This window comes from Sphingobacterium corticibacter (genome assembly GCF_003076635.1).
In the GTDB taxonomy this organism is placed as follows: domain Bacteria; phylum Bacteroidota; class Bacteroidia; order Sphingobacteriales; family Sphingobacteriaceae; genus Sphingobacterium; species Sphingobacterium corticibacter.
In genome coordinates this window covers 1326445-1384115 of record NZ_QDKG01000001.1, presented here as the reverse complement: position 1 = coordinate 1384115, position 57671 = coordinate 1326445, and the positions used below count along the sequence as shown (strand labels likewise).

Annotated in this window: 40 protein-coding genes (2 of these 40 only partly in view); 19 read left to right on the top strand and 21 right to left on the bottom strand. The window is 43.5% G+C overall.

Annotation, left to right across the window (positions count from 1 at the left end):
- The 4 genes from DC487_RS05890 to DC487_RS05875 form a co-directional block, all read right to left on the bottom strand.
- Window positions 1-1781, bottom strand: partial view of a TonB-dependent receptor gene (locus DC487_RS05890; protein ID WP_116774976.1) — the 5' portion only. Its footprint begins 1618 nt before the window's first position; only the first 1781 of its 3399 coding nucleotides appear in the window; its start codon is at window positions 1779-1781; its stop codon lies off the left edge, out of view.
- Between the two features lie 366 nt (window positions 1782-2147).
- Window positions 2148-5546, bottom strand: a complete 3399-nt coding sequence (locus DC487_RS05885; protein ID WP_116774975.1) for a TonB-dependent receptor — start codon at window positions 5544-5546, stop codon at window positions 2148-2150.
- Between the two features lie 321 nt (window positions 5547-5867).
- Complete coding sequence (locus tag DC487_RS05880) at window positions 5868-8252, bottom strand: endonuclease MutS2 (RefSeq protein ID WP_116774974.1); 2385 nt, start codon at window positions 8250-8252, stop codon at window positions 5868-5870.
- A 22-nt stretch (window positions 8253-8274) separates the two neighbouring features.
- Complete coding sequence (locus DC487_RS05875) at window positions 8275-8880, bottom strand: DUF4296 domain-containing protein (RefSeq protein WP_116774973.1); 606 nt, start codon at window positions 8878-8880, stop codon at window positions 8275-8277.
- A 75-nt stretch (window positions 8881-8955) separates the two neighbouring features.
- Here DC487_RS05875 and DC487_RS05870 point away from each other — a divergent pair, with 75 nt between their 5' ends.
- From DC487_RS05870 to DC487_RS05855, 4 genes are read left to right on the top strand one after another with little or no spacing between them, the layout of a single operon-like run.
- The gene (locus tag DC487_RS05870) at window positions 8956-9651 is read left to right on the top strand and encodes a YggS family pyridoxal phosphate-dependent enzyme (RefSeq protein WP_116774972.1); all 696 of its coding nucleotides are present in this window, start codon (window positions 8956-8958) and stop codon (window positions 9649-9651) included.
- A 41-nt stretch (window positions 9652-9692) separates the two neighbouring features.
- Window positions 9693-10514 carry a DUF3298 and DUF4163 domain-containing protein gene (locus DC487_RS05865; RefSeq protein ID WP_116774971.1) on the top strand — a complete coding sequence of 274 codons (822 nt, stop codon included), beginning with the start codon at window positions 9693-9695 and terminating at the stop codon, window positions 10512-10514.
- A 14-nt stretch (window positions 10515-10528) separates the two neighbouring features.
- The gene (locus DC487_RS05860) at window positions 10529-11797 is read left to right on the top strand and encodes an aspartate kinase (RefSeq protein WP_116774970.1); all 1269 of its coding nucleotides are present in this window, start codon (window positions 10529-10531) and stop codon (window positions 11795-11797) included.
- Window positions 11790-12971 (top strand): THUMP-like domain-containing protein, encoded by a 1182-nt coding sequence (locus DC487_RS05855; RefSeq protein ID WP_116774969.1) that lies wholly within the window; start codon window positions 11790-11792, stop codon window positions 12969-12971. The genes DC487_RS05860 and DC487_RS05855 overlap by 8 nt, the downstream gene beginning before the upstream one ends.
- Window positions 12972-12997: 26 nt before the next feature.
- On the opposite strand, the gene DC487_RS05850 is transcribed toward DC487_RS05855, so the two are convergent.
- Window positions 12998-13945, bottom strand: a complete 948-nt coding sequence (locus tag DC487_RS05850; RefSeq protein ID WP_207774316.1) for a sugar phosphate isomerase/epimerase family protein — start codon at window positions 13943-13945, stop codon at window positions 12998-13000.
- A gap of 108 nt (window positions 13946-14053) precedes the next feature.
- On the opposite strand from DC487_RS05850, the gene DC487_RS05845 reads away from it, so the two are divergent.
- The 3 genes from DC487_RS05845 to DC487_RS05835 all read left to right on the top strand — a co-directional run bounded on the left by DC487_RS05845 (window position 14054) and on the right by DC487_RS05835 (window position 16079).
- Entirely contained in the window at window positions 14054-14725 is a 672-nt protein-coding gene (locus DC487_RS05845) for a DUF1349 domain-containing protein (RefSeq protein WP_207774315.1), read from the top strand.
- Window positions 14726-14827: 102 nt separating this feature from the next.
- Window positions 14828-15832, top strand: coding sequence for an LLM class flavin-dependent oxidoreductase (locus DC487_RS05840; RefSeq protein WP_116774968.1), 1005 nt, complete (start codon window positions 14828-14830; stop codon window positions 15830-15832).
- Window position 15833: 1 nt separating this feature from the next.
- Window positions 15834-16079, top strand: coding sequence for a hypothetical protein (locus DC487_RS05835; protein ID WP_116774967.1), 246 nt, complete (start codon window positions 15834-15836; stop codon window positions 16077-16079).
- A gap of 187 nt (window positions 16080-16266) precedes the next feature.
- On the opposite strand, the gene DC487_RS05830 is transcribed toward DC487_RS05835, so the two are convergent.
- Window positions 16267-16950 (bottom strand): SIR2 family NAD-dependent protein deacylase, encoded by a 684-nt coding sequence (locus tag DC487_RS05830; RefSeq protein ID WP_116774966.1) that lies wholly within the window; start codon window positions 16948-16950, stop codon window positions 16267-16269.
- 148 nt (window positions 16951-17098) lie between these two features.
- Here DC487_RS05830 and DC487_RS05825 point away from each other — a divergent pair, with 148 nt between their 5' ends.
- On the top strand, window positions 17099-17671 hold the full coding sequence (locus DC487_RS05825; protein WP_116774965.1) for a Crp/Fnr family transcriptional regulator: 573 nt from the start codon (window positions 17099-17101) through the stop codon (window positions 17669-17671).
- 78 nt (window positions 17672-17749) lie between these two features.
- Window positions 17750-18139, top strand: a complete 390-nt coding sequence (locus DC487_RS05820) for a RidA family protein (RefSeq protein WP_116775053.1) — start codon at window positions 17750-17752, stop codon at window positions 18137-18139.
- Window positions 18140-18235: 96 nt separating this feature from the next.
- Here DC487_RS05820 and DC487_RS05815 read toward each other — a convergent pair whose 3' ends face one another.
- Window positions 18236-20914 carry a PAS domain-containing protein gene (locus tag DC487_RS05815; protein ID WP_116774964.1) on the bottom strand — a complete coding sequence of 893 codons (2679 nt, stop codon included), beginning with the start codon at window positions 20912-20914 and terminating at the stop codon, window positions 18236-18238.
- A 237-nt stretch (window positions 20915-21151) separates the two neighbouring features.
- On the opposite strand from DC487_RS05815, the gene DC487_RS05810 reads away from it, so the two are divergent.
- Both DC487_RS05810 and DC487_RS05805 read left to right on the top strand, forming a co-directional pair.
- The gene (locus tag DC487_RS05810) at window positions 21152-21736 is read left to right on the top strand and encodes a Crp/Fnr family transcriptional regulator (RefSeq protein ID WP_116774963.1); all 585 of its coding nucleotides are present in this window, start codon (window positions 21152-21154) and stop codon (window positions 21734-21736) included.
- Window positions 21737-21790: 54 nt separating this feature from the next.
- Window positions 21791-22405 carry a hypothetical protein gene (locus tag DC487_RS05805; protein WP_116774962.1) on the top strand — a complete coding sequence of 205 codons (615 nt, stop codon included), beginning with the start codon at window positions 21791-21793 and terminating at the stop codon, window positions 22403-22405.
- Window positions 22406-22427: 22 nt separating this feature from the next.
- Here the strand turns inward: DC487_RS05805 and DC487_RS05800 are convergent, their stop codons facing one another.
- From DC487_RS05800 to DC487_RS05760, 9 genes are all read right to left on the bottom strand, one after another.
- Window positions 22428-22892 carry an acyl-CoA thioesterase gene (locus DC487_RS05800; protein ID WP_116774961.1) on the bottom strand — a complete coding sequence of 155 codons (465 nt, stop codon included), beginning with the start codon at window positions 22890-22892 and terminating at the stop codon, window positions 22428-22430.
- A gap of 110 nt (window positions 22893-23002) precedes the next feature.
- The gene (locus DC487_RS05795; protein WP_116774960.1) at window positions 23003-25237 is read right to left on the bottom strand and encodes a S9 family peptidase; all 2235 of its coding nucleotides are present in this window, start codon (window positions 25235-25237) and stop codon (window positions 23003-23005) included.
- The gene (locus DC487_RS05790) at window positions 25234-26649 is read right to left on the bottom strand and encodes an APC family permease (protein ID WP_116774959.1); all 1416 of its coding nucleotides are present in this window, start codon (window positions 26647-26649) and stop codon (window positions 25234-25236) included. The genes DC487_RS05795 and DC487_RS05790 overlap by 4 nt, the downstream gene beginning before the upstream one ends.
- A gap of 18 nt (window positions 26650-26667) precedes the next feature.
- Window positions 26668-28416 carry a DUF885 family protein gene (locus DC487_RS05785; protein ID WP_116774958.1) on the bottom strand — a complete coding sequence of 583 codons (1749 nt, stop codon included), beginning with the start codon at window positions 28414-28416 and terminating at the stop codon, window positions 26668-26670.
- Between the two features lie 23 nt (window positions 28417-28439).
- Window positions 28440-29711 (bottom strand): NAD(P)/FAD-dependent oxidoreductase, encoded by a 1272-nt coding sequence (locus tag DC487_RS05780; protein ID WP_239016325.1) that lies wholly within the window; start codon window positions 29709-29711, stop codon window positions 28440-28442.
- A 23-nt stretch (window positions 29712-29734) separates the two neighbouring features.
- Entirely contained in the window at window positions 29735-30733 is a 999-nt protein-coding gene (locus DC487_RS05775) for a 4-hydroxyproline epimerase (RefSeq protein WP_116774957.1), read from the bottom strand.
- Between the two features lie 27 nt (window positions 30734-30760).
- Window positions 30761-32245 carry an aldehyde dehydrogenase (NADP(+)) gene (locus DC487_RS05770; protein ID WP_116774956.1) on the bottom strand — a complete coding sequence of 495 codons (1485 nt, stop codon included), beginning with the start codon at window positions 32243-32245 and terminating at the stop codon, window positions 30761-30763.
- Window positions 32246-32254: 9 nt separating this feature from the next.
- Window positions 32255-33169, bottom strand: a complete 915-nt coding sequence (locus DC487_RS05765) for a dihydrodipicolinate synthase family protein (protein WP_116774955.1) — start codon at window positions 33167-33169, stop codon at window positions 32255-32257.
- Between the two features lie 118 nt (window positions 33170-33287).
- Window positions 33288-34151: a helix-turn-helix domain-containing protein gene (locus DC487_RS05760; protein ID WP_116774954.1), complete on the bottom strand. Its 864-nt coding sequence runs from the start codon at window positions 34149-34151 to the stop codon at window positions 33288-33290.
- Window positions 34152-34352: 201 nt separating this feature from the next.
- On the opposite strand from DC487_RS05760, the gene DC487_RS05755 reads away from it, so the two are divergent.
- The 4 genes from DC487_RS05755 to DC487_RS05740 all read left to right on the top strand — a co-directional run bounded on the left by DC487_RS05755 (window position 34353) and on the right by DC487_RS05740 (window position 43905).
- Complete coding sequence (locus DC487_RS05755) at window positions 34353-37076, top strand: DUF5695 domain-containing protein (RefSeq protein WP_207774314.1); 2724 nt, start codon at window positions 34353-34355, stop codon at window positions 37074-37076.
- 30 nt (window positions 37077-37106) lie between these two features.
- Window positions 37107-38498: an aminopeptidase P family protein gene (locus DC487_RS05750; protein ID WP_116774953.1), complete on the top strand. Its 1392-nt coding sequence runs from the start codon at window positions 37107-37109 to the stop codon at window positions 38496-38498.
- Window positions 38491-40665, top strand: coding sequence for a S9 family peptidase (locus DC487_RS05745; protein WP_116774952.1), 2175 nt, complete (start codon window positions 38491-38493; stop codon window positions 40663-40665). The genes DC487_RS05750 and DC487_RS05745 overlap by 8 nt, the downstream gene beginning before the upstream one ends.
- 165 nt (window positions 40666-40830) lie before the next feature.
- The gene (locus tag DC487_RS05740; protein ID WP_207774313.1) at window positions 40831-43905 is read left to right on the top strand and encodes a beta-L-arabinofuranosidase domain-containing protein; all 3075 of its coding nucleotides are present in this window, start codon (window positions 40831-40833) and stop codon (window positions 43903-43905) included.
- Between the two features lie 328 nt (window positions 43906-44233).
- On the opposite strand, the gene DC487_RS05735 is transcribed toward DC487_RS05740, so the two are convergent.
- Entirely contained in the window at window positions 44234-45844 is a 1611-nt protein-coding gene (locus DC487_RS05735) for a RagB/SusD family nutrient uptake outer membrane protein (RefSeq protein WP_207774312.1), read from the bottom strand.
- 62 nt (window positions 45845-45906) lie between these two features.
- Window positions 45907-48852 carry a SusC/RagA family TonB-linked outer membrane protein gene (locus DC487_RS05730; protein WP_116774950.1) on the bottom strand — a complete coding sequence of 982 codons (2946 nt, stop codon included), beginning with the start codon at window positions 48850-48852 and terminating at the stop codon, window positions 45907-45909.
- A gap of 347 nt (window positions 48853-49199) precedes the next feature.
- On the opposite strand from DC487_RS05730, the gene DC487_RS05725 reads away from it, so the two are divergent.
- The 4 genes from DC487_RS05725 (at window position 49200) to DC487_RS05710 (ending at window position 54035) form a co-directional block, all read left to right on the top strand.
- Entirely contained in the window at window positions 49200-50867 is a 1668-nt protein-coding gene (locus tag DC487_RS05725) for a ribulokinase (protein ID WP_317046322.1), read from the top strand.
- A gap of 5 nt (window positions 50868-50872) precedes the next feature.
- Window positions 50873-51574: an L-ribulose-5-phosphate 4-epimerase gene (locus tag DC487_RS05720; RefSeq protein ID WP_116774949.1), complete on the top strand. Its 702-nt coding sequence runs from the start codon at window positions 50873-50875 to the stop codon at window positions 51572-51574.
- Between the two features lie 201 nt (window positions 51575-51775).
- The gene (araA, locus tag DC487_RS05715) at window positions 51776-53275 is read left to right on the top strand and encodes an L-arabinose isomerase (RefSeq protein ID WP_116774948.1); all 1500 of its coding nucleotides are present in this window, start codon (window positions 51776-51778) and stop codon (window positions 53273-53275) included.
- 67 nt (window positions 53276-53342) lie between these two features.
- Window positions 53343-54035, top strand: coding sequence for an NUDIX hydrolase (locus DC487_RS05710; RefSeq protein WP_116774947.1), 693 nt, complete (start codon window positions 53343-53345; stop codon window positions 54033-54035).
- Between the two features lie 117 nt (window positions 54036-54152).
- Here DC487_RS05710 and DC487_RS05705 read toward each other — a convergent pair whose 3' ends face one another.
- From DC487_RS05705 to DC487_RS05695, 3 genes are all read right to left on the bottom strand, one after another.
- A complete protein-coding gene (locus DC487_RS05705; protein ID WP_116774946.1) occupies window positions 54153-54905 on the bottom strand; it encodes an SDR family NAD(P)-dependent oxidoreductase in 753 nt (250 codons plus the stop codon).
- A gap of 147 nt (window positions 54906-55052) precedes the next feature.
- Window positions 55053-56210 carry a cytochrome-c peroxidase gene (locus DC487_RS05700; protein ID WP_116774945.1) on the bottom strand — a complete coding sequence of 386 codons (1158 nt, stop codon included), beginning with the start codon at window positions 56208-56210 and terminating at the stop codon, window positions 55053-55055.
- An 11-nt stretch (window positions 56211-56221) separates the two neighbouring features.
- A protein-coding gene (locus tag DC487_RS05695; RefSeq protein WP_116774944.1) for a DUF6850 family outer membrane beta-barrel protein crosses the window boundary here: on the bottom strand, window positions 56222-57671 show its 3' portion. It continues 92 nt past the right edge of the window; 1450 of the gene's 1542 nt are visible here — the last part of the coding sequence; its start codon lies off the right edge, out of view; it ends in the stop codon at window positions 56222-56224.

The window sequence follows — 57671 nt, the reverse complement described above, 5'->3', positions numbered from 1 at the left end:
TGGTCGGTCACTGTCCAACGATCCTGCGCATACAATGAAGCCAATCCAAAATTAATACGTGAATAAGTATCTTGACCTTCATAAGGATAGGTCAGTCCAAACATGATCGGTGCTACTTCATTAGGACTACCAGTCGTTAAAAAATCTTCGACGGATGCATATCGGTAGTATGATGTTCCCAGTCTAGTAAAGCTATTGCCAAAGTTTTGAATTTCGAAAGCCGCACCAAAAGTGAAAGTATGCTTATCGGCTGAAAGTGTTAAGTTGTTGATAAACGAATAGTTATTATTGATCACATCATTGTTGTAAGAAAATAGTTCTGTACCAAAACTCATGTAGTTTACATACGGAGAGTTGATATTGCTATGCGTACCATCACCTATATCTACGAATGGAAACAACTGATTACTCGGTGTAGTTCTTGTATCTTGAATACGTGTATATGTAGCTAGAAACTGATTGTTCAACCTAGAATTAATATTACTATTCAATTCGGCAGTTAGTGATCGTACAACATTTCTAAAGGCATAGTTTCCATTTTCAAAAGTAATGGAGTTTTGACTGATTCGGTTCGTTTGACTTCGAGGAAATGGCCCCGAGTTACCATTGGCACCCTGCATCGAAGTTCCTACGACCTGATTGTATCGAACGGCCAATTTATGTCTTTCGTCGATATTCCAATCTAATCGAGCCAGAAATTTGGTGCTCGATTCTCGGGCTTCGTCGGCATATCCTTCATAACGACCTGGATCCCACCCCCACTGGTTGATCAGATGCTGACGAACAGCTTCTAAATCGCTTCGTGTTGTTCTAGCAATATTTTCTTCCGGTACCGCTGTTCCATTTTCGGAAGCTCGCCAAGGATTAGAACCGGAAGCATTTCCGCCAGTAGCTTCTTCTCGTTCCGCATTCACAAAAAGAAATAATTTGTCTTTAATAATTGGGCCACCCAATCTAAATCCATAGTTACGTTTGGCAGCATCAATTCGGTCTAAAGTGACATCGCCAATACGTCGTCCCTGAATATCTTGATTTTGTAAATAGTAGTAAGCAGATCCTTCGACTCTGTTCGTACCACTACGAGTGACAGCATTGATACCTGCACCCGTAAAACCTGATTGTGTCACATCAAACGGCGCGATGTTCACACTAATTTCTTCGATAGCATCCAGAGAAATCGGTTGCGAATTACCACCCGGCAATGGATTGGTACTCAAACCAAAACCGTTATTGAAGTTTGCACCGTCGATTTGTAAGTTGTTGTAACGCGCGTCACGACCCGCAAATGAGTTGCCATTTGCCTGTGGTGTAAGTCTTGTAAACTCTGTTACACTACGGTTAACCTGCGGTAATTCATTTAATTGCTTTAGTCCAACACTGGTCGAAGCGCCCGTGCGTGCCGTATTGATACGCTGACCACTTGCGATTGCAACTTCTTCTATATTTCTACTACCATCAGTAAACACAGCATTTAATACAAAGGGTTGACCTAACTGTAAGTACACATTTTCGTAAATGACAGGATCTTGTCCTACATAAGTAACCTCGATACGGTATGGACCGCCGACACGCATGTTAGCTAAATTGAAACGTCCAGCGTCGTTAGCAGCACTGGAATAAGTTGTACCAGATGGTGTGTGAACGGCACGAATCGTAGCACCTGGTGTTGCCTGACCAGAGGATTGTGTTACAGTACCAGTAACACTACTAGTTGTAACCTGCGCTTGGATCGTTCCATAGCTAGCTAGGACCAACGCAAAGAAAAGTAAAGATCTCTTCATAAATTAGTTTGTAATAATTATCTATTGATCGTTTAGTGATAAATAACCCCAAAAAGTATCACCCAAATAATACCATGCAGAAGAATCATGCTTTAGGCACACCATATAAAGTAAATATAATTTCTTTCTCAAAAATAATCATTAATATAAGATTAAATATTAACCAAATATTAACTTTAGTTCGATTTATAAAAAAAGCAAAGTAACACGGAAAGCGTTAGAGGAATTATACACAAACTATAGTTTAATTACACAAATTTGTCGACCTTATTTTTGAGCGCACACTAACAATGTCAGCACCTTCTAAAACAAAAAAAATCCCCGAGCTATTGCCCGGGGATTTTAAAAATGTTACAGAAGGAACTTCTAGAAGATGTAACGAACACCCAACATCATCTGCCATGTAGTAGATAATGTACTTACGTTTTGGAATGGCGTAGTAGGCAATTCATTATTGATCAAGTTCATATTGAATGTAGGGATACCAGAAGCTGGAGTTGCCTGTGTGTTTAACACCGCCTGTCCTTGACTGTTAGTACCCGGTATCATGTGGTTTCCGTACAAGAATTGCGCGTTATTCAGACGACTTTGGATTCCTGAATTTTTACTTAACATGTTTCCGAAGTTAATAATGTCAAGACTTAACTGCAATGTATGTTTGCGTGGTCCAATATTCGTGTAGACATCTTGCAAAACACGTACATCAAAACGGTTTAACCATGGTTGCAAAAATCCATTTCTTGGCAAGTACTTACCTTGGTATTTCTCTAAACCATTCTCAGAGATAAATGCACCTAAAGCTTCACGTTGTTGCTCCGCAGTAAACAATACTTGTCCGTTTGCACTTACGCGATCTGCGAAGTTCAATGTATTAAGATCACGTGGTAAATAAATCAAATCATTGTTGATCCCGTCACGATTGATATCAGATGTATAGGTATATGAGAAACGACCTTGAGATGAACCATTGTAATACACACCAACTGTAGTAGCTAAAGCATTTGCATATTCGAAACGATAGCTAACATTAGCCATCAAACGATGTGGAATTGCGAAAGCAGATGGATGTAAAATTTGATCATTCGGTCCGTTAACATTTGCCGAACCACCCCATGCAGAGCTAGCACTAGAACCAGCATTTGCACTAACTTCACGAGCATCTGAATAGGTATAGAAAACACCTCCACTAAAACCTTGGTAATATGGAACAGTCAATCCAACTGTAGCACTTACTGCATGACCTTTAACATTAGTATTAGTCAACACAGTAGCATTATTAGCACCAATAGCTGCATTGAATCTTTGAGCACCACCTGGATGGAAAGTACGGTTATCACCATAATCACCTTCCTCACCAGAAGATCCATAGTTTAAGAAGGTATTAGGCGTAGTTCTATTCGCTCCAAATTGGAATACGGCATTGATGTCACGAGTGTACAAGAAATCTCCAGTTAATGTAATTGGAGTATTTGGTATCTTGTAATCTCCACCAATACTAGTACGCCATACCATTGGCATTTTGAAGTCACGATCTACTAAAGCGAATGAGCTAGGTGCTCCTTCTCTAGGCGAGCTGATAAACACATTTTCTGCACCTTGTGGCACATTGTTTAAGTGATAGTAGCGATCAGGATTAAATCTTACATTTCCAATCCAACCAGCCACATCGCCGTAGTTACCTGGTTCAACTGTATTTTGCAATACTCCAGCATTAGTTGGCATATTTGTTAACCATACAAAAGGAACACGACCTGAGAAGAATCCAGTACCTCCGCGAAGTACTAAACTACGATCACCAAATACATCATAATTTAAACCAAAACGTGGAGACACCATTAGTTGTGATTTAGGCCACAATCCTGAGTTATAGTTTTTAGGCATACCGTTAGCATCCATTAAGCGTAAAGCATCAATAGATGGATTGGCTGTCAATTTGTTTAAATAAATTGGCAATTCCGCACGTACACCATAAGTAATAGTTAACTTATCACTTGCAGTCCAACGATCTTGAGCATACAAGGAAGCTAAACCAAAGTTAATTCTAGAATACGTATCCTGACCTTCATATGGATAGGTCAATGCAAACATAATTGGTGCCACTTCATTAGGACCGCCAGTACTTAGGAAATCTTGAACTGAAGCGTATCTGTAATAAGATGTACCACTACGTGTGTAGCTATTTCCAAAATTCTGGATTTCAAAAGCTCCACCGAATGTAAAGTTGTGTTTGTCAGCAGATAGAGTTAAGTTATTAATAAAAGAATAATTATTATTAATAACATCATTATTGAAAGAGAACAACTCTGTACCGAAACTCATATAGTTGGAGTGAGGCGAGTTGTTGTTGCTATGTGTTCCGTCGCCGATATCAACGAAAGGAAACAATTGGCTGTTAGGAGTACTTCTAGTATCTTGAATACGTGTGTATGTGGCCAAGAACTGATTGTTTAATCTTGAGTTGATATTACTATTCAATTCCGCCGTCAAAGATCTAACCACGTTTTTGAATGAGTAATTACCATTTTCAAACGTGATAGAGTTTTGGCTCACACGGTTAGTTTGGCTTCTTGGATAAGGTCCAGAGTTACCATTGGCTACCTGCATAGAAGTACCTACGACTTGGTTATAACGTAGTGCCAATTTGTGTTTCTCATTAATATTCCAATCCAAGCGAACTAAGAATTTAGTACTTGATTCCTTCGCCTCATCAGCATAACCCTCATAACGTCCCGGATCCCATCCCCATTGATTAATCAAATGGCTTCGAACTGCTTCCAAATCTGAACGCGTAGTTCTAGCAATATTTTCTTCTGGTACAGCTACACCGTTTTCAGAAGCTCTCCAAGGATTTGAACCAGAAGCATTTGCTCCAGTAGCTTCCTCGCGTTCCGCATTAACAAATAAGAATAATTTATCTTTTACAATTGGACCACCTAATCTAAATCCGTAATTACGTTTAGCAGCGTCTACTTTATCTAAAGTAACATCACCGATTTTACGACCTTGTAAATCTTGATTTTGCAAAAAGAAATATGCAGATCCTTCCACTCTATTCGTACCACTACGAGTTACCGCATTGATACCCGCACCAGTAAATCCTGACTGCGTTACATCAAATGGAGCGATGTTTACGCTAATCTCTTCAATCGCATCTAAAGAAATAGGTTGCGAGTTTCCACCTGGAATCGGGTTAGAACTAAGACCGAAACCATTGTTGAAATTTGCACCATCGATTTGCAAGTTATTATAACGTGCATCACGACCTGCAAATGAATTACCATTGGCTTGAGGTGTCAATCTTGTAAAGTCAGTTAAGCTTCTGTTGATTTGTGGCAATTCATTCAATTGCTTCAATCCGACGTTAGTAGATGCACCAGTACGAGCCGTATTAATACGACGACCTGCTGTGATAGCAATCTCTTCGAGGTTAGTTGCGCCATCAGTAAAAACCGCGTTTAATACGAAAGGTTGACCTAATTGTAGATAAACGTTCTCATAAACGACTGGATCTTGCCCTACGTAAGTAACCTCGATACGGTAAGGACCACCAACACGCATGTTGGCTAAATTGAAACGACCAGCGTCGTTGGCTGCGCTGGAGTAAGTAGTACCAGACGGCGTGTGAACCGCACGGATGGTAGCACCTGGTGTTGCCTGCCCCGATGATTGTGTTACAATCCCCGTAACACTACTCGTCGTGACCTGCGCTTGGATAGTGCCATAGCTAGCTAGGACTAACGCAAAGAAAAGTAAAGATCTCTTCATAGTTTGTTATTTCATAAAATAAATGCACCGCAAAATTAAGAAGAGAGAACAGTATATCAACGGCTTAACATAAACTTAATATTAGATTTATACTATGCTTACATGTTAATAAGTATTAATTGAAAATGAGATCTGGTAAATTTGGAAATATTCACAACAACTCAACCTAAAGTGTTAAAAATATGTTAAAATACACCCGATCAAATTACCATTATGGAAAAAGTGATTTTTTAAAAATGTGGAAAAAAAAATGGCGATGTCATAACACCGCCTGTAATTTATAGTGGGTCTAAAGAACTCTACTACACGTATTTATGCGGTTTATTTGATATAAGCATAGGTAATTCCGTCGCCGCCTCGATCTGCATGCTCGTCCTCAAAATGAGAGATATGGCTGTATTTCCTTAAATATTCACGCACGAACTTTCTTAAAATGCCGTCACCTTTACCATGTACGATTTTTAACGACGGATAGCCAATCATCACGGCACGATCCAGTACTAACTCCAGCTGATTCATCGCATCGTCGGTACGCATGCCTCGAATGTCCAGCTCCGGACTGAAATCAGAAGCATCTCCAGTCGAGACCGAACCAATACGTTTAACCACTTTCTTCTTTTCTTTGCCTTGTAGTTTCTCCACTTTAGCCGGTTTTACCACCGTGCGTAGCTCACCCAAAGCCAGGATCAGGTTTTTATTTTTAGCGATCTCAATCACTTGCGCTTCATTGCCAGAATCAAGCAGACGTACCCAATCTCCTACTTGAAGATCTTGATCGGCTGGTGCATCTGATTTTGCTACTACCTTTTTAACAGGAGCTTTGACCGGGCTGTGCTTATCAATTGCTTGATGTAAGGTAGATCGTATTTCTTTGGTTTTCTCCTTATCTGCTTGTGCTGATTTGATTTCAGCAATGGTATTTTCCACCAGCTTATTAGCGTCTTTCAGGATCTGCCGTGCTTCCTCTTTCGCTTGCTTGATCAGCTCTTTCCGATTCGTATCGACATAATCTCGCAGCTCTTCATATTCTTGCTGCTTCACTAAGAGTTCTTTCTCTCGTTTCAGAATCGCCGCTTTGGTATCCACAATTTCCTTCTTATCCCGTTCCAAATTGACTAATAGCGATTCCACATTTTGCTGATGTTCGCCAATTTTAGCTTTCGCTAGTCGAACGACCTCTTTCGGCAGTCCGATATTCTGAGCAATTTCCAAGGCATACGAACTACCCGGCTTACCAATCTGCAAAATATATAATGGCTTCATCGCCGCATTATCAAACAGCATGGAAGCATTTTCTAATCCAGCGGTATCGCTCGCAAACACTTTGAGGTTAGAATAGTGTGTCGTGATCACCCCACGCACATTTTTGGTATTCAGCACTTCTAGAACCGCTTCCGCAATTGGGCCACCAAATTGTGGATCGGTACCCGTACCAAACTCATCGATGAGCACCAAAGTTCTCGCATTGGCAAATTGCGTAAAATGCTTCATCTTTGACAAGTGCGCACTGTAGGTACTCAAGTCACTTTCGATCGATTGATCATCACCAATATCGGCAAATATCTGCTTGAAGATACCCATTTTTGAATTGCCGTCAGCCGGAATCAATAAGCCTGACTGAAACATCAGTTGCAGCAGTCCGACGGTCTTCATACAGACCGATTTACCGCCAGCATTCGGACCAGAAACTAGGATCACGCGATCCTGCTCATCCATCTTGATATTTAAAGGCACAATCGTATGTGTACCTTCCGCTTTGGCATTTAGGAATAATAAAGGATGTCGTGCATTGACCAAATGTATTTCGGCTGTCTTCAGAATCTCCGGCAAAGCCGCTTCGATATCAATCGCGAATAAGGCCTTGGCACGCACAAAATCCAGCTTCGTAAGCAAACCGTGATAGGATTGCAACAAGGGAATATGCGGGCGCAAAGAATTCGTAAGTTCTGTCAAAATGCGGATGATTTCTCGACGCCGTGCAAACTCCAGATCTCTCACCTTATTATTCAAGTGAAATACTTCTTCGGGCTCTATATAAGCTGTTTGTCCAGTTGCCGATTCATCATGAATCAAACCTTTCAGCTTACGTTTATTCTCCGCTAAAATAGGAATACACAGCCTGCCATCGCGGATGGTTAGATTACCATCGGCCGTCCAACCATTGTTTTGTGCGGTCTTAAACACGGTCTCCAAACGCTTGCGCGCTTCTTGCTCGCTTTTCTGGATTTGCTGACTTACATCCAACAAGAATCTGGAAGCATTCTCCTTCATTTTACCGCGATCATCGATGACTTGCTCTATTGAGCGGACGATGCTATTTTCAATCGTCAGATGCTCGAATAACATATCGAGATGCGCATACTGCCCTTCCCGTTCTTTGAAATAGCGAATTAGCGCAAACACTGTACGCAGCGATAATAACACACGATGAAACTCTTCCTCCAATAAAAAAGCACCTTCTACGCGTGCTTTCTCTACCAAAGGACGAATCGGATACAGATGGTCGATCGGCAACGGATCGTCCGTTTGCAATAAGGTTTTAAACTCCGCAGTCTGATGTAAAAACTTTTGTATCTGCTCTGGATTGACCTGAGGTTGAATCTTAGTGACCAAGTCACGCGCTGGCTCACTCAAGCATTTCTGCCTAACCAACTCTTTGATCTCAAGAAAACCCAGCTTATCAGCTGCATTAACAGGATATATCATAGATAATAATGCTCAATATAATTTAGCGTGCTTCTGTTGTTTCAACAGGCTGGTTTTTCACTTGAACCGAGTCTGCTACGATTGCCTTCGGAGCATCAAGAGGTATTAGCTCTGTACGTCGCCACAGATATCCCAATCCACTTGGTCGGTATACGCTCTCTTTATAACCTTCATAATCGAAGCGGAAATTAGAATCCGGATGGAAAGTCCAGAGATTCAATTTGATATCTACTAAACGCTGAAAATGAGCTACGCGATTCAAACTATCCCGCTCTACGGCGTAGCGCAATGAATCGGCACGGTTGAAATCTCGCTCAGCATCTGACAATTGTTTCTGGATATTCGTATAAATTTTCTCCGTCAGTACTGGATCTGCATAATAATAATCCAAATTGCGCTCGAAAGCCACCGAATCAAGACCATAATGCGATAGCAACTGCCTGTAGAGCGTATCGATCACCTTTTGCGAACTATCAATCGGCAATGTCTGCAGGTATCCATCCAGCATATGCACATCCGTAAGCAATTTAGTCACTTGATCTTCCTTCAATATTCCTTCCGGCCTTTTCTCTAAACAGGAGGCCAATAGTAAAATCAATAGAATCAACACAAAGAATGAAGCACGCATTTTGTAAATTTGTACAAATTTAGCAATTCGGGTCGATAATGCCTACGCTATCACCCGTTAATAAATGCAAAGAAGATGAGTATACGTAATAATATAGAAGGTTTACAACAGGAACTAAAGTCACAGAAAGTGACTTTGATAGCCGTATCTAAAACGAAGTCGAACGAAGACATTTTGGAAGCTTATGAAGCTGGACAGCGCCTATTTGGCGAGAATATGGTACAGGAATTAGTCGCGAAGCAAGAATCCTTACCCAAGGATATTGAGTGGCACTTGATCGGACATTTGCAATCCAACAAGGTCAAATACATCGCGCCATTTATCGCTATGATCCAATCGGTTGACTCGCTTAACCTATTGAAAGAGATCAATAAGCATGGCGCAAAAAACAATCGTGTGATCGATTGTTTATTGCAAGTGCATATCGCTGATGAAGAGGCAAAATTTGGTTTTGATCACGCGGAGCTGATCGAAGTATTGCGCGATGAGGCATTGAGCGATTTGAAAAACATTCGCATCCGCGGATTGATGGGCATCGCGACCAATACAGACAACGAAAAACACATCAAGGAAGAGTTTTACGAACTAAAAATGTTATTTGATGGCATCAAAGTCAGTTTCTTCCGCAAAGAAGATTCTTTCGACACACTTTCCATGGGAATGTCATCGGATTATACCATTGCTATCGAGCAAGGAAGCACGATGATTCGCGTGGGCAGCACGGTGTTCGGCAAGCGCGTGATCAAACATTTTAAAGCCTCAGAGGGTTAGAAACGGTATACGCTTTCTGCGTTTCACCAAATGTATATGCTATGATTCACCATTTTGTACTATTTCTTGCCACTACGCTGATGACTTTCACCGCTTGCCAATCTCCTACTGAACATAGGCAAACGGGACAATCGGACACAACCCGATCTGTAGATACGGCCGCGTATCGCACGACGGAGTATTTTCAAACGAGTCCGTACTATCAATCTCGTGGCGATCAGTACGATACGGCGTACTTCCGCGCAAGTTATCCGACTTCTGATGATACGCTGTTCAATGCCTTGATCATGCAGTCGATGGCGGTCAAAAACAGAGCTGATCTAGAGCAGATGGGAGAATCTTTCTTAGCAGATTACGACAGCTATGTAGAAGAAGCGCAACAACCCGAACTCACGCATGCGTGGTTTCAAGATATTCGCGGTCGCGTGCTATTGTACACGCCAACCTTATTGGTGATTAGTAAAACATTGATCGAATATACCGGCGGAGCGCATGGTAACTTTGCGGAACTGTATGACAATTATGATCTACAAACTGGAAAGCCATTAACACTTAGCGATATTGTCCCAGCAGAACGGCAGCAAGAGTTCATTGCGCTGGCAGAAGCGCGTTTTCGCCAAGTGGAAGGCTTACCGGCAGATGCGCCACTCACCGATCGCTATTTTTTCGATGAAGGCATCTTCGCATTGCCCGACAATTTTGCATTCGACAAAGAAGCTTTAGCCTTTCAGTACAATCCTTATGAGATCAAGGCTTATGCAGAAGGCGTGACGCAATTTCACATTCCGTACGATCAGTTGAAGGATTTGCTGACGGATAAAGCACAGAAATTCATTCAGGATATAAAAGTAACACACCCTTAATTCTTTCAAGATTCATGCAGGTATTCAAATTTGGTGGCGCTTCGGTCAAAAGTGCAGAAAACATTCGCAACGTAGCTACCATTATCGATACATATAAGGTAAATGGATTGCTAGTCGTGGTATCGGCCATCGGAAAAACCACCAATAAGCTTTCTGAAGTAGTAGATCGTTATTTTCATCGAGAAGGTGATCCTTTTGAAGCCTTGGAGCAAGTACGTGCCGAGCACCTAACGATCTTGAATGAACTGTTTACCGATAAGAATCATCCAATTTTTGATGATGTCATTAATACGTTGGTAGAAGCCGAATGGATTTTGGAGGAAGAGCCACAAGATGCGTACGATTATTTGTACGATCAGATTGTCTCTTTAGGCGAGATCTTATCGACCAAAATCATTGCCGCGTATTGTCAACATGTGGGTTTTGCCGTACGTTGGGTAGATGCAAGAGACTATATCTTTACCGACAATCGGTATATGGAAGGCACAGTTGATTGGGCGAAGACAGAAGATAAGATTCGCCGTGATATTCCGCCAATACTAGAAAAGGATATTATTATCACGCAAGGATTTATTGGATCTACTTCTGAAAACTTCACTACGACATTGGGTCGTGAAGGTTCAGACTACAGCGCTGCGATCTTTGCATCGTGCCTTCGCGCACAAGATCTTACGATCTGGAAAGATGTACCAGGCGTGCTGAATGCCGATCCGAAATGGTTTAATGAAACGGAGTTAATACCTGAATTGTCGTATACTGATGCGATTGAATTGACGTATTATGGTGCAACGGTCATTCACCCAAAAACCATTAAGCCACTGCAAAATACGCTAATACCGCTTTACGTTCGCTCGTTCTTAGATCCTACACAACCGGGTACGCAGATTCGCGCTACGCATCAAACTTTACCTGTTCCTTCTTTTATCTTTAAGGTCAATCAGGTATTGGTCAACATACAACCCTTGGATTTTTCCTTTATCGTGGAGGACAATTTGGGACATATTTTCAACACCTTCCACCAGAACCGCATTAAAGTCAATATGATGCACAATAGTGCCATTAGCTTTTGCGTGAGCATTGATGATACGGGCGAGAATGTGTGGCAACTGATGGAAGATTTGCAAAAACGTTATAAAGTGAGCGTGTCTGCCGGATTGGAACTCATCACCATTCGTTATTATAATCAACAAACGATAGATCGCGTATTGGTGGGCAAAGAAATCGTTCGAGAACTAAAAGACAGTTATACCTGCCAGATGCTGGTGAAGAAAAAAGATGAATAATCGACTGCTACAGGCTGATGTACAAAACTATATCCTGACGCATCGTCAGGAGCAACCTTCTGCTATTGCGCTCAAGAAAAGTCCGTTTGCAGACGTGGCTTCTAGCGAATTGGCGGCACAGGTAGATGGTTGGCAGCGCTGTGTATCGAAGTTACCAACTTGGGCGTTCAGCGATCACATTTTCTATCCACCCAAACTCAATCTGGAGCAATGCTCTTCGGAGCATACCGCCTTGATCAAACAGCAGATTATCCGCAAGGGAGCTCGTGTGATTGATCTTACCGGTGGTTTTGGTGTAGATAGCTGCTATATGGCGCAGCATGCCGAGCAAGTGATTCATTGTGAGCTAAACGAAAATTTGTCGACGATCGTGGCACACAATGCACAGGCTTTAGGGGTAAAAAACCTAACTTGCATTGCAGGCGATGGAATCGAATATCTGCGGCAGCAAGCAGAAGATAGCTTCGATTACATTTACATCGATCCTTCGCGCCGCGTGAGCCAGAGCAAAGTTTTCCTGCTAGAAGACTGCGAACCGAATATTGTGTCTTTGCAGGAGCTATTTTTCGCTAAATCCGAACGCATTATCACGAAGGTTTCTCCGCTGTTAGACATTACACAAGCATTGCGATCGCTAAAACACGTAACGAATGTGTATGTGATTAGCTTGGATAATGACTGTAAAGAGCTGTTGTTTATTCAAAAACGTGGTTTTGAAGGCGAACCTTTAATATCTGCTATCCGCTTGTTTAAGGATCAATTGCAAGAGTTTTCTTTCACGCTCGCTGAAGAGAAAATCCTTCGTAGCGAATTCCGCTCGCCACAGAAATACTTGTACGAGCCAGATGTGAGTGTGGTAAAAGCGGGCGCCTTCAAATCCGTCGCAAAGGAATTCCAGTTGGGGAAATTGCACCTTCACTCCCATCTATATACTTCTGATCAGTTGCTGTATGATTTTCCGGGAAAAGCCTTTGAGATTATTGCGTCATTTCCATTCGGAGATTTGAAGCGTAAAAAGACATTTGCGAAAGCCAACATCACCACGCGTAACTTTCCGCTAAAGGTCGAGGAAATCCGAAAGAAATTTAAGATTCAGGATGGAGGTCAAATACACCTCTTCTTTACCACCGATCTGGAAGACACACTCACGGTGCTAGTCTGTGAAAGACGGTAAAAAAGAGGTGGAGATCAATTATTGTCTTATTTAGCGTAGCTCGTTTTTACAAATTCGGCTTGCTGCAAGTAATCAATGCTTTCTTGTAAACCTTTCTCTAAACTGCCACTTGTCTCTTCGAGTTCTACAAAGATATGTTTTAAGCCGGCCGCATCCGCATTCCGAAAGATGGCATCGAAGCCAACCATACCACTTTGACCAATCTCTTTATGATCTTTGATGTGTAGCGTTGTAAAGCGATGAGGATATTTTTTGAAATACTCCACTGGACTCGCTTTCCCGATCACCGCCCAATACACATCCATTTCGTAAAACACGTATTCTGGGTTCGTATTCTCGATCATATAATCGTACATCACCACTTGATCTTCTACTTTTCTAAACTCGTGCGCGTGATTGTGATAACCATATTTGATTCCTTGCTCTTTACATAATTTCCCTACTTCATTAAGGTAACGGCAGTTCACCGCTAGCTCCTTTACTGTTTTAGGTAAATCCATCCAAGGCGTTACAATATAACTCATGCCAGCAGCTTTGTGCGCTTCTATGGTCGTCGCCCACCACGCTAAGGCTTTGGTAAAATCTTCATTAGCCACTTCTTCCGCCGATAACGGTCTAGCTACGTGCGAGGACAATACCTTCATGCCAACTGATTCAACTTTTTGTTTGAAATCCTTAGGATCTGTGTTGTAAAATTTACCATCGCGAAATCCGGCCGTTTCTACTGATGTGTAGCCCATATTAGCTAGTTTTTTTAAAACATCAGCATAATCTGCATTGTACGATTTTGGGTCCACATGGCTCCCCATCATACTGCGTACAGAATACAATTGTAATCCGATCTCTTTTTTTGGTTGTTGTTGTTGTTGTTGTTGTTGTTGTTGTTGTTGTTGTGCAAATGTGTTGTTTGGAGAGATGCTCAGCATGAAAAGCACGGTTCCCAACACCGATGATTTAATCATTTGTTGATACATGTTAATGTGTTTGTGTTCGTGTAGATGTTCGGTTCATACGATATCAACACTTGCATCTTTGTGCAAATTTTAATAACATCGTAAATATATCAAACTATCTACAAATACATGAACAATTTCGGAATTATTGTCAAACTGACCATTGTAATTATCCTCACTACCTTTTCCATGAAAGTGGCTGCTCAAAAATTGGAAAAGATGACATGGTTTAATGAACCAACCAACTGGGAAATACAAAATAATACATTAAATATGTTCGTGACGCCAAAAAGTGATTATTGGCGAATTTCTCACTATGGCTTCACGGTCGATGATGCGCCGTTTTATTATACTGAACGCGGTGGCGAATTTGAGGTCAAAGTCAAAATATCAGCCGATTATAAAAATAGATTTGATCAAGCTGGATTGATGCTACGCATTGATCATGAAAATTACATCAAAGCAGGAATCGAATTTGTAGATGGCAAATACAACCTAAGCGCTGTTGTAACACACAAAACAAGCGATTGGAGTATTGTACCGATCGATGAGGCCATTCCATTTGTGTGGATCAAAGCTGTTCGTAGATTGGATGCCGTAGAAGTGTGTTATTCTTTTGACGACCAAACATATACTATGATGCGCAATGCGTGGCTACAAGACAATCATCCGGTCAAAGTTGGCGTAATGGCCGCTTGTCCAGATGGTGATGGATTTGATGTAAAGTTTGAGCAATTCAAAATTACACCTTTAGCAGATCAGCGCCGTACCGAATGGTTACAGAAGAATGCTGGAAATTAAGACCTAAAGCGTTTCAGTATTTACATTATCTTGACGATATACTGGGGCAATTGTGACGATAACGCGACGATAGATGGTTGCTTACGCACGTATCTTTGACTTATGAAAAATGTAAAATTTTCGACGCTAGAACTAGCGATCGTGGTAAAAGGTGATAATCTCGCTGGCGCCATGGCTCGCGCGGTAGAAAGCGCACAAGCTGCTGAGAAATACGGATTCGAAAGACTCTGGCTCGCTGAGCATCATAATATGGAAGCCATTGCGAGTTCGGCAACCTCGCTACTTATACAGCATGTGGCCAGCCAAACGAAACAAATTCGTGTAGGTTCTGGCGGTATTATGCTGCCCAATCATGTTCCTTTGGTGATCGCCGAACAATTCGGTACGTTGGAGACACTATTTCCCGGCCGCATAGAAATAGGTTTGGGTCGTGCGCCAGGAACAGATCAGCATACCGCAATGGCACTACGTCGCAATAATCTAAATACCTCATTTTACTTTAAAGATGATGTACTTGCTTTGCAACAATTTTTAAGCTCCAGCAACCATACCGCTAAGGTAAGAGCTTTTCCTGGCGAAGGATTAGAGATCCCATTGTGGATTTTGGGATCGAGTACCGATAGTGCGTATTTAGCGGCAGAGCTAGGTTTGCCGTATGCCTTTGCGGCACATTTTGCACCGGCGATGCTTTCGTCAGCCATCCAGATTTACAGAGCGAATTTCAAACCTAGCGCGCAGTTGCAAGAACCCTATGTGCTAATTTGTGCCAACATTGTCCCGGCCGATACCAATGCAGAGGCACAGTTACTAGCGACCAGTTTGTTCAATATGTTTGCAGGCATTATTACTAATCGCAGAGTGCCACTTTCTGCACCTACGGCTGAACCCATTTATGCAGGTATTCCAGAAATCGAGCAAGCGGTACAGTCCATGATCAGCTGTACTTTTATAGGAGATACACAAACGTTGGTCAGCGAATTGACAGATTTCATAGAGGAATATCAGCCCGATGAAATCATGACGACAAATTACATTTTCGACAATCAGAAACGATTAGATGCTTTCCGTTTGACGGCAGACACTTTCAAAAAAATCAACAACAATTAGCATGCGCATATTAGCAGAACTACCTCATCCTTCTTTCAAGATTAGCCTTTTCGGGATGAATCAAAAATTCATTATTAAATTCGAGCAAGGCTCCTTAGAGCAGTCGTACAAGATTGCCGAAGCCGATATTATTGGAGGAGTCAATGGGGTCTTCGAATTAATTGATGAAACATTTTTAAAGACCGTAGAAGATATCTTTCAGCAGATGCGAAGCAGTTTTGTGGAAGCTTACAAAAGATATGAATAATTAGTTCATGTTATTATAATTAAAAACCTGTTAAACAATACGTTGTTTAACAGGTTTTTTTATTTCAGAATAATATTTGGCACTTCAAATCAGCAAATTACATCTAAATGCATTTCATATCAATAATCACTACATATAATTTACATAAAGATCTTATAGACAAAATAGTAATTGGTGAAACCAAATATTATTTGGCAAGCCATTTTTGAAGAATCGGCACACTATTCACCGCTGTTTCTTCGATGAGGATTGTCTGTGCCGGAACGGTATATTGTGATGCATTTGGATCTACAAAAATGAGCTTACAGTCGCTCTTCAAATGGTACAAAAGATTGGCTGCAGGATACACTTGTAGCGAGGTACCAATCACTATAAAAACATCTGCTTCCTCTGCAATCGTAGTTGCTTCATCCATTGCTGGCACGGCTTCGCCGAACCACACAACATGCGGTCTTAATGGTGCACCGCGCTCACAACGATCTTCCATTGTGAGCGTATCCCCTACTATCGGATAGACAGCAAAAGGGTCAATGGAAGATTGCGACTTCGTAATTTGCCCGTGCAAATGCAATACCCGATCACTGCCCGCGCGCTCATGGAGATCATCTATATTTTGAGTAATGATTTGCACATCTTCTATCTTTGCTAAATCGGCTAGATACTGATGTGCCGTATTCGGTTTTGCAGCCAAACAGGCTTTCCGTCTTAGGTTGTAGAAGTGCTGCACCATGTCGGGATCACGATGCCACGCTTCTGGCGTAGCCACATCTTCGATGCGATAACCTTCCCATAATCCATCCGCTCCGCGAAAGGTTTGCAAACCACTTTCAGCAGATATACCCGCTCCGGTAAATACCACAATCTTTCTCATAAATATGTTCTTAATACTTCTATAAAAATAACGAAACCGCAATAAAAGCGACACAGAAAATGGCGCACGCTACGCATTAAGTTTTCTGCGACCATAAGTATTTAATTACAAATCCCTATTTTGGCCTTATTGGTTTTCCATTCCGACTATGAGCAATCTTTTGCGAAGCAACATCGAAGATTACGTTAAGATTACCGACGATGATTTCGCCGCGATCCGACAGCATTTTGATCAAATGGTTTTTCGCAAAGGCGATTTCATCATTAGAGCTCAGGAATCAGTTTCTACGATCTATTTTATTCAGTCAGGATTGGTAAAACTTTCCTATTGGGATCAGGATGGCAAGGAGCACATTGCCTCTTTTGCTATGGAAAATTGGTGGGAAACGGATTTCAACGCTTTTTACCATCAAAGCAGATCATCCTGCACCTTGCAATGTCTGGAAGCTACGACGGCCTATACCCTTTCGCTAAAGAACTATCAACACCTCTGTGCCACTTTTCCCTTCATGACGGGGTATTTCTTGGATAAATCCATCCGTGGACATATTGCCAACCAAAATCGTATCCTATCGCTGCTCACCTTATCACCGAAAGAGAAGTACGAGCAGTTTTTACAACTGTATCCTAGTTTGGTGCAGCGGATTCCTAAGACGATCTTAGCTGCGTATCTCGGCGTATCTCGGGAAACATTGAGCAGAATGTACCGCAGCAGAAAATAGCATATGTGATCCAAGTCACAGTCCCGCACCGCATCTTACACCGACCTTTGTAGTATCAAATTTAAATGAGAGATGAAGATGGAAAAAAACGCAATCAACCCATGGACATGGAGTGCCGCAAGAAGCTATTCGCAAGCAGTTGAAGTAAAAAATGTTGCCGGCACACTCTATGTATCAGGGCAAACAGCAATTAATGAGCATGGTATCTCCAGTGATGCAGACATGAAAACACAATTAGTAGAAAGCATCGCCAATCTGGAGAAAGTAGTGCTTACTGCTGGCTATGAACTCAAGAATATTGTCCGCTTAAATATCTATACAACTTCAACAGCGGACTTATTTCAACATTTTGAGCTACTGCAACAATGGATCAACAAACACGAGATCCAGCAAGCATCAACCGTATTGGAAGTGAAAGGCTTGTTTGAGACATTGACCGTAGAGCTGGAAGCGACAGTTGTCAAATAAAGCGATCCGTAACTACACGACACACATCCAACAAACTGGCTTTTGCAGATACGTCTATCTGCAAAAGCCTAACCTGTTATTTATCGGTATGAAAATTCAGTTTAGAGGCAATTCAAAATAGAATGTTGAACCTTGGTTTGGTGCGCTAATGGCATCAATTCGTCCATGATGTAGCGCAATTATTTCTGCGCAGAGATACAGGCCAATGCCAAATCCAGCGACATTACTACTATTTTCAACCCGGAAGTACCGTTCAAAAAGCCTAGGAATATTTTCTGGAGCTACGCCTATTCCACTGTCTTTGACCGACACACGGAGGTGATCGCCTATTCTCTCTGCAAAAACTTCAATCTGGCTGCCGCGAGGAGAATATTTCACGGCATTGCTCACCAAATTATTAATAACCTGTCCTAATTTTTCACGATCGCCAGATATATGAAGCTTTTCCAGCGGATGAAATATGATCTCGTGATCGGTAAACAACAAGTGATGTTCGACGGCAGTTTCGGCCAACATCACCGCCATATCGAAGGTAGTTTTATCAATCTGGATCTTGGCCGATTCCAATCTAGACACGTTCAAGAAACCATTTGTCATTTGCGTCATGAGTCGCACTTGCTTGAGCGAACTTTCAAAAGCATGCAACGAAGCGGCGTCTTCTGCCTGCAGGGCCTTCCGATACAAAATCTGCAGATAGCCATTTAGCGAAGTCAACGGCGTTTTGAGTTCGTGAGAAACCATTGCAATAAAGTCATTTTTGCGCTGATCCTCTTCTTTCAGCGCTTGGATATCAGTGGCCGATCCTACCCACATGCTAAGTTGCCCCTCGGCATTCATAACAGGCGAAGCCGTATTGAGATGCCAAACATATTTTCCTTGCGTATTCTTAAAACGTATTTCAGAAACGTATGATGCGCCACTTGCCGCGGCTCTATTCAGCCCTTCACTATAGATTGGGATATCCTCAGGATGCATCACTTGAAAATAACCAAAACCTTGAAGTTCATCAAAACTCATCCCTGTATAATCTAGCCATTTTTGATTCAGGAACGTCCATTCGCCATCTGGTAACGCGTTGGAGATCATGGCTGGTACTAGATCCGCTAGTCGCCGGAAGTGTTGTTCACTATGTTCCAATTTCCGTCTCGAATTTACCTGTTCAGTAACATCTACCGCCACGATCAGTATATCTGCAACGGATTGATTAAGACCAAAAACAGGCTGATATACCAGATTGAAAAAAAATTGTTTTAGCGCACCATCATGTTCTAGCAAGGCCGGGATCTCATTGGCAAAAAATGGCTTTCCAGAGGTAAACACATTATCCAAAATACCTAAGAAGGGTTGTCCTTCTAGTTCGGGCAACGCCTTCTCCAGCGGCATTCCTATAATACTATTTGTCTTGCCCCATACTTCCAAAATCTTCTCATTGGCCATCTCCACAATCAATTCGCGCCCTTGCAGCAAGCCAATTGCCACTGGAGTCTCTTGAATTAAAAATTTAAACCTGGCTTCGCTTTTCGCCAGCTTATCATGGGAGATAGACAATTGATCATTTGCGAAGGATAGTTCCTTCGTATACTGTTCCAACAATCTCCGCGATAGCACACGCTCTGTGATCTCAAAAGACATCACCAATACGCCTGTTCTATTACCATGCAAATCACTCAGCGGCTGATAGGTGTAATCCACAAAAGTTTCACGAATTGAGCCATCTGGCATAGTAAAGAGCACAGGACTTTCTTCCACATCGATAATCTCACCTGTTTCCATCACGTGCCTTAGCTGGCCTGCAAAAGGTTGATTGGCTAAATCGGGCAAAATTTCTAAAAAAGGTTTACCGACTACTTCCTGTCTCGATTTCTTCCAATAATCGAGGTTGGTGTCGTTAATCATCTCTACAATTAGCTCATCACCACGAATAACCACCACCGAGGCCGGCAACATATTGATAATCTGGGCTAAATCATTATTGGCTTGTTTAGTTTTACGGATATTTTTTAAGGTGTGTGTAACCTCTACTGCAAAATTGAAAATGCCATCAACCTCTCCCTCGGCATTAAACCTCGGAATATAGGTACAGTTGAAGTCTCTTGTTGTAGTTGGTCCATGCTCAAGATCAGCGATTTGCAAGGGATGATCACGTAATTCTATAATAGTACCTTTCTCATATACCTCAAGCAGTGTCGACTTGATTAGACTGTCGTTGAGCTCTGGTAGCGCTTCTAAGAAAGGTCTATTTAATATGGATCTGCCTTGGTGTATATCCTGATATTGTTGATTTACCTCTTCAAAAACCATATCTGGTCCTGAAAGCACGGCAAATCCAATAGGCGCTTGCTGCAACGATTGATATAGGCGTTCGCGTTCTTCTTCTGCAGCACGAATCTTGGTGGCTTTGTCGCTATCCCATTTCTGCAAAACTGGTTGCGTAAGCCAAACAGCTACTTTCGACACAACACCATTGTCATCTAGGATAGGCGCATAGACAAAATCCAGTAAGACGTTTTGATCCTTTTTCGAATTTGGCATAGCCAAAGAAACGTGGTCGGCATGATACGGTTGTCCAGCATGTATAGATGCTAGCATAGATTGCTCGTGTGTATCTCGCAGAGATGCAAAAAAATCCCAATAGCACGTATCTAAAAGACCTGTTTTCGCAACACCTATAATTTCAGCAAATCTATCATTGACCATCTCTAGCACAAAATCATTCGCAGAAACAATACAGGTTGCTACTGGTGCATGATCCAGAAATGCTTTTAAAAATGGCATACTTAAAATAATGGTCTTGAAAACTAATGACTATGTAAGTAGTAATCTATTAAATATCAGTACTTCTTTTTACATCATATTTGATTAATTGTTTTACCAAAAAGGATAAAAATCATCAAACAATAAACCGCTATCCAATGATGCGTATAATTTGACGAGATTAATAGCGATGAATTAACATAATTATAATGCATTAAACTGCTTTAGTAAACGTTTTTATCATAATTTAAATCGCAGATGATGATTCAAGAAAAATTCAAAAACTCCCTATCTGCCATAATCGACATGGAAGATACCGAATGGGAAAAGCTCTATTCCGCATTTGAGCTGCAACAAGTACCAGCCGGCACGGTGCTCACTCGAATTGGTGGGACGGAACGGAAACTGTATTTTATTGTGCAGGGCATCGTACGATTGTATTGTATTGGATCGAAACAGCAAGATGTGACCGTATTCTTGTTTAAGGAGCATCATTTCGCTAGCAGCTACCAGAGCTTTCTTACGCAGGAATTATCGGATCAGGCGCTAGAAACGTTAGAGCCTTGTACATTAATGGTCATTAATAGACGCGACTTTGATAAATTACATGAAACGGTACCCAAAGTCAATCAGCTGACGCGTATTATCGCTGAGCAACGTTTCATCAATGCACAGCGGATCTTTTCAAGTCATATCACGCAGACGCCCGAACAGCGTTATTTGAATTTTGAGCGCCAACAGGGAGATTTATTACTGCGCGTACCACATCATATTATTGCTTCATTTCTGGGCATTACGTCTGTTTCCCTGAGTCGGATTCGGAATCGAGTATGTAGGAAATAGTATTTCTTATCTTTTGTTAACGAGATTGCATATCCCATTGGCGATTTTCGTGGTATGACGCAATCATCTCATTATTCCTTCCCATTTTATGACGCTAAGACCATATCGACGCGTTGGAAAACTCTGTTAGTTGGACTTACGTTCTCACTACTCTTTGCTCAAGCTATCGCACAAGAAAGCAGCACACCCCGATTGGAGGTTGAAATAGATCCACTGGCTTACATCTTGAAAGGATATTCTTTCCACGCCGCTATGCAGTATGGTAGTTTTCGCTCGAGCGCAGGCATTTTTGCGATCTCACAACCTGCTTTCGTAGTCAACAATGATGCCTTTAGCGTATATTCATCGGGCTTTGATGTTAAGACGGATTTTCTATTCGGCACGAGCAAAGCATGGCATACCGGTCTACAAGTGAGCTATGCGAAAGAGCAAATCACGCTGAGGGAGAACTCTAACGAACAAAACGTATGGGGATTCAATTTAGGCGTACGAGGCGGCTATCGCTTTCTTTTCGGCAAAGCCGAAAAACAGTACAAAGGGCTATATATAAATCCTTGGTTGGCAATCTTATATGCCCCAAGTGCGAAAAGCATCAACATCAGTCAGCAAACCTACAAACAGTCTACAATCTTTCCTTTTCCAGCAGTACATGTGGGTTGGCGTTTTTAAGAAAATGCCTAAGATGGGAATCCTACAAAAAAGGCTTCATTTCCTCTTCGATCTGCTTACGGTGTACCATCAAGCGTTTGGCGTATTCTTCCTGCTTCTTTTCTTCCTCGGTGTATGGAATCCATTTAGGTACAGATACCGATTTTCCGTCATCATCGGTGGCGACGAACACGATAATACAATGCGTTTTTTTCTCGAACGTTTCCTTTTTCAGATCCCTGGCATATACGTCGATCGCGATATGCATACTTGTAGAGCCAGTGTAAATCACATGCGCTTCCACCTTTACGATCTGCCCAATCTTAATGGGTTGATAAAAACGAATACCCCCGACGTACACCGTCACACAATACCGTCCGCTCCATGTGCTCGCACAGGCATACCCCGCTTGATCGATCCATTTCATCACACTGCCACCGTGAACTTTACCACCATAATTGACATCAGAAGGTTCGGAGATAAATTGAAATACTAAAGGTGTGTTCATATTGCTTCGATATATTGATAAACTGCAACACAATTTAAGCAAAAAAATCGGCCAGCTTCAAGAGTAGATTAAACTATCGTTAAAGCTGGCCGACTAGAATTTTGTTACATCTAATTCCAAGAAGGCGGATCTACCTGCAAAAGATGTTTTACGAAGAAATCCCGACGTTTGTGCTCTCCAAAATCACCACCGGAGGAATGCCCCATACCCGGCACCATGATGAAATCATGATCTTTCCCATGTTTAATCAATTGATCGACCAATTGATAGGTAGAAGCTGGATCTACGTTATCATCCAACTCACCGACGATCAACAGTAATTTTCCTTCCAAACGGTGTGCATTTTCGACGTTCGAGCACGCGATGTATTCTGGTCCTACCGGCCAGCCCATCCATTGCTCATTCCACCAGATTTTGTCCATGCGGTTGTCGTGACAACCACAAGACGAAACACCCACTTTGTAGAATTCTGGATGGAAAAGTAAGCCCGCGGTGGATGATTGTCCACCGGCCGAGGTACCATAGATACCGACACGTTCTAAATCCATGTAAGGATATTGCTTCTGTGCCGCCTGCATCCACTTAATACGGTCGGGAAAACCAGCATCTTTTAAGTTTTTCCAAGCCACATCGTGAAAAGCTTTAGAACGATTAGAAGTACCCATACCATCGATCTGTACCACGATAAAACCTAGCTCTGCCAGTTCATGCATGCCCGAAGGATTCGCGTAAAAAGATTTCGGCACGAAAGCACTGTGCGGACCAGCATAGATGTACTCTATGACCGGATATTTTTTATTCGGATCAAAGTTAGAAGGACGAATAATGACGCCCCAAATATCCGTTTGTCCATCGCGGCCTTTCGCTTGGAACACTTCCGTCTGTTGCCAACCTGTCGCTTTTAATTCGCTGATATCCGACTGCTCCAATTCCATTACGATTTTGCCATCTTTCGCATCGCGCAATACGGTTATAGGCGCTTGATCAATGCGCGAATATACATCGACAAACAGTTTATGTGAAGCATTAAAATAAGCCTGATGATGAGCTGCTTCTGGAGTAATTTCACGCAAGTCCTTACCATCCATGCCAATCACATAATAATGCACTAAATAGGGATCCTCTCCTTTCTTCATACCACTGGCTTGGAAGTATATTTCCCCTGCTTTTTCGTCTACATATTCTACGCCACGCACCACCCAATCTCCTTGGGTAATCTGGTTTTTGATTTTGCCGCTTTGCGCATCAAATAAGTAAAGGTGATTCCAACCATCGCGCTCCGATGCCCAAATGATCTCACCCGCATCTTCCAGATCTTTGCGGTATTTCTTACCGCTATAATCGATAAAGGTTGGGCTTACTTCGGCAATCACGCTTCTGGTCGCACCCGTATTGGCAGATAGTTCCAGTATTTCGTAACGCTGATGACCACGTTGGTTGTACTCAAAAGTGATTGCCGTATTGCTTTTGTTCCACAACGGTGGTGTAATGGAAAACTGATTGCCAATCTTGGTAGGATCTGCAGCTTTGATATCGCCGGTTTCTATATCTACAATAGTCGGAAGGTATTGCGGCAGCGCATCACCCGGCTTCACATAATCTCTGGTTTGCAACTTAGGTTGCAACTGATCGGCAGGAGAAGATTCCAATAACGTGAGCTGACGCACTTCTGCTTTTCGTACGCGATAAACCGCCAACTTGCGACTATCGGCCGACCAGTATAGGCGCGAAGAATAATAATCGCCCGGACTGCCGTCATACGTCAACCGACGTTCGGCATCTTTACCAGTTTCGTCCTTTTTGCGTACATACACATTATTGTTTTTGATAAAGGCGACATGGTTACCATCTGGAGAAGTTATTGGTTCACCGGCTGTATCATCCCAGCGACGACCCCAATAACCGCCATTGCGGTCGTTATCTGCATCTTTTAGCTTCGTTAATTGCTTCTGCTGATTATCCCATTGCCAAATGCTTTTGCCAGCGGAGAAACTAACTCTTTGCGCGTCGAGCACTTCAAAATCCCGTTCCGAGATATCTTCTAAGCGAATTGCTTTACCCAGTTCCTTCGAAAGTGCTGTTGTTAACGCGGCCGCATCTACATTCACTTTAGTTTTACGAGCGGCATCAACCAATACAAAGGTACTTCCTGCATCGCGCAGGCGCACGCGGTAAGCCAAAGCATTTCCATCCTTGGACCAGGTGATTTGCTGTGGAATTTGATAGACGTTATTACGCGTATTTTCTCGCACGTCCTTCGATCGAGCATAGTCTGCCGCAGTACCTTGCGCAAAGCCTGACGCGATGTAAAAGGTAGATAGTACGGCAAAGAGTGTTATTTTCATAGTACTTGATTCTTCTTTTTTATTAAATAATATAGGGGAATGCCTGCCAGCGTGATACCGATACCCGGCCACGTGAATTGTGGTTTGTAGATCACGAGTAGCACGATAAACGACAATCCCATCACAATATAAATCGCCGGCAGAATCGGATAACCGAACGCCCGGTATGGTCGCTCTATATCAGGTCGTTTTTTCCGAAGGATAAATACGCCGATGATACACAGCATGTAGAAGATCACCACCACGCAGGTAATCATATCTAGCAGGTCACCGTAGCGACCAGTAAGACACCAAGCTGCTGCCACGATGCCTTGCAACCACAAGGCATAAGCTGGTACGGCATTCTTATTCAGTTTGCCAATTTTCTTAAAGAACAAACCATCTTGCGCCATCGAATAATAGATTCGCGCTCCGGCAAGGATCAATCCATTATTGCAACCAAAGGTGCTCACCATAATCATAACGGCTAGAATCGTGATACCGACTGGACCGAAAATCTCTTGTGCTGCCACCATCGCCACGCGATCTTTTGGAGCAGCCGCCATTTCAGTCAAAGGCAACACACCAGTATACATTAAGTTAGTAAGCAGGTAAACGACGGTAACGATCATGGTGCCAAGTGCTAAGCTCAATCCAATATTGCGTTTCGGATTTTTGATTTCACCAGCTACTGCAGACGAAGTATGCCAAGAATCGCTACTAAACAAAGCACCTACCATCGCGGCAGATAATGCGCCCAATGCGCCAATCATGGTATAATCGCTATACGATCCATCTTTCGATAGGTTTTGTAACTTCCAAGTGTTTTCACTCGCCCAATTCGACTGCCATACTTCGCTATCGAATGCCCAAAAACCAAAGCTTACTAACAAAATAAGACTCAGCAGTTTTAAGATAGTGATAATCGTTTGTACGGTTTTTCCATTTTGCACGCCCAAGGTATTGATGAACGTCAATAGAAATATGACAGCGATCGCGAGCACTTGCGCGTAGGAAATCTCATACGTTCCCAGCGACCAGAGTATGACGTCTTCGTCGAGTATGGGAAAAAGGTAGGCCGTAAATTTGGAAAAGGCCACACCAACGGCGGCAATAGTCGCGGTATGGATAACCGCAAAAAATGTCCAACCAAAGGTAAAGCTCACCAATGGACTGTAGGCTTCTTTAAGATAAATATATTGTCCACCTGCACGTGGAAACATGGCGCTCAACTCACCGTAACTCAGCGCGGCTGTCAAGGTCATAAATCCGGCGATCAACCACACGACCATCAGCCAACCAGCAGATCCAGTATGCCGAGCAATATCGGAGGATACGATAAATATACCCGATCCGATCATACTACCGGCCACCAACATGGTCGCGTCTAGTAGACCCAAGGATTTTTTAAATTCTGGAGATTCGTTATTCATAATTAGGTACCTTAGTCGTTAGTTAGCTGAATAGAATTTCCATACGGGTTTATAATCGAGCGGTACTTTTTGATCCTTTAAGATAGCTCTTAGCATCTCCATGGGCAAGTAATTCTCTTTGATTACGCGATCATGAAACTCGGCATACGACATCTTCCCGTCCCCAACGAGTTCGTCGCTAATGCTGAGCAATTGCAAGCCACCGATCATATACGCTAACTGATATAGTGGATCGTACGATCCTTCAAAAGAGCGCTTCACTTCACCATGTGCATTTGCCGGTTCGTGTCCTACCTCGTTTACCAAATAATCGATGCATTGCTGCGGCGTCCATTCCCCTAAATGGAATTTGATACTAAAGGTGATGCGGGCACAACGGTGCATGCGCCAAAAAAGCATACCGATACGTTCTTCTGGTGTTTTGGCAAAGCCCATTCTGTAAAGTAGTAATTCCCAATACAAGGTCCATCCTTCTGTCCAAAATGGCGTATTAAAATGCTGTGCACGATACGGTTTGTAACGGCGATTCATAAAATACTGCAAATGATGACCCGGCACCAATTCATGTTGTACCGTTCCTAATGAAAAATACGGGTTATTGCCTCGCATACTCATCATTTTTTGATCGTAGGTCATGGTGTTTGTGGGATACGAAATACTAATCTCCCGGCCACCAGTAAAAAATGGATTGACCAACTGCCGTTCTGGCGTCATCATAATCATTCCCCAAGTCTCATCAGCCAAAGGCGGAATATCCATCAACTGATTTTCTTTGATGAAAGCTTGGGCTTTATCATATAACTGATTGATAAGTTCAGGTTGCTTTCCGACCGGTACGTAGGTGTTTTTCACTTTTTCCTGCGCAGCTTGCCAATCGTCACCAAATCCCATTTCCCGAGATGCCTTCAGCAACTCTGCCACACACCATGCCCATTCCTTATCGGCAATAGCCAACAATTCATCGGCCGTGTAGGCAATCATTTCATCTTGCAACTTCTGATTGAGCATTTTCTTTCCGATCGGCTGACCGCCGATGTTGCTTCCATCGTCAAACACTTTCCAATCGCTTTTGGATGTGAGCACTTCTTTGTATTGATCTAATTCTGTATTGACATCGGCAAACGTGGTCGGCATCCACCAGGTGAACTCGACATCGTAACCATTATAAAAGTCAAAAGCGCTAGCCAATCTCTGCTTCACGCTTTCTATCATTTCCGTCAGGAATTGTACATCTGCCGATGGAATGGCTTTACCATTCTTCACTTGTTCGCTTTGCTGTTGTATTTGCTTAACAGTGTTTTGCAGATCTGTCGCCAGCTTCTTCGCATCTACTTCATGTCCGCGACGCCTTTTTTGCTCGAAATCGTAGATTACAGCCGCAAAAGGCAGGTAATGTTCTAAACGTTTGTAGGTTTCGAGATCCGCTTGTAGATCTTCGCTATGACGCGCTATTTTGCGCTTTAGCAATTGGTAATCCACTTGTCCGCCCGTCGGCAGATTGTTGTAATCCACTTCTTCTAGCTCTTTGAAATAAGAGCGATCCAATACCAATAAGCGGTTTATCTGTTCTGGCGATGGTGCCGAGCGTTGAAAACCCCATCCCTTGGGCATGGGGCCGTAAAAATAATTGATGGCCTGCTCATCGTGACCGTATCGGATCACGTAAGGTTCTAGCGGCGTAGTATGTTCGTTCATATGTTGAGCTTGAGCAAGCGCGGTCGCTAAAGAGCAAAGACCGATGATTAGTTGTGAGCGAATAGTTATCATAATAAGGAAGGTATTTTTGGGTTTTATTGAAACCGCTCGGGTCGAAATCCCTGAATATTTGTCTGCGGGTTATTGCCATCCAAGAGATCAGCAATAGTTTTTCCAAAGGCTGGCCCGAGGCTCAGCCCCATCATACCAGCACCACCTGCTATCAATACATTTTGATAGCGCGATGAGCGACCGAGATACGGCAAACCATCTGGCGAACAAGGGCGATATCCATACCACACTTTATCGGGATAAGACACATGCAGGTCAGGGAAATAATTTGGAATAGCTTCTACAATACCTTTCACACGGTTGGTATAAATCTTGTCGTTGGCCGGGCCCAATTCCATCGTACCGCTAAAGCGAATTTGTCCGTTCATTGGCGTTACCGCTACGCGGGCTTCGACGAGCAGCGCCGCATGCTGCATCGCGGTATTTTCAGGCGGCTCTACCATGAAGGAATAGCCTTTTCCCGGCATCAATGGCGTTTTGATGTTTAAACTTCTAACCAAATGAGGTAAAGAAGCACCACCTGTAATCACGACCTCATCTGCATCAAATGTGCCTTTCGAGGTTTTTACCGCGGTTACTTTATTTCCCGAAACTTGGAATCCCTCTACCGAAGTTTGGTAGTTGAAGGTGACGCCTGCTTCTTTTAACAAGACAGTTAAGCCATGCATTAATTTGGAAGGTGAAAGAATACCATCGCAATTATATAGAATACCTCCTACCGCGTCAAGGCGCAAGTTAGGTTCCAAGGCTTGAATACCATCTTTATCGTACGGCACAGCATCTAATCCTAATGCGCGTGCACGTTCAGCTAGTTCTTGCTCTTCATGTTCTGCTGCTTTGGATTTGTATAGCATCATGATGCCGTTTTGGCGTAGTTCAAAATCAAATCCGACCTCGTCTTTCAGTATATCGTAAAGCTGACTACTGTACAAGTTTAAATCGCGAATGGCTTCAGCGTGGGCATCCACATGCTTTTGGTTGGCATGCCGCAGGAATTTCAATCCCCAATTAATCAAATCGGGATTGAGCGATGGCCGTACATAAAATGGACTTTTGCTATCAAGCATCCAGCGAAGACCTTGCGCGACAATTCCTGGCGCGGCCAATGGCGTAAAATGGCTAGGCACAATCATACCGGCATTGCCGATGGAACAATTATTCTGTCCATCTTCCTTATCCAGCACTTGTACTTCCCAACCCGCCTTGAGCAGGTAATAAGCGCTGCATAAGCCCGCAATTCCGGCGCCTACAACAAGCACTTTCCCCTTATTCTTATTTTCTGTAGTTATAGACACGTTATTCTTGGTATTAAATGTGGTTACATGACCTGAAATCCTTCGAAGTAAGGATCTTCATCGTCGATAATAATTTGGCTGTAGCCCGTAATGCGCGCCCAACCTTCGATAGAAGGAATAATGGCGGCTCGGTCTACGATACTCGTTTCTTGCTCGATCCCTCCAATAAATTGGGAACCGATATAGCTTTCATGCACAAATACATCGCCTGCTTTTAGTTTACCTTTGGCATACCATTGCGCCAAGCGCGCCGACGTGCCTGTACCACAAGGCGAACGATCTAAGGCGTTCTCTCCTACTAGCACGGCATTTCGTCCGTGCGAGTTCTCCTTTAACGGTTTTCCTGTCCACTGAATATGAGTCAGGCCGTGAATGAGTGGATCTTCAGGATGGACAAAGTTGTATTTTTCGCGCAGCAAGGTGCGAATGATCTTGCCATAATGAATGAGTTGGCTGGCACTGTAATCGCTAATGTCCCGAAAGTTCTTTTGCGGATCAATAATGGCATAAAAATTACCACCATAAGCCACGTCGGCCACGATTTCGCCCAAATCCGGGCAATCCACCGTCAATCCTTCTGCATACAGAAAGGATTTTACGTTGGTCAATTTAACCGTTTTTACTTTAGGACCTTCTTGCGTATAATCGATATGAATCAATCCAGCTGGAGTTTCCAAACGCAATTTCCCTGGAGTTTTGGGTTGAATGAGGCCTTCTTCAATAGCGATGGTCACCGTACCAATCGTACCGTGACCACACATTGGCAAACAGCCACTTGTCTCAATATATAAGACACTCACATCGTTGGCAGGATCGGAAGGTGGATATAACAAGCTTCCGCTCATCATATCGTGTCCGCGCGGTTCAAACATGAGTCCTTTACGAATCCAATCGTATTCCGCCATAAACTGCAATCGTTTTTCCATGATCGTATGACCAGACAGAAATGGCACACCACCAGTTACCAGACGCACAGGACAGCCGCAAGTGTGCGAGTCAATGCAAAAAAAAGTCTTTTTCATTTACATATAAACAATGTAGACAACATCTTATAAAGCGGCAGCGGTATATACACCGTCCACCACACGTGTTAATTGCAAAGGATTGCTGGATTTCAATTCGGCTGGCAAGCTATTTTCTGGCCAGTTTTGAAAGGCAATTGGACGCACAAATCGTTTCACCGCGTCAGGACCGACCGAAGTAAATCGCGGATCGCTGGTCGCTGGAAATGGCCCACCGTGCTGCATCGCATAAACGACTTCCACACCGGTTGGCATACCATTAAATAGCAAACGCCCTACCTTATCTTGCAAGATGCTGACTAAAGCGGCATTCGCTTCCAAGTCTTCTTCCGTCGCGGCGACGGTTGCTGTCAATTGGCCTTCCAAGCTTTTGGCAATGGCCAATAGTTGCTCGGTTGATTCTGCTTCTACCAGCAAAGCAAATGGTCCAAAAACTTCCTCAGATAATTGCGCATCACTTAAAAAGGCGCGTCCAGAAGTCCAAGCTACTGTTGGTTGACCTTGCGAAGCGTCGGCATCTGTTGCTGACTGCGCCAATACCGTGACATCTTCGTGTGCCGTAGCAGTTTGTTTTTTCTCCGCATAATTTTTGGCGATGCCGCTATGCAGCATGGCGGTTGGCTTTGCTTCCGCAATAGCTTCCTGCACCGCTTCTTTAAAGCGGTCGAATGCTGCACCAGCTAGTGCAACGACGATCCCGGGATTAGTACAGAATTGTCCAGTACCTAAAGTCAAAGAACCGACATATTGCTGTGCTAACTCCGCTGCATTTTTTTCGAGTAATTGTGGTAGCGCAAACACGGGGTTAACGCTGCCCATCTCGGCAAATACCGGAATAGGCACTTCGCGGCCAGCGGCCACAGCTACCAAAGCTTTTCCACCTTGTTGTGAGCCGGTAAAGCCAACAGCTTGAATGCCAGGATGCGCCGTAAGATATGCACCCAAAAGCGTTTGCGTACCTGCTACGCGATCACCAGCAACATGCCCAAAAACACCTTCTGGCCAACCAAACTTTTTCACAGCTTTAGAAATCGTGTCTGCCATGAGCTGTGAAGTTTTCGGATGCCCAGGATGTGCTTTCACCAATACGGGACAGCCAGCGCCGATGGCACTGGCGGTATCGCCTCCAGCGGTAGAAAATGCAAACGGAAAATTACTCGCGCCAAATACCAGCACAGGACCAAGTCCTATGCTGTATTTGCGGATATCGTTTTTACCTTTTTCGGCATCTGCACGATCAATGCGAGCATCTAGATAAGTTCCTTTGGCTACGGCATCACCATAGCTACGCCATTGCCCAACCGTACGTGCTTTTTCGCCTTGCAAACGCGGCATCGGCAAAGCCGATTCTTCGTGTGCCAGATTCAATAATTGATCGTCTAGCGCTTCGATCGCATCGGCTACAGCGTGCATCAATGCCGCACGCTCTTGTACCGTCGTTCTTTTTAAAAATTGAAACGCATCGACGGCTTTCTGCACATACGCATCTAATATCTCCTTCGTTTGATCCATTTGTTTTTGTTATGCATGCACCGCGTCCAACACCGGACGTTTGGCAATGCTATCTTGAATAATTTTTTGTATACGATCCGCTTCTTCGCCTACTAACGGTAATCTTGGTGCACGCGTATGTGGCGTACTGATTCCTTCTGCGGTAGCGGCCAATTTGATGTATTGAATTAGTTTTGGATGAATATCTAGTTCTAATAACGGCATAAACCAACGGTATATTTCAACTGCTTTTTCAATTTCGCCTTGTTTCGCGTAATTGTACATCGCCATCGTTTCATTTGGAAACGCATCTACTAGTCCAGCAACCAATCCATCTGCTCCTAAGAAAAGTGTTTCTAGAGATATAGTATCCACGCCACCTAAGATGCTGAAACGATCGCCAAAACGATTTTTCATACGGGTTACATTCGCTAGATCACGAGTAGATTCTTTTACCGCTTGAATAGTTGGGTATTCGGCCAATTCGGCAAACATTTCCAAGCTGACAAACGTACTGTAATCGACGGGATTGTTGTAGATCAAAATCGGAAGTTTTGTTGCTTTTGCTACTGCTTTGAAATATTCTACTACTTCGCGGTCATCTGCTTTGTAACGCATTGGAGGCAACAGCATTAAGCCATCTGCACCCAATTCTTCTGCCTTTTTCGCAAAATTAACGGCATTACGAGTGGTGTTTTCTGCGATATTGAGGATCACTGGAATTTGATCGCCAACAATCTTTTTGGCGTATTGCAATAGTTCAAACTTCTCTTCTGTATCTAATGCGGCAGCATCTCCTAATGTGCCCGCTACAATGATACCATGTACACCAGCTTTGATCTGAGCGTGGGTGTTTTTGGCAAACATATCGTAATCAATATCACCGTTTTCGGTAAAAGGTGTCAACACCGCGGGATAGATTCCCTTCCAATTTAAATCGGCCATAGTCAGTCTATACTAAGTTTTAATGTTTCTAATTTATTAAAATCAAAGCTAGCGACTTATCCGTCGGGCGACTAACCACCTTTTAATCATTCCTTACTTGATATTAACCATCGGCATTTTATTGATGCAAAATATTCTGGTAACTTAAGAGATATTCCTTCGGTGAGAGACCGATAATACTGCGAAATACGCGGTTAAAATTCGTAATGCTATTAAATCCGCAATCGTATGCAATACCTGCAATAGAATCGTAACGCGAAGAGCCCAACAATCGACAGGCTTCTCTTACTCGAATCTCATTAAGATAAGATACAAAAGTTTTTCCGGTGCTGCGTTTGAAAAAACGACAGAAAGCCTGCGGGGTTAGGTTGGCCTTATCCGACACGGTTTCCAAACTGATGTTTTCCCGAAAGTTGTGCTCGATATAACGGCAAAGTGTGTGGATTCGGATAGATCCAGCTTCTTCTGACTCGCTAATAGAAATGCCCGATAATGGTTTCAGCTCCGAAGAAACTGCATTAAGCGCACGTAGCAAGTAACAGAAATTGATCAACTGATCCATGTGATCAGATTTCTTCAAAATATCGAATCGACGGCGCACTCTAGAAAGATGCTCCTTCGGTACTTGAAATCCGCGTTTATTCTTGCTGATAAAATCCAACAATACACTTAACTCAGGTAAGTGCAACATATTCGCCAGAGCGCCTTTGTCACTAAAAAACACAGAAACCGATCTGACGCGCTCGCCCAAGGGACGACTTTTGAAAACATGTGCTTGATTAGATCCTAGCAAGAAGATATCACCTTGATGGAAATCGTGCAAATTATCGTCGACAAGCAGCTGCCCATCCCCTTCTACTATCCATATCAGTTGATGCTCTTCATGTCGGTGCATGTACGGATAAAACTTGTCCAAAACGTCTTCTTGGATAAAAACAGTCCTATCCTTAGGTACTGGAACGCTGTATTGAATCGGTTTCATAAGTAGAAGTTTGTGTTAGTTATTAACACTAAGATAAACTTAAAAAGTATTCCTTCACAATAATTTTCCCAAAATTTAACAAAAAAAACACGCGTTAAAAAAGTGATTAATTTTCGAATAGTATGCGGTAAAATCCGGTATACAAGTATACAATCATAGCGTTTATATTTGTTGGCTCAAATGACCAATAATCCCACTATTATGTTTACAAAAATATATTCCACGACCTTACTGGTTTTATTTCAAACTGCAGTATTCTCGCTACAGGCACAGCAACAAGAACATCCTGTTTGGAAGGCGGTTCGAGAGCAACCTGCCACGTTGCATGTGGATCGCGGCGAACAAAAATTCTCACTACCCAAATTGAAAGGGAGTATCCTAAATTCCTCGCAGACCATTTCCTCGCTACAGCAAACTAATGGTGAAGCTGCATTTGATTACACACCAGTAGAATTATTAAATAAAAGAGATCGTAACCTGTTTTATCATCTGGGAGACATCAATCTTCGGATCAAAAAAGCAGCTGACGCGGAATGGACCAATTACTCCACCGCGGCAGATCGACACGATATTAAAGCATTGCCGGCAGGCCAAGATATATTAGCGGCAGCAGATTTAACGCCCACATTACCGAATATTCCATTGCACGTCAGCAGAACTTGGAAACGCAAAGGCGATGATCTGATCTTACAGTTCGACATACATAATCCAACCAATCAGGCCATCGAAATTGGATCTTTGGGCATACCGTTGCCTTTCAACAATAATTTGGACGGCAAAAATCTGGATCAAGCACACGCACACAACGTATTTATGGATCCTTACATTGGTATGGATGCGGGCTATATGCAGGTAAACCATTTGCACGGCAAAGGCGTTAGCTTATTGGTCTTGCCAGAAGAAAATGCACCATTTGAAGCCTACAATCCACTCAATACAGATCCTACACCACGCGGTATTACCTTCGAAGGTTTTCATGAATGGATGATCCACAGTAAAGCGCATGCGGAGACCGATTGGAAAGGTGTGGAACAATGGAATACACCGACTTCCAGAATCTTAAAACCGAATGAAAAGGCTACGTTTGCCTTGCGCTTTGCACTAGCTCCAAGCATTCGCGAAATCGAGCAAACTTTGGTACAAAACGATCGTCCATTGGCGGTTGGTGCACCAGGATTTGTCGTACCATTGAACAATCCTGCTAAACTATTTGTACAATACGGATCTGCAATTAAAAACATCGATGTTTATCCTAAAAATGCGCTAACGATCACAAAAAATAAAAGTGCTAATGGAAAATGGTCCGGCTACCAAGTGAAAGGCAATCGCTGGGGGCGCGCACGTGTGACCTTAACATACGCAGACGGAAAACAACAAACCATACATTATAAGGTGATCAAATCAGAGCGTGATGTGGTCAATGATTTAGGAAATTTCCTCACGACCAAGCAATGGTACGAAAATCCAAATGATCCATTCCACCGCTCGCCATCTATTATCACCTATGATGATGAAGTACACAGACAGGTCACAGAAGAGCAACGCGCTTGGTACGCCGGCTTGAGCGACGAGGCTGGCGCCGGAAGTTGGCTAGCAGCCATGATGAAACAAGTGGTACAACCGAATGCCGATGAAATCGCCAAATTGAAGCGCTTTATGAACGAAACTTTGTATGGCAATATTCAACATAAATCTGGCGAAAAACAGTACGGCGTGGTCAAAAGTTTGTTTTACTACGAGCCAGATTCTATGCCAGCAGGAACATATAGCGACAGTATCAATTACACCTTATGGTCTGCTTGGCCGAAGAAAGAAGCGGACAATATTGGTCGTTCCTACAACTATCCGCACGTGGCGGCGGCGCATTGGGTATTTTACCGATTGGCGCGTCATTATCCGCACTTAGTTTCGGAAGAAACGTGGGACACCTATTTAGACCGCGCTTATGAAACTTCGGTTGCGATGGTAGAGAAAGCGCCGCATTATGCGCAATATGGACAAATGGAAGGCAGTATATTCTTGATTATCCTACAAGATTTGCAACGCGAAGGAAAAACTCAAGAAGCAGCGAAGTTGGAATCCTTGATGCGCGAACGCGCCGAGCATTGGCGTACTTTGAATTATCCATTTGGCAGTGAAATGCCTTGGGATTCGACCGGACAGGAAGAAGTGTATATGTGGTCTGATTATTTTGATTTTGATGATAAGGCGACGGTGACTTTGAATGCAATCTTGGCATACATGCCGACCGTTCCACATTGGGGATACAATGGTAGTGCGCGCCGTTACTGGGATTTCGTGTATGGTGGCAAATTGTCACGCATTGAGCGACAATTGCATCACTATGGATCGGCATTAAATGCCATTCCGGTCTTGGATGCGTATCGTAATGCACCAGAAGATTACCATTTGTTGCGTATCGGACATGCAGGTATGATTGGTGCGCTGGCGAATGTCACGGAAGAAGGATTTGCTCCTGGTGCGTTTCACTCCTATCCTTCTACCTTGGCCAATGATGGTATTACCGGCGATTACGGTTCTGGATTCTATGGCTATGCAGCTTATGCGGGTACATATATCGTACAACATCCAGAATTTGGCTGGTTAGCATTTAGCGGAAACTTAACAGAAGATAAAAAAGGCATTCAGGTCGAAATAACCACAGCTGGCCGTAATCGCATTTTTGTAGCATCCGAACAACTGATGATTCATGCAGAATCTGGTGAAATAGCGAACCTTTATTACCAACCTAAAAACGGTGAAATAACACTAACGCTCGTAGAATCAGCGAATAAGAATGCTACTGTAAACTTACGTCTAGAACAAGATACGTACGAAGTCGTTGGCATCAAAAAGGATGCGCAAGGTAGGTATACCATTCCTGCGGGAACGAAACAGGTAAAATTGAAGCGAGTAAGTCGGTAAATTTTAGCTAAATCAATACATTTGTACACTATGTTTACGACTTCCACTTATCAAAACCGACGTCAGGCACTTCAGAACAAAATTTCTGGAGGCATTCTGCTCTTTCTGGGTAATATTGAGAATCCGATCAATTTTGAGCACAACACCTATCCTTTTCGTCAGGACAGCACCTTTCTCTACTATTTTGGATTGGCCGTTCCTGCGCTGGTAGGATTGATTGATTTGGATGAAAACAAAGAGATCATCTTCGGTCGCGAAGCGACCATCGACGATCTGGTATGGACTGGACCGCAGGAATCGTTAAGCGATCGTGCAGCACGTGTTGGTGTGACCGAAACCGCTCCTATCAGCAGTTTAGCAGAATATATTGGGCGAGCGATCGCACAAAACCGCACGATTCATTTCTTGCCACCTTACCAATCGGCGAATAAATTACTGTTAAGCGAATTACTGAATCAGACACCCAGCCAATTGCAGCCTTCCGTATCATTGATTCGTGCGGTAGCACAGCAACGATCGATCAAAGAAGCACAGGAAGTTGCCGAAATTGAACGCGCGGTGGCTGTCTCTACAAAAATGCACTTATTGACCATGCAATTGGCCAAAGCAGGCATGAAAGAAAGTGAACTGGTGAATGCTGTACAAGCATTCGCTGGCAATCAAGACTGTGCGTTGGCTTATCCACCCATCATTACGGTGCATGGACAAATATTGCACAATCAAGTACGTAGTAATATTTTGAAAAACGGCGATATGGTTTTGGTAGATGCCGGTGCAGAAACTGCCATAGGTTATGCTGGAGATTTGACGCGCACTTTCCCGGTCGCTGCAGCATTTGATAGTCGGCAGCGCGACCTATATCAAATCGTGCTTGATGCCCTTGAAGGTGCGCGAGCTCAACTACGTCCAGGCGTTTCTTTCAAATCGGTACACTTGCATGCGGCAAAGATCTTGGTCGAAGGACTAAAAGCGGTGGGATTGATGAAAAGTGATCCGGAAGAAGCCGTGCAAAATCATGCGCATACGATGTTTTTTCAATGTGGACTAGGCCATTTAATGGGCTTGGACGTGCACGATATGGAAGATCTTGGTGAGCAATATGTAGGCTACACCGAAGACAATCCAAAAGATACGCAAACCTTTGGTTTGAAATCCTTGCGATTGGGCAAACCGCTGGAAGCTGGTTTTGTGCTGACGGTAGAACCGGGAATTTATATTATCCCAGAGCTGATCGATCATTGGAAAGCCACGAATAAATACAGCGATTTTGTAAATTATGCCGAATTAGAAAAATTCAGAGACTTCGGTGGCATTCGCCTTGAAGACAACTTTTTAATCACCCCAGAAGGTCATCAACTTTTGGGACCCGATTTAATCAAAACCATTGATGACGTAGAATCTTACCGCGCACGCTATGTATAAACTTCTTCGCTTATTCCTTGCTTGGATCGCCTTATTGGCCTTACAAGTTCAATGTACTCGTTTACGCGCGCAAGAACAGTGGTCGGCCGATGGCAATGCGTACTATGAATTCTCGGATGCGGGTATCAAACTAGTGCATTTATTAGATGTTAAAAAGTCATCGACTTTTCTCGCCGCCGAGCAGTTGATTCCGGATGGTCAGCAAGCCCCTTTGAACGTGCAATCCTTCGTGGTCTCACCCAACGGACAAGACCTTTTGCTTTTTGCGAACACGAAAAAAGTGTGGCGTGATAATACACGTGGCGAATATTGGATCTTCAACCGTTCGACCAACAAGCTGACGCAATTAGGCGCTGGATTACCTGCCGCATCATTGATGTTTGCGAAGTTTTCACCGAAAGGCGATCAGGTTGCTTACGTATCACGCAACAATATCTATGTAGAAAATCTGTCCAACAACCAATATGTGAAAATCACGGAAGATGGCACAGAACGTATGATCAATGGTACATTTGATTGGGCATATGAGGAGGAATTCGGTACGCAGGATGGATTTCGTTGGTCGCCTGACGGACAACGCATCGCGTATTGGAAACTAGATGCGAAAGAAACTCGTCATTTTCTGATGATCAATAATACGGATAGTTTATATGCCTTTACGATCCCGGTAGAATATCCAAAAGTAGGTTTGAACCCTTCGGCGAGCAGCATTTGGATGTACGATTTGAAAAGCAAGAAGCAAGTTAAAGTCCAAGTTGATGGCGATCCAGCACAGCATTATATTCCACGCATGGAATGGTTGACCGATGGATCTGGTGTGATATTGCAACGCTTAAACAGAAAGCAAAACGAGAGCGCGATTATCACAGCCAATGCGACGGATGGTACTGCAAAAACCATTCATCGCGAAACCGATGCTACATGGATTGATATCAAATCCCGTTGGAACGGCGGTGATCCAAGCGGTTGGGATTGGCTGGAAAATGGAAAATCATTTATCTGGGTATCTGAAAAAGGAGGATTTCGGCAGATTTACAGCATCGATTTAAATGGAACAGAAAAGTTGATTACCCAAGATGCTTTTGATGTGATCCAGATCGATCATATCGATCACGAGCGCATCTTCTTTTCGGCTTCGCCGGATAATGCTACGCAAAAATACTTGTACGAAATTGCCATCCGCGGTGGCAAAGCCAAACGCGTGACGCCAACAGCTAATGCTGGCACAAATACCTACCGCATTTCGCCGAATGGGAAATTGGCTTTTTACAACAGTAGCAGCAGCAAACACCTGTACTCGGAAGCGCTGGTAGCATTGCCTTCGCACAAACAGATTCAAGCACCTAAACGCAGTTACGATGCGCCAGCAAATGCCAATACCGCTACTTTCTTTCAAGTTACGACGATGGATGGCGTGGAATTGGATGGCTGGATGGTGAAACCGAACAACTTTGATCCGAAGAAAAAATATCCGGTGGTATTCTATGTGTATGGTGAACCGGCCTCGCAAACCGTGGTCGACAATATCTCTGCCGGCCGTAATCGTGTATACGATGGTGATATGGCCGAAGATGGTTACGTTTACATTTCGCTAGAAAACCGCGGTGCTCCGGCACCGAAGGGACGCGAATGGCGTAAATCGATCTATCGTAATATCGGTTACTTGAATATTCGCGATCAAGCCATGGGCGCCAAAGAAATCTTGAAATGGGATTTCATCGATCCGACGCGGGTAGCAGTATGGGGATGGAGCGGCGGTGGCGCTACGACATTGCACTTATTGGGACAATATCCAGAAATTTACCAAACGGGAATTTCCATTGCGCCAGTGACGAATCAATTGCTGTATGATAATATTTATCAAGAGCGCTACATGGGCTTACCACAAGAAAATGAATCCGATTTTATTCGTGGGTCTGCCATCACCTACGCCAAAGATGTGCGTGGCAATTTGCTGCTCATACATGGTACGGGCGATGACAATGTGCATTATCAGAACGCGGAAGTGTATATCAACGAATTGGTTAAACATGGCATTCCATTTCAAATGATGTCGTACCCCAACCGCAGTCACTCTATCAATGAAGGTGAAGGTACTTCGGAGCACTTAGCAAAAATATACACGAAATTCTTACAAACAAATTGTCCAGCAGGCGGTCGTGATTAGCAGCTGCAAACGGACGATCTCATATTATTGCGGTCGTCCATAACGATTAAACTATTCGGCGAAGCCATTGCAAAAAGCGAATGGTTAATATCCGACACGGAAACGACAAAATAAGGGAGCGATTTCATCGCTAAACTTTCTAATTTACCACAAATTAAAGAGTATATGATGAAAACGTTAAAACGACTCCCCCATTTACTTGGATACATGATAATGGGTTTGCTATTGCAAACCCATTATGTTCTTGGCCAAAGTGGCGACCAGATTCTGGACGGCATCGGCGAAACGGACATGATTGCCCGCTATTTATTTCGCGGCGATTTGAGAGATTGGTCCAGAAATAACTTACACGCTCGCTATCTTGGCGAGAAAGCACCCGAATTCAAAGATCAAAAAGGCGGCAAAGTATTATCTCTGCCGGGAACCGGCAACAACTACCTGCAATTGCCAAACGAGGCTTTAAATGACCTCGAATCCCTCAGTATTTCCGCTTGGATTTTTATTCCGGCGCAGCCGGAATCTTATCTGTTCGATTTCTCATTCGACGCAAAACACCGCGTGACAGGACGCCTCAAAGGATCTGGCGATAAACCTTCTTTCGAAGTATCCGTGCAAGGTGAGAAAGAAAGTAAAAGTGCGGCATTAAAAAGCTTGCCGACCAACGCATGGGTACACCTAGTGGGTACGGTAGATCTATCTGCTAAAACCTTATCCGTTTACTTGAATGGCGTGAAAGGCGGTGAAACTAAACCAGTAAATTTAGATTTCAGCACTTTATCACAAAGTAATCAAGCGGCTAAGCGAAAACTGACCCTTGGCCAATCCAACAGCGGCACCGGCAATCCCATCGCGTCTCTATTGAAAGATTTTCGGATTTATCGCGTAGCGCTAACTCCTGGACAGATTCAAACTATTTATACAAACGGAAAAAACGGCGGACAAAGTGCCAGCAGTACGGTCAATCAAGGTGCGAAGGCAGAAGATAATTTGCAGTCTTTTCCAATGACGCAAGCGCAATTGTACAATGCGTATTTGGAAAAAGTAGCTGACGTGGAAGTAAAAACTACCGTGGGCGACGCACCACGTTTACCAAGTTTCCTGGAAGGTACGTATCGCCATGGCATGCAAGGTCCAAAAGTCCGCGTCATCTGGCCTGCTCCTACCGACAACTCGGCGGTGGAATCTGCTGGAACCTACACCATTATTGGTCGCGTTCCGGGAACTGATTTACAACCAAAAGCACTCGTCACGGTAAAAGGGGGAAAAAAATCTGCTGCGCCGCGTCGCAGTTTATCCGCATTTGCGTTGAATGAAGTCACGCTGAATAATCCCTCGGCGACCGATAAAAACCCATTTGTAGCCAACCGCGACAAATTTGTCTTGACCTTGGCAGAAACCAATCCCGACGATTTCCTATATATGTTTCGCAATGCATTTGGCGTCGCGCAACCTGCAGGAGCAAAACCTTTGGGCGTGTGGGATAGTCAAGATACGAAGTTGCGTGGTCACGCGACTGGCCATTACCTAACAGCGATTGCACAAGCATATGCCAGCACAGGCTACGATCCTGCGCTTAAAGCGAACTTTAAGCAGAAAATCGACCAAATGGTGGAAACGCTGTATACGCTGTCGCAACTATCTGGAAAACCGCAAAAGGCAGGCGGTACATCCGTGGCAGATCCACGTGCTGTGCCGACTGGTCCGGGCAAAAACGAGTTTAATTCGGATTTGAGTACAGAAGGTATTCGTACCGATTATTGGAACTGGGGCGAAGGATATATCAGCGCATATCCGCCAGATCAATTCATCATGCTGGAACAAGGTGCGAAATACGGTGGACAGCTCAATCAAGTTTGGGCGCCTTATTATACCTTACATAAAATCTTAGCCGGTTTGCTTGACATCTACACGCAAACAGGAAATAAAAAAGCCTTGGAAGTGGCCACAGGCATGGCGGATTGGGTAGAATCTCGCTTAAGCGCACTACCACCAGAAACCTTACGTGCCATTTGGAATACCTACATCGCGGGTGAATTTGGTGGTATGAACGAAACGATGGCTCATTTGTACCAACTAACTGGCGAAAGCAAATATTGGAAAACAGCGCAGCTGTTTGATAATGTGGATATGTTCTTTGGCAATGCGGCACGCACGCATGGATTGGCCAAGAATGTGGATACGTTTAGGGGATTGCACGCCAACCAGCACATCCCACAAATCGTGGGAAGCATCGAAATGTATGGTGTGTCCGATGAGTTGGATTACTTCAAAATCGCCGATAACTTTTGGTACAAAGCCGTGAATGATTATATGTATAGTATTGGCGGTGTAGCCGGTGCACGCAATCCCGTCAATGCGGAATGTTTCATCGGTGAGCCATCTACGTTATATCAAAATGGATTCTCCGCGGGCGGACAGAATGAAACCTGTGCGACTTACAATATGCTGAAACTGACCAGTAGCTTATTTATGTTTGAGCAACGACCAGAGCTGATGGATTATTACGAGCGTGGTCTGTACAATCATATCCTGGCATCCGTGGCTGAAGATAGTCCGGCCAATACGTATCACGTGCCCATTAGACCGGCTTCAGTGAAGCAATTTGGCAATCCGCACATGAATGGTTTCACGTGTTGTAATGGCACAGCGATTGAAAGCAGCACAAAACTACAACATGCTATTTATTTCAAAAGCAATGACAACAAAGAGCTGTACGTCAACCTTTTCATTCCTTCTACTTTAAACTGGACGGAACGTGCTATTCGTATTGAGCAAACTACCGAATTTCCGAAAACAGACCAAACGAAGTTGACGGTACATGGTAAAGGCAAGTTTGCGATCAACCTACGTGTACCATCTTGGGCAACCAAAGGCGTACAAGTGAAAATCAATGGCAAATTGGAAAATGTGAAAGCGGAAGCTGGATCGTATGTAAAATTGGCGCGCAACTGGAAAGAAGGCGATGTGATTGAATGGCAATTACCATTTCAGTTCCGTCTAGAGCCCGTAATGGATCAGCAAAATATCGCCAGTTTGTTTTACGGACCGATCCTATTGGCGGCACAAGAGCCAGAAGCACGTAAAGATTGGCGCCCTGTCACGCTGAATGCGCAAGACATCAGCCAATCCATTCAAGGTGATCCAAGCCAATTGAAATTCCAGATTGATGGCATTGACTTCAAACCTTTCTACGAAAGCTATGGTCGCCATTCGGTTTATTTGGATGTGACCTTGAAATAGGAATTTCTTATTATTGACTGTAACAATGGGCTTCATACTTAGGTATGAAGCCCATTTTTTTATGAACCCATAAGTACACAGTCCAATTCCATTGCATGAACGCGACATACCTCCTCGTGATGACGACACAAACGGAAGGTACGAATAAAGCGGATATCGTCGTTGCGAAGCCGAGGTACAAGGCTGCGGCAATCTCTAAGCTCTATTATTAACACTATCTACTATATGAGCCCTACAAACACTTCTATCAGCCCAAAAAATAAAGCAAAAAAAGAGACTGTCTTTATAAGACAGCCTCTTTGAGATAAACGTAACACACACTGTTATATTAGTATCCGGGGTTTTGTTTTAAGTTTGGATTTTTAGTGATTTCCGCATTTGGAATTGGGAACAGCGTCCTGCTTTGCGCGTTGGCATGTGGACGGTGGTTGAACCACGATTTGGTTTGGAACACACCAAAACGAATAATATCCTGTCTTCTTCGCGCCTCTGCCGAGAATTCCCAGCCAAGCTCATCTAGAAAACGTCCGTATTGAATATCTGCGCCACCATTCGTAGCATTCACCGTGCCATCTACCGCTTGCACACCGTAATTGTAATTACTACCTTGAAGGAGTTGTGCTCCAGTAACCGTAGCTTTCTCTGGATGATCGGCAAAGGCACGAGCACGCACTTGACTTACTAACACAGCCGCTTCATCAGATCTGCCCAAGCGCAGCAATGCTTCGGCTTGCATCATCAAAATATCCGCGTAGCGGAACATTGGATAATCATTATCCAAGTTGTTCGTTGCACCTTGCTTCACTTTGTATTTTCCGATACGGTAACCCGCATTTGCTGGCGCAATCACACCGTCGCCACCTATTCCAGGCACGCGATTCACATAAGTAATCACTGGCAATCCTGTACTCGCATCTAATTGCTCGCCTTGGATCCACGTATCATACAAACGCGTATCATCCGTATCATAGCTATTAATGAACTGCGGCACAGCACAGTTACCACCCCAAGGTCCGGCCGCCATCCCATACACCAAACGGCTCAGTGGATCTAGCGTTTTCATATGAATTTGATTGCCATGTCCAAATACCTCATCATAAGGTACGGCAAAGATAATCTCGGGAGAATTTTGATTGGTGGCCGAAAATACTGCGCTATAGGTATCATCCAGTCGGTACTCGTTGCTAGCGATAATCTCCGCAGTCTCCGTAATCACTTTCTCCCATTGTGGAGTGCCAGTATATACTTGCGCATTCAGATAAATTTTCGCTAACAGTGATTTAGCCACCCAAACATTTATTCTGCCGTACATACTGCGCACATCTGTAGATAAGTTAGGAATAGCATCAGTCAATTCCTTTATCACAAAGTCATATACCTCTTGTCGTGTCTTTGGTTGCGGCAAGCTCGCATCGCGGTAATCGGTCACGATCGGCACATTGCCATGATTATCCAATAATAAATAATAAGCCATGGCGCGCGTGGCCTTCAATTCGGCGAGTGCACTTGGCACGATAGTTTCTGGTAAAGCGAGCGATCCATCTTCGATCTGCATGATCACCATATTTACTTTGGTGACCGTAGCATACGCCTGATTCCAAGCATTATAAGGTTGCCATTGTTCTGTATTCCACGTGTGTTGGTGCATGCGGCGGTACGTTCCCGCATCGTCCCATCCATTGGGTCGCACAGGCGTGATGATATGATCGGCGCTTTCCTCTTGCAAGTCGAAATAGCCTTGCCAACCAAACATTAAAGAACGAAAGGAAGCATATGTAGGTGCTAAAATGAAAGGTAGGTCACGTTCTGTTGGATTTACCGTATTCCCCAATACTTCAGAATATACCTGTTCATGCAGGTCGGTACAGGAGGGAGTAATTGCCATCGAGCCTAATACTAACCCCCATAGCGCAATTGATGAACTTTTAAACTTTTGCATAATGGTTATATTTTTTAGCGTTTCCGCTTTATTTATAATTTAATCTGCTTTAAGTAAATGACTTAAAAGCGCACATTTAATCCCGCGGTGTAAGTACGTGTCGTCGGATAACGGTCACGGTGTTCGATACCTGGTGCAAATTGGAAATCTCCTTCGTAGCTTGTCGCTTCCGGATCCAAACCTTTGTAGCCTGTAATCGTAACCAAATTCAATCCCGAAACGTAGATACGAAGTGACTTGATGCCTTTTATTAACTGTTTGTTGAAAGTGTAACCAATCGTCACGTTATCCAATTTTAGGAAATCACCATTTTCGATGTAATGCGATACATATACCAAGTCATTATTCAACGTTTGTCCATACACTGGATCATAAGCAGTGCGCAAAGCATTGTAAGCTGGATTCACCGGATTCTCATAATACAGTCGAGACATATTTAGAATTTGGTGACCGAATGATCCACGCCAGTTCAACGTCATATCCAAGTTGCCGTATTGAAAAGAGTTGTTCCAACCCAAATTGAAGTCTGGAATACCATTTCCGTAATACTGACGATCTTCGATCGTAGCATCCTGAACAGGAATAATATCTCCTTCTTGACTCTCAATCAACCATTTTCCTTCTTCGTCTACACCTACTGTTTTGTATACATAAAAATCACCAATACTTCTTCCTACTTGCACACGATGTGTGAATGTCTGAATGGGCTCGCCCGTATATCCGGTATCAAAGAATTCTTGCGTTACGCCAAAACGATCGTTGGACAGGTTACGCAATTTGTTTTTATTGCTCGAAAACACCACGGTTGTTCTCCATTTGAAACGCTCTTTATTTACGGCATCTACGTTTACTAAGGCTTCAAAACCGCTATTGCTCATCTCGCCCGCATTTAAGAACATCGACGAAGTAAGGTAAGGAGGTACTGGCACTTGGAACATGTACAATAAATCTTTGACCTGACGGGAATAGTAATCCAAGGAACCATATACACGGTTGTTGAACAAACTAAAATCAGCCCCTACGTTCAACTCGTTCTTTCTTTCCCAACGTAAATCAGGGTTGAAGTTACGCGCCGGCACAAATCCTGGCACCCAGTTGCCATTGATGTAGGCACCTTCGGTTAATGTATAATTATAACTGATCTGCGAGTTGTAAGGCGAAGCGGCAATCGTTCCGGTGACACCGTAACCTGCACGCCATTTCCACTGATTAATCACCTTCTGATCAGCCATAAAATCTTCTTTGGCCATATCCCATCCGACGGAGACCGCTGGGAAATTTCCCCATTTGTTGTTTTCACCAAACGTACTAGATCCTTCTCGACGGATACTCGCCATCAACAAATACTTTTCTTTGTAACTATAGTTAGCACGGGCGAAATAACCGATTAGCGTTGATTCTTGCTTGTAACTGGCCATTGTCGCCAATCCGTTTTGCAAGGCCAATCCGGCTTGCAACTGGTTGTAGCTGTATTGGTCGGTCGGAAAATTGAAATTGTACGCATTGAAGTTCTCGAATTGATTGCGTTGCCAGCTATAACCGGCCAACCCGATAATACGGTGATCACCAAATTGCTTATTGTAATTTGCGGTAAGCTCCATCAAGTTTTCTACGCCTGCTTGCGTCCAGCGTGAAGCCGTACCATTTAAATTGTTTTTAGTGGTATTGATGTGATCAAACGATGTAGAAGTGCCTGTCAAATCATTATCTTGAACACGGGAGAATAAGGCTTTGAAACTCAAATCCGTTGTTGGGCGATAGTCTAACGATCCGTTCATTCGGGTTTCGCGATACATGCGGTCATTCACAGATTCGTGAATCATTCCCAATGGATTATCATACATATAGGCATTGCTTTCTTGCCATTTTCCTTGATCGTTGAAAATGCGATCCGTCGGGTTGCGAATCATCGCTTGGCGCCACATATAGTCCGAGCTTCCGCCCTGCTTGGAGCTGATTGTGTTGCTAATGATTTGCATGCGACTGCGTAGTTTCCCATCAAACATATCGTGATTCAGATCAGCACGCACATTCAGTCTTTCCTGTCCGCTTTTCAGCAATACACCATCCCAATCTCTGTAGTTTACCGAGCCCGTAAAATTGGTTCTAGAATTACCACCAAATAAAGTCAGGTTGTGATTATGGCTGAATGGATTTTGTGTCACCTCATCAATCCAGTTGGTACTATGTCCCAAATCTTCATAAGGTTTACCTTCTGCTATCAGACGACGATAGTCTTCTGCGTTCAGCAAATCTGGTACACGGAACAATGTTTGTAGACTGGCATAGTTGTTATAATCTATACTAGTACGACCATCTGTAGAACGGTTTTGTTTTGTAGTAATGAAGATGACACCACCAGTTGCACGCGTACCGTAGATCGCTGCTGCAGAGCCGTCTTTCATGACATCCACTGATTCGATATCTTCAGGTGCAACCGAATTAAACTCTCCTGGTACACCATCAATAATCACCAAAGGATTGACCGCTCCTTGAATGGAATTCAAACCACGTAAGTTGATTTGTGTGTTGCCGTTGGGATTACCACTCGGTGTAGTGATCCGTAAACCAGCTACTTTACCCTGAATCAATTGTCCGGCATCAATCACCGCACCTTGATTAAAGCTTTCAGACTTGACGCTGGCTACCGATCCCGTCGTTTCGCCCCTGCGCTGCGTACCATAACCTACAACAACCACCTGCTCCAATTCTTCAGAAGAAGTCTGCAGGCGTACTGTCAAGCTGGTTTGCTCGGTCAATGTTTGGGTAAACTCAACGTGTCCTACGGAGTTTACGGTCATTCTAGCTCCAGTTGTATAGCGCAGAGAAAACTGGCCGTCTCGATTACTAGAAATTTTTTCAGGTGAATTGCTTAATGAGATGGTGGCGCCTTGTACTGGGTTTCCAGCTTCGTCAACGACCTGCCCCGTGAGCGATTTTTGCTCTTGGCCGAACACCATTCCTATATTAAGCAACAGTAGAAAAAGTACATAATGGAATCTATTCATAATTCGCGTATTTTAATGGTTATTGCTGTTTGGCAAGTTAGGAGGTATATTTAGGATGCTTCACGCTGATATTACCCTATACTATTCGGATTTTAACGTGTAGATACATTCTTACCTAAAGCACCTCACCCTTCACATAAAAAGCAATTCAACAATACTTTATGAGAAATAAATTCTCCAGTTAATGATAATTTAACATAGCAGCGAGGTGATCTTCACCTTCTTACGACAGTTACTTGATAAAGATGGCTGACAGTTGATTAGTAAATAAATCATGAATTCAAAAAAATAATTTCCTTTTAATTGTCAGTTTGACAATATTTTCTAATATTTGAACAAATCGAATTATGATGCTTACAAAATATGTTATTGGAGTCGACTTTGGTACCGACTCTGTTCGCGCCGTACTAGCCAATACAAACGATGGCAGCGAAATCGCCACAGCGGTCTTTGAATATCCACGCTGGAAACAAGGATTGTACTGCGATGCCAAGAAAAGTCAATTTAGACAACACCCTTTAGATTATGTTGAAGGACTGGAATCGGTGATTAGTCAATGTGTGCAACAAAGTGGTGCAGAAATCGCTAGTCAGGTGGTAGGAATTTCGGTAGATACCACGGGCTCTACTCCTATTGCTGTAGATCATGCGGGAACACCATTGGCCTTATTACCTGAATTTGCAGAAAATCCGAACGCCATGTTTGTATTATGGAAAGATCATACTGCTCTTCAGGAAGCTGCTGCCATCAACGAACACGCGAAAAAATTTGACATTGATTACTTACAATATGTGGGTGGAATTTATTCCTCAGAATGGTTTTGGTCAAAATTGCTACACATCTTTCGAGAGGATAGTCAGGTGCGCAATGCTACGCAATCATGGGTAGAACATTGTGACTGGATTCCGTTCTTATTATGCGGTGGCAATCAGGTAACCGACATCAAGCGCGGCGTATGCTCGGCCGGACATAAGTCACTGTGGGCGGCAGAATTTGGTGGATTCCCACCAAATGAGTTTTTCTCTTCGCTAGATCCATTATTAGATGGCTTCACAAAAAAATTACCCGCAGGAACGTACACTGCCAATCAAGCAGCTGGAAAACTAAGTGCCGATTGGGCAGCGAAATTGGGATTATCGACCGATGTATTTGTGGGTATTGGCGCTTTCGATTGCCATATGGGTGCTGTAGGCGGACAGATTGAGCCTTATTATTTGAGCAAAATCATCGGCACATCTACCTGTGATATTTTGGTTGCTCCAAAACAGGAGATGAGCGACAAACTGGTTCAAGGAATTTGTGGGCAAGTGGATGGCTCGGTAATTCCGGGTATGATCGGTTTAGAAGCGGGTCAATCTGCTTTTGGGGATGCTTATGCGTGGTTTAAGAAATTACTGGTTTGGCCTTTAAAGCACATTGGTGCAGATAGTGGACTATTTACTGCGGAGCAGATCGAACAATTGGAAAATCAAATATTGACTTCGCTCAGCGAAAAAGCGGCACAGATCGTTCCTACGATCGAGGATGAATTGGCGCTGGATTGGTTTAATGGCCGCCGAACGCCAGATGCGAACCAAGCTTTACAAGGTGCATTTGCACATTTGGATCTGGCGTCTGATGCGCCACACATTTTCAGGGCATTGGTAGAAGCAACGGCTTTTGGCGCGAAGCGGATCGTCGACCGATTCGTGGATCAAGGTATTCCAGTAAAAGGTATTATCGCGCTGGGTGGTATTCCACGCAAATCGCCATTTATCATGCAGATGATGGCCGACGTAATCGGTATGCCGATCCGCGTACATCAATCCGAACAAACCTGTGCCATCGGTGCAGCGATGTTCGCCGCAACGGTGGCAGGTGTTTTCCCACGCGTGGAAGATGCGATGCAGCAAATGGGACAAGGATTTGATAAAGAATACACGCCAGATCCTTCACGTGCCGATGTATATGCCAATCGCTATGCGCAATATATTGCGCTTGGTGATTTCACGGAACAAAGACTCATCAAAAACTAAACGATATGAGTACACAATATAAGCGTATCAAAGAAGAAGCCTACGCTGCCAATATGCGATTGCCAGAATTGGGCTTAGTACTTTTCACCTTTGGAAATGCCAGCGTGGCGGATCACGATCAAGGTGTTTTTGCGATCAAACCGAGCGGTGTAGATTATCCGCAATTGCGTCCTGACGACATGGTGATTGTCGACTTTGATGGAAATACCATATCAGGAGATTTACGACCATCGTCGGACACTAAAACGCATGCGGTATTGTACAAACATTGGCCAAAAATTGGTGGTATTGTACATACGCATTCGCAGTATGCAACGGCTTGGGCGCAAAGTCAACGTGATATTCCATTGTATGGAACAACGCATGCGGATCACCTCACTACCGATATTCCGTGCGCACCGCCCATGGAAGACGCGATGATCGCTGGTAATTACGAGTATGAAACGGGCTTTCAGATCTTGAATCACTTTGAACAACAGGGATTGGATTACGAAGAGGTGGAAATGATTCTGGTGGCGAACCACGCTCCTTTTACTTGGGGAAAAACGGGTGACAAAGCGGTATACAACAGCGCTGTGCTGGAATATGTGGCCAAGATGGCACTATTCACCGAGCAAATACAACCTAATGCGGCGCGCATGAAAGATGCACTCATCAAAAAACATTATGAACGTAAACATGGTGCTGGCTCTTATTATGGGCAGTAATTAGATGTTAGATGCTAGTATTGAGATGTGAGATTTTAGTATTGAGATATTAGATGTTAGATTTTAGTATTGAGATGTGAGATGTGCGTAGTGAGATGTTAGATGCTAGATTTTAGTATTTAGATGTTAGATATTAGTAATAAGATGTGGGTAGTGGGATATTAGATTTAAAAATTAACCTTATAAATATAAATACGATATATGATTAACTTAAATGAATTGGAAGTATGGTTTGTGACTGGGAGCCAAAGTCTATATGGTGAGGAAACGTTGAAGCAGGCGGCGGCTCACGCAGCCGAAATTGCCAAGCACTTGGATGAGACGGAGCAGATTCCAGTACGCGTGGTATTCAAACCAATCGTAAAATCATCAGAAGAAATTTACGAAACCATTGCGGCTGCAAACTACGCCGACAATTGTGTCGGTATTATTGCTTGGATGCACACCTTTTCGCCAGCGAAAATGTGGATCCGTGGATTGAAGATTTTGAACAAACCTTTATTGCATTTACATACACAATACAACCGCGATATTCCTTGGTCTACGATTGATATGGATTTTATGAATCTGAATCAAAGTGCGCACGGAGATCGTGAGTTTGGTCATATCGTTTCCAAATTAGGAATCTCTCGCAAAGTGGTGACTGGCTATTGGAAAGACGAAGAGGTGATTCATCAGATCAATGTATGGTCGCGCGCGGCATCCGCTTGGAATGATTGGCAAGGCGCTAAATTCGCACGTTTTGGCGATAATATGCGTTTTGTAGCCGTTACTGATGGCGACAAAGTAGCTGCAGAATCACAGTTTGGCTTCTCGGTAAACACGTATGCGGTTGGAGATTTGGTAGCAAAAATCGACGCTGTTAGCGATGCACAAATCGATGAACTGATCGCAGAATACGAAAGTAACTACCACATGGCTGCCGATGTAAAAAAAGACGGTGCGAATTATGCGAACGTGCGCGATGCCGCACAGATTGAAATCGGGCTGCAGCAATTTTTGGAGGAAGGCGATTTCAAAGGCTTCTCTAATACATTTGAAGATTTGCACGGTATGAAGCAGCTACCGGGTATTGCGACACAGCGTCTGATGGAAGCTGGGTTTGGCTATGCGGGTGAAGGCGATTGGAAAACTGCCGCATTAGTTCGAGCAGCTAAAGTCATGTCTTCGGGTATGGCAGGCGGAAGTGCTTTTATGGAAGATTATACGTACCATTTGGATCCAAATAATTCGATGGTTTTAGGGGCGCATATGTTGGAAGTAGATCCAGTTTTAGCGGCTGATAAGCCAAGTTTGGAAGTACATCCATTAGGAATCGGTGGCAAAGAAGATCCAGCTCGTTTGGTATTCAACGCGAAAGGCGGTGATGCACTAAACGCGAGCTTGGTGGATATGGGCGATCGCTTTCGCTTGGTCGTAAATACAGTTGCAGCGAAAGAGTTTGAAAATGATCTACCAAAATTGCCGGTTGCACGCGTATTGTGGGAACCAAAACCAGATATGAAAACAGGCTGTTCGGCGTGGATTTATGCTGGTGGAGCGCATCATACAGTATATAGCCAAAATCTAACCTCTGAATATTTCCATGATTTTGCTAAGATTGCTAATATCGAATGTGTGATCATCGATGAGGATACAAACTTGAAATCTTTTGAAAAAGAGTTACTTTGGGGCGAATTGGCATACAAGCTGAAAAAGTAGAAAATCATTCGTTTATTTGTGGACGTCTGATTTTCTGAGCACATTTGCTGTCAAATTATGAAATTGTATGAGTGCATATAAGGAACATTCTCGCTTGCTGCTGGCAGTGGACTGTATTATTTTCGGTTTTGATGGCCGATCCCTAAAGCTATTGATTATAGAACGTGGGATGATGCCGGAGAAGGGAAAATGGAGTCTGATGGGCGGTTTTGTGCAAGAAAACGAGAATACCAATGATGCCGCATCACGTATTTTGACGCACTTGACTGGGCTAAAAGATATCTACATGGAGCAATACCAAGTATTTGGCGAGCCAGGACGCGATCCGCTTGCTCGAACAGTAAGCGTCGCTTATTACGCCTTAATTGATATTGGGAAATACGAAAATCAACTTAGTAAAGAGTATAAAGCAGAATGGGTTTCTTTAGATCGCGTGCCAGAACTAATATTTGACCACGATGAAATGGTCAAAGCTGCAAAAGAGCATTTGCGCTATAAAGCGGCCTTACATCCTATTTTGTTTGAGTTGCTGCCTGAACGATTTACTATTCCACAAATTGCTTCGCTTTTTGAACAGGTGTATAACGTAGAATTGGATAGACCCAACTTTATGCGAAAACTACGATCAACTGGTTTGCTCGTCAAGCAATCGGATAAAGATAAAGATGGTTCTAAACGTGGAGCACATTATTATGTGCTAAACAGAGATATGTACAAGGAGAAGGTAACTTCTTTTTTAAACTTTATGACCCAGTTATAGCTTTTTTGCTGAGAGGGTTGAGAGGTTTAATATAGTTCAGAAAGTTGATAAAGTTAATAACAAAGCAAAAGCCGATCCTGAGAGATCGGCTTTCGCTTTGTTACCTATAAATATAAATTACACTACCGTGTATCCGCCATCCGCGATGTAGTACGCGCCCGTCACGAAAGAAGCATCGTCCGAACTCAAGAATAGTACGAGCTTTGCGATTTCTTCCGGTGTGCCCAGTCGATTCATCGGTGCTTTGGCCGCGATGCCATCTCGCATCTCTTGCGTTAGGTTATTTTCCAATAATGGTGTCAAAATATAGCCTGGCCCTACCGCGTTACAGCGAATATTTTTTGTCGCGTATTCAGCTGCAATATTTTTAGTCAATCCCACTACGGCATGTTTTGTTGCTGTATACGCGCTACTCATCGGTGCCGCTACGCTACCATGGATCGACGCCATATTTACAATATTTCCACCGCCATTTTTGGTCATTTGCTCCAGTTGGTAGCGACATCCGTAGAATACGCCATTCAAGTTTACGTTAATGACTTTATCCCAAGCCTCAATATCGTACTCGCCTGCAGGCGTTGCTGGTCCGCCAATACCTGCATTGTTGCAGGCTATATCCAATCGTCCATAATGTTCGACGGTAGTTGCTACTAAATTTTTATTATCTTCTGCGCTAGCCGAATCCGCTCTCACGAAGATAGCATCTCCACCGGCCGCATTAATTTTATCAACCACGGCCTTACCGTGCTCTACATTAATATCTGAAACAACGACTTTCGCTCCGCTCGAAGCGAAAAGTTCTGCGACAGCTTGGCCAATACCAGATCCAGCACCCGTCACAATAGCTACTTTGTTTTCCAATTTAGACATACTATTTTGTTTTTATGTACACATTAAATTTACACTATTTTCGAATACAGATGAAAGATTAACTCATGTTATGACACGAAAAACAGAATTGTGGTTACGTTCAGATCGTAAAGCAGTATATACCTGATCGGATGAAGATCTTATTTCTTAATCGGGCAACTCTGGTGTGTTTATTCTTCTTTGCACCGGTGCACTTAAGGCCTGCATAAAAGCAACAACCGCATCCACTTCCTCGCGGGAAAGGTCTAGTTTTTTCAGTAATGGAGAAGGAATTGGACGCAGATTTTCATCCACTACAACGCGACGCTGTATAGGTGCAGGGTTGCCAAGATTATACAATTCCACCACATCGCGTAATGTTGGAAAATTGCCGTGATGCATCCAAGGCCCCGTTAGTGCCACATTGCGTAAAGAAGGTGTGCGAAATGCGCCCACATCTAATTGCTTTCCAGACACATGATAATGGCCAAGGTCTTCCTGTCGCGTACCATATAATGCCTGCCCATCATTGTGAAATTGACTATCTGAAAACAGCGGTGTATTGTGGCAATTGATACAACGGGCTTTGGTACGAAAGAGGTGCAAGCCCATCAATTCCTGATCATTGAGCGCGTCTTTCGTGCCGCTAATAAAACGATCAAATTTAGTTGGATAACTGTTGATGGTACGCAGATAAGTCGCTAATGCTTGTTGTATTCGTACTACGCTAACCTCTTCATCGCCATATGCCTTTACGAAATAAGCGTGATAGCCTTTTATCTGATCAATATGTTGTAGCATAGAATCCAGATGCATATTCATCTCTACATGATCCTGAATTGGCATCAATACTTGCTCTTCTAAAGAAGGTGCTCTCCCATCCCACATCCAAGAAGTATAATGACCTACATTGTATAAAGTCATGGCATTGCGCTTGCCGACCTGGCGGTCGTGGCCATGCGCCAAACTTTTGCCATCGCCAAATCCGAGCTGTGGATCGTGACAGCTGGCGCAGGAAATTTGTTTAGAAGCCGATAATCGGCGATCAAAGAACAAAAGCTTTCCCAATTCAGACTTACTTTCTGTAAATGGATTATCGGTAGGAAAGTTTACTTTACCCAATACGCCGAGATCTTCAAAGTCAGGCTTAATGCTTTCATCAATATTCGGCAAAGGCCATTTCTTGGAATCGCCACTGCTGTATAGTTCGCGCAATTGGGCTAAGGTATATTCCGGTTCGGAAAAAAAACTAGAAAGCAACACCGCAACTGGCGCCAACGATAACAACAACAAAATGACGATAAGGCGTCTATTCAAACTCCACATCACAGAAAAATTTAAAAGCCGTAAGCCAAACTCAAGGCAAAATGGTTTCTTTTTAACCCAGGTAAGGTGGCCGTTTGTCTGCCCAAATCAGATATATTACTGGCCGAAACTGTTTGCAAACTAGCGAGCACTCTTACGAAATCTTTACGCTTCAAGGGCTGGCGAAAGCCCAATTCAAACCTTGCTCCCTGCGTGTTTGCTTGGTGATAACCTACGTCATGAAAGTAAACATATCGGTGAAACATGTTTTCGTTGATTTCGGGTACAGACCAATTTACGGTCAATGGCTTGCCCGCTAAACCTGTAATACTGAGATGCACCTGTTGATTTTTCGAGGTAATATAAGTGGCCATAGCAGACAGCGAGCCGTCCAATCGAGAATAATCTAACAGTGTACCACTACCGCCATCCTGTCTCGTTTCCGAAGTCATTCCAGCAAATCCCTCGAAATGGAATTGCCATTTTTGAGCATAATAGGTGTGCGCTATCTTAGCACTGTGCGTATCATGTTCGTAAACAAAATTGTTGATCCCGTTCGCTTGAAAAACCACCTTATCCTGACCACTTCGCATGGTCGAACTCAGTTGCACCAAATACGCGCGATTATTGCGTCTAAGCTGCCACATCAAATCGCCGCCGATATCATCTATCGCATATTCGTTTAGCACATTGTTGCGCGACTCATTACGCAATACTTGTTGATACACCTGTTTCTCCTGTTTGTAATGTGCCGTGGCGTAGAACTTCCCTATTTTGGTATTATAAGAAAGATAAGCCTGCGAACCGTAGCGCTTCATGTCATTCTGGTAATGAATACCGCGCGCTAACAACCAGTCGTTGGTCTGCCAGCCATAACCGATCACCGCATAGTTGAGATAGCGCGTCACGGCGGGACTCAATACGTAATTTTCATTTTTGAAAGCCACTTCAAAGCTTTCTTGCCCGTAACCATATTGTGCTTCCAAGCCTATTTCAAGGTCTTCGCTCAATTTGCGGCTGACGCCGAGTTGCCCGTCTACCTGTATCACATCAATGCTTCCGCGCGGATCATTGTTGCTAAAATGATCACCAATGCGATAATCTAGTCCACCAAACACGGACCATTTATCAAAATAACGTTGACCTCGTGCTTGTATGGTATAGTTGGTACGTACATAATGATTGTTGCCGTACGACGCAAAGTAAAACGGTGCGGAAGGATTTTGCCGTGTCTGATGACCAAAACGCGTACTATCTTCGAGCGTACGATTGTAGGAAAATCGTCCCCAAAGTCGCACATCTTTCAGGGTAATGCTTCCTTCGGAATTCACGTGGGTGCTACGCGACTTTCCGGCATCTTGTGCCAATCGATATTCGCCCTGCATGCCGCCATATTGTGCATGCAAGAGCGTATATCTATTTTCAACCGATTCGTGCAACCACATCGGATTGTCAATAGCGAAATAACGGATTTGTCGCTGG

Bases quoted from the DNA above. Each gene is read 5' to 3' on its own strand.
- DC487_RS05740 (WP_207774313.1), top strand. From the start codon at position 40,831: ATGATGAAAACGTTAAAACGACTCCCCCATTTACTTGGATACATGATA.
- DC487_RS05875 (WP_116774973.1), bottom strand. From the start codon at position 8,880: ATGCGTGCTTCATTCTTTGTGTTGATTCTATTGATTTTACTATTGGCC.
- DC487_RS05750 (WP_116774953.1), top strand. From the start codon at position 37,107: ATGTTTACGACTTCCACTTATCAAAACCGACGTCAGGCACTTCAGAAC.
- DC487_RS05730 (WP_116774950.1), bottom strand. From the start codon at position 48,852: ATGAATAGATTCCATTATGTACTTTTTCTACTGTTGCTTAATATAGGA.
- DC487_RS05765 (WP_116774955.1), bottom strand. From the start codon at position 33,169: ATGGCCGATTTAAATTGGAAGGGAATCTATCCCGCGGTGTTGACACCT.
- DC487_RS05775 (WP_116774957.1), bottom strand. From the start codon at position 30,733: ATGAAAAAGACTTTTTTTTGCATTGACTCGCACACTTGCGGCTGTCCT.
- DC487_RS05755 (WP_207774314.1), top strand. From the start codon at position 34,353: ATGTTTACAAAAATATATTCCACGACCTTACTGGTTTTATTTCAAACT.
- araA (WP_116774948.1), top strand. From the start codon at position 51,776: ATGATTAACTTAAATGAATTGGAAGTATGGTTTGTGACTGGGAGCCAA.
- DC487_RS05790 (WP_116774959.1), bottom strand. From the start codon at position 26,649: ATGAATAACGAATCTCCAGAATTTAAAAAATCCTTGGGTCTACTAGAC.
- DC487_RS05795 (WP_116774960.1), bottom strand. From the start codon at position 25,237: ATGAAAATAACACTCTTTGCCGTACTATCTACCTTTTACATCGCGTCA.
- DC487_RS05820 (WP_116775053.1), top strand. From the start codon at position 17,750: ATGGAAAAAAACGCAATCAACCCATGGACATGGAGTGCCGCAAGAAGC.
- DC487_RS05855 (WP_116774969.1), top strand. From the start codon at position 11,790: ATGAATAATCGACTGCTACAGGCTGATGTACAAAACTATATCCTGACG.
- DC487_RS05745 (WP_116774952.1), top strand. From the start codon at position 38,491: ATGTATAAACTTCTTCGCTTATTCCTTGCTTGGATCGCCTTATTGGCC.
- DC487_RS05835 (WP_116774967.1), top strand. From the start codon at position 15,834: ATGCGCATATTAGCAGAACTACCTCATCCTTCTTTCAAGATTAGCCTT.
- DC487_RS05825 (WP_116774965.1), top strand. From the start codon at position 17,099: ATGAGCAATCTTTTGCGAAGCAACATCGAAGATTACGTTAAGATTACC.
- DC487_RS05880 (WP_116774974.1), bottom strand. From the start codon at position 8,252: ATGATATATCCTGTTAATGCAGCTGATAAGCTGGGTTTTCTTGAGATC.
- DC487_RS05700 (WP_116774945.1), bottom strand. From the start codon at position 56,210: ATGTGGAGTTTGAATAGACGCCTTATCGTCATTTTGTTGTTGTTATCG.
- DC487_RS05705 (WP_116774946.1), bottom strand. From the start codon at position 54,905: ATGTCTAAATTGGAAAACAAAGTAGCTATTGTGACGGGTGCTGGATCT.
- DC487_RS05735 (WP_207774312.1), bottom strand. From the start codon at position 45,844: ATGCAAAAGTTTAAAAGTTCATCAATTGCGCTATGGGGGTTAGTATTA.
- DC487_RS05805 (WP_116774962.1), top strand. From the start codon at position 21,791: ATGACGCAATCATCTCATTATTCCTTCCCATTTTATGACGCTAAGACC.
- DC487_RS05810 (WP_116774963.1), top strand. From the start codon at position 21,152: ATGATGATTCAAGAAAAATTCAAAAACTCCCTATCTGCCATAATCGAC.
- DC487_RS05760 (WP_116774954.1), bottom strand. From the start codon at position 34,151: ATGAAACCGATTCAATACAGCGTTCCAGTACCTAAGGATAGGACTGTT.
- DC487_RS05850 (WP_207774316.1), bottom strand. From the start codon at position 13,945: ATGTATCAACAAATGATTAAATCATCGGTGTTGGGAACCGTGCTTTTC.
- DC487_RS05720 (WP_116774949.1), top strand. From the start codon at position 50,873: ATGAGTACACAATATAAGCGTATCAAAGAAGAAGCCTACGCTGCCAAT.
- DC487_RS05785 (WP_116774958.1), bottom strand. From the start codon at position 28,416: ATGATAACTATTCGCTCACAACTAATCATCGGTCTTTGCTCTTTAGCG.
- DC487_RS05870 (WP_116774972.1), top strand. From the start codon at position 8,956: ATGAGTATACGTAATAATATAGAAGGTTTACAACAGGAACTAAAGTCA.
- DC487_RS05860 (WP_116774970.1), top strand. From the start codon at position 10,529: ATGCAGGTATTCAAATTTGGTGGCGCTTCGGTCAAAAGTGCAGAAAAC.
- DC487_RS05815 (WP_116774964.1), bottom strand. From the start codon at position 20,914: ATGCCATTTTTAAAAGCATTTCTGGATCATGCACCAGTAGCAACCTGT.
- DC487_RS05865 (WP_116774971.1), top strand. From the start codon at position 9,693: ATGATTCACCATTTTGTACTATTTCTTGCCACTACGCTGATGACTTTC.
- DC487_RS05885 (WP_116774975.1), bottom strand. From the start codon at position 5,546: ATGAAGAGATCTTTACTTTTCTTTGCGTTAGTCCTAGCTAGCTATGGC.
- DC487_RS05725 (WP_317046322.1), top strand. From the start codon at position 49,200: ATGATGCTTACAAAATATGTTATTGGAGTCGACTTTGGTACCGACTCT.
- DC487_RS05770 (WP_116774956.1), bottom strand. From the start codon at position 32,245: ATGGATCAAACGAAGGAGATATTAGATGCGTATGTGCAGAAAGCCGTC.
- DC487_RS05710 (WP_116774947.1), top strand. From the start codon at position 53,343: ATGAGTGCATATAAGGAACATTCTCGCTTGCTGCTGGCAGTGGACTGT.
- DC487_RS05840 (WP_116774968.1), top strand. From the start codon at position 14,828: ATGAAAAATGTAAAATTTTCGACGCTAGAACTAGCGATCGTGGTAAAA.
- DC487_RS05800 (WP_116774961.1), bottom strand. From the start codon at position 22,892: ATGAACACACCTTTAGTATTTCAATTTATCTCCGAACCTTCTGATGTC.
- DC487_RS05830 (WP_116774966.1), bottom strand. From the start codon at position 16,950: ATGAGAAAGATTGTGGTATTTACCGGAGCGGGTATATCTGCTGAAAGT.
- DC487_RS05845 (WP_207774315.1), top strand. From the start codon at position 14,054: ATGAACAATTTCGGAATTATTGTCAAACTGACCATTGTAATTATCCTC.